54 protein-coding genes, 1 tRNA gene and 2 pseudogenes (1 of these 57 cut by a window edge) are annotated in these 57,097 nt (G+C 64.2%); 27 read left to right on the plus strand and 30 right to left on the minus strand.

The genetic code is table 11. The features are described from left to right. Nucleotides 1–503: 503 nt before the first annotated feature. The 3 genes from C487_RS20260 to C487_RS19465 all read right to left on the minus strand — a co-directional run bounded on the left by C487_RS20260 (nt 504) and on the right by C487_RS19465 (nt 2,726). The gene (locus tag C487_RS20260) at nt 504–1,046 is read right to left on the minus strand and encodes a DUF5518 domain-containing protein (protein WP_449406429.1); all 543 of its coding nucleotides are present in this window, start codon (nt 1,044–1,046) and stop codon (nt 504–506) included. Nucleotides 1,047–1,757: 711 nt separating this feature from the next. After that, entirely contained in the window at nt 1,758–2,438 is a 681-nt protein-coding gene (locus tag C487_RS08785) for a LysE family translocator (protein ID WP_049908042.1), read from the minus strand. 105 nt (nt 2,439–2,543) lie between these two features. Continuing rightward, entirely contained in the window at nt 2,544–2,726 is a 183-nt protein-coding gene (locus C487_RS19465) for a hypothetical protein (protein ID WP_238705290.1), read from the minus strand. Between the two features lie 369 nt (nt 2,727–3,095). Between C487_RS19465 and C487_RS08795 the strand changes: the two genes are divergently transcribed. Continuing rightward, on the plus strand, nt 3,096–3,716 hold the full coding sequence (locus C487_RS08795; RefSeq protein WP_006185386.1) for a TlpA family protein disulfide reductase: 621 nt from the start codon (nt 3,096–3,098) through the stop codon (nt 3,714–3,716). Nucleotides 3,717–3,779: 63 nt separating this feature from the next. On the opposite strand, the gene C487_RS08800 is transcribed toward C487_RS08795, so the two are convergent. Then, nucleotides 3,780–6,311, minus strand: a complete 2,532-nt coding sequence (locus C487_RS08800) for a DNA topoisomerase I (RefSeq protein WP_006185387.1) — start codon at nt 6,309–6,311, stop codon at nt 3,780–3,782. 379 nt (nt 6,312–6,690) lie between these two features. Between C487_RS08800 and C487_RS08805 the strand changes: the two genes are divergently transcribed. Further along, nucleotides 6,691–7,620: a sulfide-dependent adenosine diphosphate thiazole synthase gene (locus C487_RS08805; RefSeq protein WP_006185388.1), complete on the plus strand. Its 930-nt coding sequence runs from the start codon at nt 6,691–6,693 to the stop codon at nt 7,618–7,620. A gap of 859 nt (nt 7,621–8,479) precedes the next feature. Here the strand turns inward: C487_RS08805 and secY are convergent. The 6 genes from secY to rdfA all read right to left on the minus strand — a co-directional run bounded on the left by secY (nt 8,480) and on the right by rdfA (nt 15,213). Next, complete coding sequence (gene secY, locus C487_RS08810; protein WP_006185389.1) at nt 8,480–9,943, minus strand: preprotein translocase subunit SecY; 1,464 nt, start codon at nt 9,941–9,943, stop codon at nt 8,480–8,482. Nucleotides 9,944–10,155: 212 nt separating this feature from the next. Next, nucleotides 10,156–10,842 carry a hypothetical protein gene (locus C487_RS21840; RefSeq protein WP_006185390.1) on the minus strand — a complete coding sequence of 229 codons (687 nt, stop codon included), beginning with the start codon at nt 10,840–10,842 and terminating at the stop codon, nt 10,156–10,158. Between the two features lie 121 nt (nt 10,843–10,963). Next, complete coding sequence (locus C487_RS08820) at nt 10,964–11,860, minus strand: DUF106 domain-containing protein (RefSeq protein WP_006185391.1); 897 nt, start codon at nt 11,858–11,860, stop codon at nt 10,964–10,966. Nucleotides 11,861–12,298: 438 nt separating this feature from the next. After that, the gene (locus tag C487_RS08825) at nt 12,299–12,517 is read right to left on the minus strand and encodes a hypothetical protein (protein WP_006185393.1); all 219 of its coding nucleotides are present in this window, start codon (nt 12,515–12,517) and stop codon (nt 12,299–12,301) included. Nucleotides 12,518–12,670: 153 nt separating this feature from the next. Next, the gene (locus tag C487_RS08830; protein ID WP_006185394.1) at nt 12,671–14,458 is read right to left on the minus strand and encodes an archaea-specific SMC-related protein; all 1,788 of its coding nucleotides are present in this window, start codon (nt 14,456–14,458) and stop codon (nt 12,671–12,673) included. After that, nucleotides 14,455–15,213 carry a rod-determining factor RdfA gene (rdfA, locus tag C487_RS08835; RefSeq protein ID WP_006185395.1) on the minus strand — a complete coding sequence of 253 codons (759 nt, stop codon included), beginning with the start codon at nt 15,211–15,213 and terminating at the stop codon, nt 14,455–14,457. Before rdfA ends, C487_RS08830 begins: the two co-directional genes overlap by 4 nt. A gap of 709 nt (nt 15,214–15,922) precedes the next feature. Between rdfA and C487_RS08840 the strand changes: the two genes are divergently transcribed. Continuing rightward, a complete protein-coding gene (locus tag C487_RS08840) occupies nt 15,923–16,690 on the plus strand; it encodes a DUF7001 family protein (RefSeq protein WP_006185396.1) in 768 nt (255 codons plus the stop codon). A 62-nt stretch (nt 16,691–16,752) separates the two neighbouring features. Continuing rightward, complete coding sequence (locus C487_RS08845) at nt 16,753–17,163, plus strand: acyl-CoA thioesterase (RefSeq protein ID WP_006185397.1); 411 nt, start codon at nt 16,753–16,755, stop codon at nt 17,161–17,163. A 28-nt stretch (nt 17,164–17,191) separates the two neighbouring features. Here the strand turns inward: C487_RS08845 and C487_RS08850 are convergent, their stop codons facing one another. The 5 genes from C487_RS08850 to leuS form a co-directional block, all read right to left on the minus strand. Beyond that, complete coding sequence (locus C487_RS08850; protein ID WP_006185398.1) at nt 17,192–17,917, minus strand: class I SAM-dependent methyltransferase; 726 nt, start codon at nt 17,915–17,917, stop codon at nt 17,192–17,194. 20 nt (nt 17,918–17,937) lie between these two features. Further along, nucleotides 17,938–18,837 (minus strand): thiamine-phosphate synthase family protein, encoded by a 900-nt coding sequence (locus C487_RS08855; RefSeq protein WP_006185399.1) that lies wholly within the window; start codon nt 18,835–18,837, stop codon nt 17,938–17,940. A gap of 135 nt (nt 18,838–18,972) precedes the next feature. Next, nucleotides 18,973–19,578: a DUF420 domain-containing protein gene (locus tag C487_RS08860; protein WP_006185400.1), complete on the minus strand. Its 606-nt coding sequence runs from the start codon at nt 19,576–19,578 to the stop codon at nt 18,973–18,975. A 161-nt stretch (nt 19,579–19,739) separates the two neighbouring features. Further along, nucleotides 19,740–20,033, minus strand: a complete 294-nt coding sequence (locus tag C487_RS08865) for a HalOD1 output domain-containing protein (RefSeq protein ID WP_006185401.1) — start codon at nt 20,031–20,033, stop codon at nt 19,740–19,742. Nucleotides 20,034–20,151: 118 nt separating this feature from the next. Further along, nucleotides 20,152–22,899 (minus strand): leucine--tRNA ligase, encoded by a 2,748-nt coding sequence (gene leuS, locus C487_RS08870; RefSeq protein WP_006185402.1) that lies wholly within the window; start codon nt 22,897–22,899, stop codon nt 20,152–20,154. A 217-nt stretch (nt 22,900–23,116) separates the two neighbouring features. On the opposite strand from leuS, the gene C487_RS08875 reads away from it, so the two are divergent. Together C487_RS08875 and C487_RS08880 are read left to right on the plus strand one after the other, a co-directional pair. Continuing rightward, nucleotides 23,117–23,842, plus strand: coding sequence for a hypothetical protein (locus C487_RS08875; protein ID WP_006185403.1), 726 nt, complete (start codon nt 23,117–23,119; stop codon nt 23,840–23,842). Between the two features lie 117 nt (nt 23,843–23,959). Further along, the gene (locus C487_RS08880; protein WP_006185404.1) at nt 23,960–24,946 is read left to right on the plus strand and encodes an SDR family oxidoreductase; all 987 of its coding nucleotides are present in this window, start codon (nt 23,960–23,962) and stop codon (nt 24,944–24,946) included. A gap of 38 nt (nt 24,947–24,984) precedes the next feature. Here C487_RS08880 and C487_RS08885 read toward each other — a convergent pair whose 3' ends face one another. Beyond that, nucleotides 24,985–25,446 (minus strand): SPW repeat protein, encoded by a 462-nt coding sequence (locus C487_RS08885; RefSeq protein WP_006185405.1) that lies wholly within the window; start codon nt 25,444–25,446, stop codon nt 24,985–24,987. A 600-nt stretch (nt 25,447–26,046) separates the two neighbouring features. Between C487_RS08885 and C487_RS08895 the strand changes: the two genes are divergently transcribed. Then, on the plus strand, nt 26,047–27,039 hold the full coding sequence (locus tag C487_RS08895; RefSeq protein ID WP_006185407.1) for a carboxypeptidase regulatory-like domain-containing protein: 993 nt from the start codon (nt 26,047–26,049) through the stop codon (nt 27,037–27,039). Nucleotides 27,040–27,188: 149 nt separating this feature from the next. On the opposite strand, the gene C487_RS08900 is transcribed toward C487_RS08895, so the two are convergent. Beyond that, the gene (locus tag C487_RS08900) at nt 27,189–27,446 is read right to left on the minus strand and encodes a hypothetical protein (protein WP_152422487.1); all 258 of its coding nucleotides are present in this window, start codon (nt 27,444–27,446) and stop codon (nt 27,189–27,191) included. 228 nt (nt 27,447–27,674) lie between these two features. Here C487_RS08900 and C487_RS08905 point away from each other — a divergent pair. Further along, a pseudogene (locus C487_RS08905) lies at nt 27,675–28,036 on the plus strand (glycosyltransferase family 2 protein); the annotation flags it as partial. 9 nt (nt 28,037–28,045) lie between these two features. On the opposite strand, the gene arsM reads toward C487_RS08905, so the two are convergent. The 7 genes and pseudogenes from arsM to ribH all read right to left on the minus strand — a co-directional run bounded on the left by arsM (nt 28,046) and on the right by ribH (nt 34,121). After that, nucleotides 28,046–28,933, minus strand: a complete 888-nt coding sequence (arsM, locus tag C487_RS08910) for an arsenite methyltransferase (RefSeq protein ID WP_006185412.1) — start codon at nt 28,931–28,933, stop codon at nt 28,046–28,048. An 86-nt stretch (nt 28,934–29,019) separates the two neighbouring features. Continuing rightward, nucleotides 29,020–29,976 carry a permease gene (locus C487_RS08915; RefSeq protein WP_006185413.1) on the minus strand — a complete coding sequence of 319 codons (957 nt, stop codon included), beginning with the start codon at nt 29,974–29,976 and terminating at the stop codon, nt 29,020–29,022. A gap of 15 nt (nt 29,977–29,991) precedes the next feature. After that, nucleotides 29,992–30,375, minus strand: a complete 384-nt coding sequence (locus tag C487_RS08920) for an ArsR/SmtB family transcription factor (protein WP_006185414.1) — start codon at nt 30,373–30,375, stop codon at nt 29,992–29,994. A gap of 415 nt (nt 30,376–30,790) precedes the next feature. Further along, nucleotides 30,791–31,451, minus strand: a pseudogene (locus C487_RS08925) (flippase); the annotation flags it as partial. 832 nt (nt 31,452–32,283) lie between these two features. Then, nucleotides 32,284–32,386: transfer RNA gene (locus C487_RS08930), tRNA-Gln, on the minus strand. A gap of 158 nt (nt 32,387–32,544) precedes the next feature. Then, nucleotides 32,545–33,690, minus strand: coding sequence for a pyridoxal phosphate-dependent aminotransferase (locus C487_RS08935; RefSeq protein ID WP_006185415.1), 1,146 nt, complete (start codon nt 33,688–33,690; stop codon nt 32,545–32,547). Continuing rightward, on the minus strand, nt 33,687–34,121 hold the full coding sequence (gene ribH, locus C487_RS08940) for a 6,7-dimethyl-8-ribityllumazine synthase (RefSeq protein ID WP_006185416.1): 435 nt from the start codon (nt 34,119–34,121) through the stop codon (nt 33,687–33,689). The genes C487_RS08935 and ribH overlap by 4 nt, the downstream gene beginning before the upstream one ends. A 279-nt stretch (nt 34,122–34,400) precedes the next feature. Between ribH and C487_RS08945 the strand changes: the two genes are divergently transcribed. The 17 genes from C487_RS08945 to C487_RS09025 all read left to right on the plus strand — a co-directional run bounded on the left by C487_RS08945 (nt 34,401) and on the right by C487_RS09025 (nt 50,923). Continuing rightward, nucleotides 34,401–35,564 carry a 5-(carboxyamino)imidazole ribonucleotide synthase gene (locus C487_RS08945; protein ID WP_006185417.1) on the plus strand — a complete coding sequence of 388 codons (1,164 nt, stop codon included), beginning with the start codon at nt 34,401–34,403 and terminating at the stop codon, nt 35,562–35,564. A 77-nt stretch (nt 35,565–35,641) separates the two neighbouring features. After that, entirely contained in the window at nt 35,642–36,280 is a 639-nt protein-coding gene (locus tag C487_RS08950) for an AIR carboxylase family protein (RefSeq protein WP_006185418.1), read from the plus strand. Between the two features lie 292 nt (nt 36,281–36,572). Continuing rightward, entirely contained in the window at nt 36,573–36,977 is a 405-nt protein-coding gene (locus tag C487_RS08955) for an NADH-quinone oxidoreductase subunit A (RefSeq protein WP_006185419.1), read from the plus strand. Next, complete coding sequence (locus C487_RS08960) at nt 36,974–37,681, plus strand: NADH-quinone oxidoreductase subunit B (protein ID WP_006185420.1); 708 nt, start codon at nt 36,974–36,976, stop codon at nt 37,679–37,681. The genes C487_RS08955 and C487_RS08960 overlap by 4 nt, the downstream gene beginning before the upstream one ends. Beyond that, nucleotides 37,678–39,333 (plus strand): NADH-quinone oxidoreductase subunit D, encoded by a 1,656-nt coding sequence (locus C487_RS08965; protein WP_006185421.1) that lies wholly within the window; start codon nt 37,678–37,680, stop codon nt 39,331–39,333. The genes C487_RS08960 and C487_RS08965 overlap by 4 nt, the downstream gene beginning before the upstream one ends. Nucleotide 39,334: 1 nt before the next feature. Further along, nucleotides 39,335–40,456: a complex I subunit 1/NuoH family protein gene (locus C487_RS08970; RefSeq protein ID WP_006185422.1), complete on the plus strand. Its 1,122-nt coding sequence runs from the start codon at nt 39,335–39,337 to the stop codon at nt 40,454–40,456. Further along, nucleotides 40,453–40,914 (plus strand): NuoI/complex I 23 kDa subunit family protein, encoded by a 462-nt coding sequence (locus tag C487_RS08975; protein ID WP_006185423.1) that lies wholly within the window; start codon nt 40,453–40,455, stop codon nt 40,912–40,914. The genes C487_RS08970 and C487_RS08975 overlap by 4 nt, the downstream gene beginning before the upstream one ends. Before the next feature lie 39 nt (nt 40,915–40,953). After that, nucleotides 40,954–41,226, plus strand: coding sequence for an NADH-quinone oxidoreductase subunit J (locus C487_RS08980; protein ID WP_006185424.1), 273 nt, complete (start codon nt 40,954–40,956; stop codon nt 41,224–41,226). Next, nucleotides 41,223–41,660, plus strand: a complete 438-nt coding sequence (locus C487_RS08985; RefSeq protein WP_006185425.1) for a hypothetical protein — start codon at nt 41,223–41,225, stop codon at nt 41,658–41,660. The genes C487_RS08980 and C487_RS08985 overlap by 4 nt, the downstream gene beginning before the upstream one ends. Then, nucleotides 41,657–41,962, plus strand: a complete 306-nt coding sequence (nuoK, locus tag C487_RS08990; protein WP_006181260.1) for an NADH-quinone oxidoreductase subunit NuoK — start codon at nt 41,657–41,659, stop codon at nt 41,960–41,962. Before C487_RS08985 ends, nuoK begins: the two co-directional genes overlap by 4 nt. Nucleotide 41,963: 1 nt before the next feature. After that, nucleotides 41,964–44,012 carry an NADH-quinone oxidoreductase subunit L gene (nuoL, locus tag C487_RS08995; protein ID WP_049908044.1) on the plus strand — a complete coding sequence of 683 codons (2,049 nt, stop codon included), beginning with the start codon at nt 41,964–41,966 and terminating at the stop codon, nt 44,010–44,012. Further along, the gene (locus C487_RS09000) at nt 44,009–45,532 is read left to right on the plus strand and encodes a complex I subunit 4 family protein (RefSeq protein ID WP_006185427.1); all 1,524 of its coding nucleotides are present in this window, start codon (nt 44,009–44,011) and stop codon (nt 45,530–45,532) included. The genes nuoL and C487_RS09000 overlap by 4 nt, the downstream gene beginning before the upstream one ends. Continuing rightward, the gene (locus C487_RS09005) at nt 45,532–47,070 is read left to right on the plus strand and encodes an NADH-quinone oxidoreductase subunit N (protein WP_006185428.1); all 1,539 of its coding nucleotides are present in this window, start codon (nt 45,532–45,534) and stop codon (nt 47,068–47,070) included. Before C487_RS09000 ends, C487_RS09005 begins: the two co-directional genes overlap by 1 nt. A 46-nt stretch (nt 47,071–47,116) precedes the next feature. Further along, on the plus strand, nt 47,117–48,616 hold the full coding sequence (locus C487_RS09010; RefSeq protein WP_006185429.1) for a DHH family phosphoesterase: 1,500 nt from the start codon (nt 47,117–47,119) through the stop codon (nt 48,614–48,616). A 156-nt stretch (nt 48,617–48,772) separates the two neighbouring features. After that, a complete protein-coding gene (locus tag C487_RS09015) occupies nt 48,773–49,156 on the plus strand; it encodes a DUF4870 domain-containing protein (protein ID WP_049908045.1) in 384 nt (127 codons plus the stop codon). A 97-nt stretch (nt 49,157–49,253) separates the two neighbouring features. Further along, nucleotides 49,254–50,081: a CBS domain-containing protein gene (locus C487_RS09020; protein WP_006185431.1), complete on the plus strand. Its 828-nt coding sequence runs from the start codon at nt 49,254–49,256 to the stop codon at nt 50,079–50,081. 101 nt (nt 50,082–50,182) lie between these two features. Next, the gene (locus C487_RS09025; RefSeq protein WP_006185432.1) at nt 50,183–50,923 is read left to right on the plus strand and encodes an NAD(P)-binding oxidoreductase; all 741 of its coding nucleotides are present in this window, start codon (nt 50,183–50,185) and stop codon (nt 50,921–50,923) included. Between the two features lie 266 nt (nt 50,924–51,189). Here C487_RS09025 and rpl12p read toward each other — a convergent pair whose 3' ends face one another. The 5 genes from rpl12p to C487_RS09050 all read right to left on the minus strand — a co-directional run bounded on the left by rpl12p (nt 51,190) and on the right by C487_RS09050 (nt 54,180). Next, on the minus strand, nt 51,190–51,528 hold the full coding sequence (gene rpl12p / locus C487_RS09030; protein ID WP_006185433.1) for a 50S ribosomal protein P1: 339 nt from the start codon (nt 51,526–51,528) through the stop codon (nt 51,190–51,192). Between the two features lie 354 nt (nt 51,529–51,882). Continuing rightward, a complete protein-coding gene (locus tag C487_RS09035) occupies nt 51,883–52,143 on the minus strand; it encodes a DUF6684 family protein (protein WP_049908046.1) in 261 nt (86 codons plus the stop codon). Nucleotides 52,144–52,204: 61 nt separating this feature from the next. Beyond that, complete coding sequence (locus C487_RS09040; protein WP_006185436.1) at nt 52,205–52,603, minus strand: DUF7541 family protein; 399 nt, start codon at nt 52,601–52,603, stop codon at nt 52,205–52,207. A 36-nt stretch (nt 52,604–52,639) separates the two neighbouring features. Next, entirely contained in the window at nt 52,640–52,879 is a 240-nt protein-coding gene (locus tag C487_RS09045) for an HAD hydrolase-like protein (protein ID WP_006185437.1), read from the minus strand. A gap of 236 nt (nt 52,880–53,115) precedes the next feature. Beyond that, nucleotides 53,116–54,180: a polyprenyl synthetase family protein gene (locus tag C487_RS09050; protein WP_006185439.1), complete on the minus strand. Its 1,065-nt coding sequence runs from the start codon at nt 54,178–54,180 to the stop codon at nt 53,116–53,118. 138 nt (nt 54,181–54,318) lie between these two features. Here C487_RS09050 and C487_RS09055 point away from each other — a divergent pair, with 138 nt between their 5' ends. Beyond that, nucleotides 54,319–55,629 carry a M28 family peptidase gene (locus C487_RS09055; protein ID WP_006185440.1) on the plus strand — a complete coding sequence of 437 codons (1,311 nt, stop codon included), beginning with the start codon at nt 54,319–54,321 and terminating at the stop codon, nt 55,627–55,629. A 78-nt stretch (nt 55,630–55,707) separates the two neighbouring features. Then, nucleotides 55,708–56,520, plus strand: coding sequence for an NAD(+)/NADH kinase (locus C487_RS09060; RefSeq protein ID WP_006185441.1), 813 nt, complete (start codon nt 55,708–55,710; stop codon nt 56,518–56,520). Nucleotides 56,521–56,558: 38 nt separating this feature from the next. On the opposite strand, the gene nth is transcribed toward C487_RS09060, so the two are convergent. Next, nucleotides 56,559–57,097 carry the 3' portion of an endonuclease III gene (gene nth / locus C487_RS09065; protein ID WP_006185442.1) on the minus strand. 145 nt of this gene lie beyond the right edge of the window, so the window shows 539 of its 684 coding nt (coding positions 146–684); the start codon falls outside the window, past its right edge — the gene reads right to left on this strand; it ends in the stop codon at nt 56,559–56,561.

Below are 57,097 nucleotides of genomic sequence, written 5' to 3' on the forward strand. Positions count from 1 at the left end.
TGAGAGATATATAAATCAAATAGAGGGTGCTGTTTTCAGCCGTCTCAGTGGCTCAGCCAGGAACTCTATGGGGGTAAACACATGCGTCATTTTTATCACTTTGTGAACTATCTGTGCTACTTGCAGTTGCCACTCCAGTAGATACAAGAGTAGCGGTTCCGATTCCGGCGACTAATTGAAGAGCTTCTCGTCAGGAACTGATCGAATTGTTTTATCTCCCATCGCATAGATAGCTAACCAATCTAATCATATAAATCTGCTGTATATTATTTGGTGTTAAAAAGTCACTCCATGCGAGCGTTCAACGCCTAATCCAAGGAAATCGTTTTTATCTCTCTGAGTGGACAACGTTTGATGGAAGCAGACGACGAAGGCCTCTCCGGGTGTTTGCCCTCCACTTGTTCTGCTAATATTCTTCTAAATCCCTGCATAGGTCTTACTGAGCAGGTCTACGAGTGTGAACAAGAGACTCAACAATATGTATACTCCACAAACTGATTTGACTATACAGTGCCTGATCTCCCTGTTTTTCCGAATTTTTTGGTTAACCATCCGCCAAACAGACCGCCTATGGAGCCAGTTATCCCACCCATTGCGAATATAACCATAGTGAATAAAATTGTGAAAAGAGCAAGCACGATTGAGGAAGACGTATTGGNCCATCCGCCAAACAGACCGCCTATGGAGCCAGTTATCCCACCCATTGCGAATATAACCATAGTGAATAAAATTGTGAAAAGAGCAAGCACGATTGAGGAAGACGTATTGGTAGTTGAAGTAGTGATATCTGAGATACCGAGAATATACGCTGGTAGTGAACCAATTAAACCAGCATAAAACCCAGCCATTGATGCGCGTAAGGATGTTTCGTTAGCGAGGTATCCTGAAACAATCCCCCCGAAAAAGACTAATCCGAGTGTGAAGGATTCTCCCGAAGTATGATATATGTTATATACTATGGTCAATGGAATTGAGATAAGTCCACCAACGAGGGCGCACTTCAATATTTCATTTATCTTTTTATAGAATGGGGGCATTCCAACCATTTTCTGTGTGTTCTCCAATAATGTCCTATAGTATAAATCTTAGTCTCCATTCAGCAAAACTGAATCCATCGGTATCACGTAGAACAGTCAGTTATAACCACGATTGGCCGAATTTATATAATATAGATTAAAACTAGTAGTTCTGGAAATGTAAATAGCACAATACTCATTAGAATAACAGCGCTCCAGCAGCGAACGGCACTTTCTCTCGGTGATTATCGTGTTTATCGGCCTCGACGGTACCGCGAACGCGACCCCGAGGATCACGCCAGCCAATGCTGTAACGACGAGTGATGCCACGCGTTCTTGGTCGTAGCGAGGCGAATTGGTGTGAAAAGCGTAGTGACTTCGGCCGAATGGAGAGACGGCGTAGCCGGTCGACTGACCCGCCTAACGAGATTTGAATTTCTTATAGAGAAACCTACATTTCGGACCGTGTCTCGTCCCACATCGGGCCGCCTTGTTCCGTTGAAGATAACGTGCGAACTGCTAGTACCACTGATTATTTGCTGTGTACTCCTAATACCACGTATAAACGAGACTCGAGTTGCTGTTGTGACGGGCGGCGGTCGCTCACCACAGTTGTGACTCGAGCAATCGGTCGGGCCGGGACGGGAACGCGATGAATCATCGAACGCTCCTCGCGCCGGCCGTCGGCATGCTGGCGCTGGTCGGCTGCCTCGACAGCGGTACCGAGAACGGCGAGACCGCTCAGACGAACTGGAGCGACCCCATCGCGAGAAAGAGCAGGCCGAACCCGACGAGGACGACCGCACTCAGTGTTGCGATCGCGGGTGCGAAGGCGTCGACGCGCTTCCCCGCCGCGACCAGCGCCGCCGGATAGGCGACGACCCAGATCGCGATCCCGCCGAAGAACCCGAGTAGCAGCGCCGGTGACCCGGTCTGAACGACTAACGTCCCTCCGAGTGCCTCACCCACGACTGGGGCGTACGATAACACGTCGAGCGTTCCCGACTCGAGCAGGCCGACGCCGACGGTGAGCCAGAAGCCGATCTGATAGGGGTTGGTCAGAGAGAGGACGAACGTTTTCCGGAATCCCGTGGCAGCGGCCCGACTGGCGTCGGTAAACGACGTGGTGGCCCGCGCGTCGTCGATCGCACCGCTGGCGAAGTACAACATCAGACAGCCGCCGGCCAGATAGAGCGCCGGGCGGACCGCCGGGACGCTGTCGAGAACGGCGACGAGCCCCGCAAGGGTGAGAACGAAGAAAATCGCGTCCGCCAGCATCGCGCCGAGTCCGGCCCGGAACCCGGCCGCCCAGCCGCGGACCACGCTCTCCTCGGCGATGATCGCGTTCATCGGTCCCGGCGGAGCCGCAAGCGCGAGTCCGAAGACGACGCCGGCCAGTGTAGTGGTAACGGGCGAAGCCACGAGTCTCAGTCTCGATTGGGCGCGCCGCCGTCAAAAGCGCAGTGATCGACTCGAGCCGGCGGTTAGCGGTGCCGACCGCCGGTGCCGGTTCGACGGACCGTCCGATCACTCCGACTCCGTCGTCGGTTTCGTCGGCTCCTCGAGTGCGCCGGGCGCGATCGAACACCCACAGGGCGTCGCGATCCGTTCGAACGGGCCGCGCATCGTCACCTGTGAGACCGGGGTCCCACAACGAGGGCAGTCGGGAAGCGACGGCCGTTCATCGGTATCGCCAACTGAGTCGGTCATCGATGCCACCTCGAACCGGTGGGACGAAGCGGGCGTTCGTGGACGTGGGTGCTCGAACACGGCCGTCGAATCGATCGAGCGGTCAATATGACGGTAGCGTTCCGTTGCTGGTACTTATATCTATTGAATACTAGCCTAGAAAATAATCTCGGCCCGTTCGCCCCCCGATTAGGGGTCCGTATCGACAGCCGCCGAGCGTGTTGGGCCCGACTGCGTCCCGTTGCTCGAGGGACTGGACCCGGTTGTTCGACGCGCGGACCAGTGTTTTCTTTTCGTTTCGGATCGTGGGCTGACACGTAATGAGGGACCGGACCCGGTTCGAAACGCCCGAACGGAGTCCCCGTGCCCGACCCGTGGAGGCGTATCAGAATGAGACGACGCGAACTACTCACTGGCATCGGTAGCGTCGGCGTTCTCACCGGTGGAGCCGGTGTCGTCCTCGGCGGACTGCCGTCGTTCGGGGACGAACCGGCCGCCGAGTCAGAACCCGACGAGGGATCGGAATGGCCGATCGAGATAGCGACGCTCGACGCTCGAGGGAGCGAGGCCGGGACGATAGTGGTCCCCAACGACGGGATCACGGTCGCCGAGTTCTTCGTCACGGGCTGTGGCCACTGCCAGGCACAGATGCCACGCCTCGCCGAGGCCCAGTCGCGACTCGTCGACGACTACGGAGAGGACCTCACGGTCGTTTCCGTCACCTATCAGTCGACGGACTCGCTCCCGGACGACGAACTCCGGACGTGGTGGCGAACCCACGACGGCAACTGGGCCGTCGCGCGCGATCCGGAATCGTCGCTGGCGGCACACTACGGCATCATCGGCTATCCGGTGACGGCCGTCATCGACGAAACGGGCGAGAAACGCTGGGAGAAACTCGGCGTCGAGTCAAGCGACGCCATCGTGCAGGCAGTCGAGGCAGCCTTCGAGTCGTTCGAACGGGATCACGGACCCTCCGGAACCGCGTCGAACGACTCGACGACGGCCTGATGGGTCGTTTCGGCGTGACTTCGAGCCCGAACGACGGGTGCGCCGAGAGCCCGACCGAGGACACTACGCCTTCGCCTGCCAAGTCCGGATGCGATCGGCGCTGACTCCTTCAACGTCCTCAGCGACGGCATCAGGGTCGGCGTCGGTCAGGTCCTCGAGGTCCTCGATCCCCGCGTCGGCGAGTTTCTCGACGGTCTTCGCGCCAACCCCGTCGAGCGCCTCGAGATCGGATCCCGACTCGCTCTCGCGGGCCTGGAACTCCTGATAGTTACAGATCGGGCAGCCGAGTTCCCAGGGGTCGTCGCCGCTGTGGACGACGAGTTCGGGCAGGTCGTGTTCCGCACAGCGCTCGTCGGTGACCTCGATCTCGCCGCGGCGGGGCAGGGGCAGCGAGTACTCGCAGTCGGGGTAGCGCGTACAGCCCACGAGGCGGGAGCCGCTCTGGAGGGTTTTGACTGCTAACTCGCCCCCGTGTTCTTCCCCGCAGTCCGGACACTCGCCCAGCACCGGCCCTTCGCCGGCGTCTTCGGCCTTACAGAGCGGGCAGCCGTGGACGAACGTCTGGCGGCCCGCGAGCATCTTGACCTCGTGTAGGTCGTGCTCCGCACACTCCTCGTCGAGGATGAGCGGCTTGCCGGTCGAGGGCAGCGGCAGCGTGTTCTCGCAGTCGGGGTAGCCGTCACAGCCGATGAAATAGGAGCCGTGGCGGCTCCGGCGCACGAGCAGGTCCTCGCCACAGTCGGGACACGGTCCCAGCCGCTTGTCGTCTTTGAGCGACTTCCGGAGGTGATCGCCGATCTCCTCGCGCGAGTCCGCGAGGTTCTCGAAGATTTCCTCGAGCATCTCGCGAGACTCGTCGGTCACGTCGTCTAAGGTCGCCTCGCCGTTGGCGATGGCGTCCATGTCCGCCTCGAGCTGGGCGGTCATCTCCTCGCTGACGATCCGATCGGCGTAGCTCTCGGCCGCGTCGACGACGGCCATCGCGAGCTTGGTCGGGCGCGGCGGATCGCTCTCGATGTACCCCCGATCGTAGAGTTTCTCGAGGGTGTTATGGCGGGTCGACTTCGTCCCGATCCCCATCTCCTCCATGGTCTCGATGAGCCGCGACTGGCCGTAGCGACGGGGCGGCTGGGTCTGTTTGTCCTCGAGTTCGACATCGGAGAGCGCCAGAGTCTCGCCCTCGTCGACATCGGGGACGTAGTTCTCCGTCGTACTGAAGTACGGGTAGACGTCGTGGTAACCGGGTTCGACGAGGCGTTTGCCGTTCGCCTTGAGCCGGTGGTCGTCGGTCTCGGCAACGACCTTGAGGTGTTCCCAGACCGCGGCGTCGGCGACGGTCGCGTAGAACCGCCGGACGACGAGTTCGTAGACCTCCCACTCGTCGTCTGAGATGTCGCCGCGGCTCGGGATCTCGCCGGTCGGGTGAATCGGCGGGTGGTCGGTCGTCTCCTCGTCGCCTTCCGTCGGCGTGATCTCGTCGGCCTCGAGCAGCGACTCGGCGCTGTCCCCGAGCGACGGATGGCTGACGAACTCGTCTAAGAGCTCTTCGGGATCGAGGTCGTCGGGATAGACGGTGTTGTCGGTCCGCGGATAGGTAATGTAGCCGGCGGTGTAGAGGTCCTCGGCGATCGACATCGCCCGTTTGGCCGAGTAGCCGATGGCGCTCGCCGCGCGGATGAACTGGGTCGTGTTGAACGGCTCCGGCGGCGTATCGGTGCGGGTTCGCCGGGTGACGTCGACGACGGTCGCGCTCTCGCGCTCGGCGAGCGTCTCGTAGACCTCGTCCGCGATATCTTCCTCCCAGACGCGCTCGGCCTCGTTGTCGTCCTCGTCGCGGTAGAAGTACTGGGACTCGAAGGCGGTGTCGTCGTCTCGCGGTTCCTCACCGCTCGACGTCTCCGAGGCGCGTTGCGCCTCGCTCTTCGTGAGGTCCGCGAAGATCTCCCAGTAGTCCTCCGGATCGAAGGCTTCGATCTCGCGCTCGCGATCGACGATCAACTTCAGCGTCGGCGACTGTACCCGGCCGACGGAGATGAAGTCGTCGCCCAACTGGCCCGCGGACAGTGAGAGATAGCGAGTGAGCGCGGCCCCCCAGACGAGGTCGATGATCTGGCGGGCCTCGCCGGCGGCCGCGAGGTCGAAGTCGAGGTCGTCGGGTTCGTCGAACGCGTTCTGCACTTCGTTTTCCGTGATCGAGGAGAACCGAACCCGGCGGATCGGTACGTCTTCGTCGACGTTCCGGACGATGTCGTAGGCCTCCTTGCCGATCAGTTCCCCCTCACGGTCGTAGTCCGTCGCGATCGTCACGCGCTGTGCCCGACGGGCCAGGAGTCGCAGCGTCGCAACGATGTTCTCCTTCGTCGCCGTCTTCTCGACGTCGGCACCGATCAACTCGACCGGTTCGACGTCCCGCCAGTCGGAGTACTCCGACGGGAAGTCGACCCCGACGACGTGGCCCGACAGCCCAACACAGCGCTTGCCGCCCCACTCGTAGATGTTGACGCCGTTCTCTCGGCTCGAGTCGTAGGTCCCGCCGGAAAGGATGTCGGCGATCCGGCGGGCCGCGTTGTCCTTCTCCGTGATGATCAGCTCCACCGGGGGTCACCTCCCGCTTCGCGAGCGTCCGGCTGCCGTCGTCGCGGACGAGTGTCGGTCATCGTCGGTCGGTACGATTGAGTCGCTGATAACGCTTTCGCCAAAACCGACCGACAGCGCGGGTGTGCGTGTGATCGCGGGCTCGCGTGGGCGTGTGCGAGAGGACCCTGCGGAACGACCACCCTGCGCCAGCGAGCCGAGGCTGGTTCGACGCGCGAACGAGAACGCAACAGTGAACGAGCCGAAATCCGACGGACCAGGACCTCGAGGCGGAAATCCCCTCCGAATGTGCGTTTCCGTGAGTCTCTCACGAAAGTTGTATATGTTCCGATCACGGCTGCGATAGGCTTTTCACTACCAAGTCATACCACTTAGTTGTATGAGCGAATTCGAGCAGTTCAGTCAGGTCGGCGAAGCCGACGTCACCCGCGCGATCGGACAGGAGTGGACCGAGGAGTTCATGGATTTCTCGGACTCGGACGTCATCATCGTCGGCGGCGGCCCCTCGGGGCTGACCGCGGCGAAGGAACTCTCCGAGCGCGGCGTCCAGACGATGGTCGTCGAGAAGAACAACTACCTCGGGGGCGGCTTCTGGCTCGGCGGCTTCCTGATGAACAAGGTCACCGTGCGTGACCCCGCACAGAAGATCCTCGAGGATCTCGACGTGGACTTCAAGCAGTCTCAGGACAGTGAGGGGCTGTACGTCGCGAACGGTCCCGAGGCCTGTTCCGGGCTCATCAAAGCCGCCTGCGACGCCGGTGCGAAGATGCAGAACATGACCGAATTCACGGACATCGTCATCCGCGAGGACCACCGTGTTGGAGGCATCGTGATGAACTGGACGCCGGTCCACGCCCTGCCGCGCGAGATCACCTGCGTCGACCCGATCGCGGTCGAGGCCGATCTGGTCATCGACGCGACCGGCCACGACGCGATGGCGGTCAAGAAACTCGACGAACGTGGCGTCCTCGACGCGCCGGGCATCGGCGACGCCGAGGCGTCGGCGACCGGTATGGACCAGACCGGCGACGACTCCTACGGCGCGCCGGGCCACGACTCGCCGGGCCACGACTCGATGTGGGTCGGCAAGTCCGAGGACGCCGTCGTCGAACACACCGGCCTCGTCCACGACGGCCTCATCGCCACCGGGATGGCTACCGCGACGACCTACGGCCTGCCGCGCATGGGGCCGACCTTCGGCGCGATGCTCGTCTCCGGGAAGCGGGCCGCCCAGGAAGCGCTGAACGAACTCGAGATCGATGCCGATCCCGTCGAACTGACTTCGCGCGCGGCTCCCGCCGACGACTGAGCAGCGACCAGTTCGGACGTGTGGGTTCGCGGCCGAATCGAACGCCGGGAAGCGAAACCGCGCCGTTGGTTTCGCGGCCGGTCGACTGAGTGAGGTGTGACTGGTTCGAAGAGGACTCCTCGAGAACCCGCGTCACCGTTCGCTAGCCCCGCCTGAAACGAGTAACACACTGCTTGCAAACCGTCGTCGATGGGGCGGGTGTGACGTCTCAAAAGAAACGCAAACACTGTTTCCGAGCGATCTCGCTAGCCATATCTGACTGATTATTTGCTGAGAGTTACTATCTGTCCTATCGATATATTCGTCTCTGTATAATTCAGCCGACGATCCGTCCCGGGATTCGTGACGTGGAGTGAGGCCGGACTGGAACCAGAACCCGGCTCACGTCGCGATCGACGAGCGCGTGCCCGGTTCGACGGCGGTCGGGAGCCTCTGTGCACTGTCGCCGACTCCGGTCCGAGCAAGCGACTGGCTGCGAAATACGAGCCGACACCGGCGTCACTAGCCGTTCTTCACTGGTTGTCACGGGCCACACGATCTCTCCGATACCACGTTATACAGCGCCATGGTGGCATAGTTCGCTGCCCGACGCCGTCAACGACGTGTGACTCCGCTTCCAGAGACGACCGACACGGAGATCGGAACGACCCCATATCAGATAACAAATCTGGGAATAAAGAGATCATCGTCGTCTTCGAACTGTTTCGGTACCTCTCGAGAAGAAACTACTAGATGGTTTCTCTGCTGTTCTCGTTCGCAGTCTCAATCGACGGATGAGTGTCGCTCGGCGTCGGTTCGCCGAACGGAACGTCCCCGGACGATCACGGTGTGGACTGCGAGCCGACGCAGCGTCGGCGGGTCAGCCGAAGAGTTGACGCATCATCGGGTGCATCTCCATGAGTTGCTCCTCGGCGATTTCCTCGTAGAGTTTGTACGTGATGCTCACCGTGAGCAGCAGTGAGGTTCCCGAAATCCCGCCGATGGTGCCGAGCATATTCGCGAGCACGGCCAGGATACCGACGAGCAGGCCGCCGAGGACGGCGACCTGCGGGATGTACCGTTCCATGACCTGCTCGATGACGCCGACGTTCTGGCGGAAGCCGGGGATCTGCATTCCGGAATTGTCGATCTGTCGAGCCGTCGATTCGGGCCCCATATCGGCGGTTTCGACCCAGAAGACCGAAAACACGATCCCGCCGCCGAGCATGAACACGAGGTCGATCGCCACGCGGAGGATGACCTGCCAGGGATGCTGTGTCACATTACCAGTCCACCACATCCACTGCCGCGGGGTGTGGATCGGGTTCAAATAATAAAACAGTCCATCGACAGGGCTCCCGTTCGCGTAGACACCGAGCCACGCGGGGAGGGCGTCTCCGAACTGCCGGTACAGAATGCGTCCGAGGAACTGGATATTGCCCTGTAGCGCGCGGACGAAAATCAGCGGGAGGACGCTCGCATAGATGAGTTTGACCGGGAACCGTCCGCGAGCGCCCTTGACTCGAGCATGCGAGAGCGGAATCTCGACGCGAACGCTCTCGGCGTAGACGACGATCGCAAAGATCAGCAGCGTCGTCAGGAGTCGAACGATGTTGCCGACGCCGAACAGCAACGACTGGAGTCCCGCTTCGGTGAGCGGCGAGCCGACCTGAATGTCGCCGAGCAGGATTTCGACCCAGGCGGTCACGACGCCGGGTTGCTGGCCGGTGAGTCCGGGAATCGAGAGCAGCCCGCCGATGAGTTTTTGACTCACGCCGGCGACGATAAAGAGCCCGACACCGCTCCCAACGCCCCACTTGCTGATGACTTCGTCCATGAGCAAGATCAGGACGCCGCCGACGAATATTTGAGCGAATATGAGCCACTTGACGACGCTCTGTGGAACGCTCAGTGCGTGAGCGATGCTCGGATCGACCGGCAAGAACCCGCCCGCGAACACCATCGGAAGGCCGGTCAGGCAGATCATGACGATCACCAGTAGCTTCTGTAGTCCCTGATAAAGCACCTGATCGCGCGGATCGTCGGTATCGAGCCCCAACAGGTTCGCGCCGCCCAACAGCTGTAAGACGATACTCGCAGTCACGATCGGACCGATACCGAGCTGGAGGATCGTCCCCTGTCCACCCGCCAAAATCGATCGGAACTGACCGAAAATATCGCTTCCCTGATCAGCGCCGAAGAGGTAGACATTGGACAGGAAGAAATACAAAACGAGCGTGCCGGCCGTCCAGGCGAGTTTCCGACGGAACGGGACGTGTCCCTCGGGGCGGCGGACGGTCGGCATGCGAACGAGGATCGGTTCGGCTGCTTCTTTCCAACTCATCGGTACCACGTCGGCGTCGAATGTAGTCGACAACGATACCCGCGGCCGATAAGAACGGGAGTGTCAGTATGGTATCTCATACGCTTCTCTGGAGTTGATACTCACGCCGCAACCGGGCGAATCCGCGTCGAAGCGAGCGTCTCGACTCGACGTAGACTGCCGGCTGCCGACTGAGTGCTCGTGTCCGACTTGAGCGAGAGTCGATAAAAATACTAGTGATTCGCATCCGGCAGCGACTCGTCGGGCGGTACCGCATCGATCACCCGCATCGGACATCGCCGTCCGAACCGATCGAAGGCCGCAATCGAGTCCTCGTCCCACGGAGGCACGGCGACGAAGACGATCCCGTGGAGATCGTCGCGTTTCGTAAGTCGAAGCTCCGAGAGCGGATGGGTAACGAATCGACCGTGCGTCCGTGTCGGTGGGATCTGCAATTCCATTCCGAAGACGGTACTGACGGAGTTCCGGCCTTTGGGCAGATAGAAATGCGTGAAGACGGGCATCGATTCGGGGATGTCGGCGCGACTCGAGATCCGACTGGCGGGCGTCACGGCCAATCCGATCGAAAGCGACTCCGGTTCGGCGCGGCGAGCCGTCTCGAGCAGCGTTTCGAGGAGCGGCCGCGTGATGTACACCTGATGCCGGTCATCCGTCGGCGAGACCGGCTGTGATGAGAGTGCTGCCGAAACGCCCGTCCGATCACTGGCAACCGCACCGAGTCCGGCGACGACGCCGAGGAACTCGAGGTCCAGATCGATCGCGATCCCCGGACCGGACACCGGCACGTTCGAGAGGAGATCCATCGTACTTCCGACGAGGCCGACCGCACACAGACAGACACCGATCGAGAACACTGCACCTGAGAGCCGAGAGTCGAAGTCGATGCTCACAAGCGACATGGTTGAGTGACTCCACCGGTCGACGGTCGTGCGTCCCGGTCGTCGTATCGACGGACCCGCGCCCGCGGATGCGGTGACCGACCGGAGTCCGATCGGCGTTGTAACAATGACTTAGCCATTGTTACGAGGATGGGGATGCCGGCTGGATGGCGAGCGTTTTCCGAATGATCTGCCGGGACGCCATCGAGCACAGGAAGTACCAGACGATCCACGTCGCCATCGGACCGACGAGGGGGTCTTGCCACGAGACAGCGCCGGCAAGCGGAACGACGAGTCCGGTCTCGCCGGCTCCGAGGTGTCCGCCACGGACCTTCCAACGGAGCCAGAGGAACACCGGAATCGTCAGCAACATGATCCAGACCATCGGTCGGAACTGCAGTTTGAACATGCCCAGTTGATCGCCGGCGGCCGCCATCTGTTCTTCCCGAATCCGCTCGAGCGCTTCTTCATCGCCCCGTTCTTTGGCCGCTTTCTGTCGCTCTTGCAGGTCGCTCATCCGCTCCTGATACGCCTGTAACTTCTCGGTGTTCGTGAGCCGCGCCTGTAGAACGGTCGAATAGAGGCCGGTCACGATCGCGAGGAGGATGATGACCGCGTAAAACGGGAGGGCATCGGTGATCGGTGCGAGAACGAGATCGTCGACCGACGCGACCGTATTCCGAATCCCCGTGTTCCAGTATCCCATAAAGAAGGCGAGTGCCGTCAGCCCGACCGCCTTGTCGTACCAGGCCCACGGTTCGGCTTCGATCTCGTCCTCGTTTTCGTCCGGTCCCGAACCTTGGTCGGTGTCCTCGAGTTCTCGCTGGATGCGGTTCGGGTCGGCGAGCACGAATCCGCTGCTCTCCGCCACGAGCGTCCCGGTTCGGATCAACCGTCCCCACTGGTCACTCGATAGCGCGTCACTCACGTCGGCCCACTGCAACTCCTCGCGTCCACTGTCGCTCCGTTCGAACACGACTGCGATGGCGTCACGCATCGCTGGCTCCTCGAGAAGCGACGCTAACTGCGGTTCTGGCATAGCCGTACGTAGACGTTATCTCAGAGAGTTATCAACGCTTCCCATCGTCGGCGACCGAGAACCGAAGCGACTGCGAGTCGAATCCGCCAGCGAGACACGCACGACCGATACGGGAGTCAGCAACGACACCGTACGGTCGCTGGGACCGAACTCGCGAGCAGGACAACAGGGTTGGAACCGAAGACCGTCGGCCGGCGACGACTCGTGGTTCGGCACTCTGGGCAACGGTTACCGAGCCGACGTGGTGAGACGGAGCCGTAACAACCACTAAGTCATTGTCAAGGCAGGATCGGGCTGGACCGGGACCAGGGGTACTCCTCCGATCGGAGCGCGTCGGTCCGCAGGCCGCGGCACGACGTGTCGTCCGACTCGTTCCAGCTGAGAACAGGGGGACGCGACCTGTCGTGTGCCTCGCGGGTAACACCGACTCTCCGCGGGTCAAATATCGATCTCGACGGTTTCGGTTTCGGTACAGTTCGGACACGTTAACCGATAGAGGATGTGGCCGGACCTGGGTTCCGTCTCGACGTGTGTTTGCCACTCGCTGTCGAGGACGGTGTCTTCGAAGCCACAGCCGTGACACGTCTGTCGCTTGTGTTCCAGACTCTTCGTAAACGCGTCGACTCCCTTCTGGTGGTGCTCGGTGAAGTCGCTCATCACGTGAGTATATCAGCCCGACTCACTTAACCATATCTAAAAATATACATTGATATACTAGACGGTCGTCCCGACTCTCCTGTCCGCACCTGTCCATGGGGCGCGCATTCACGGCGGACCCGGCAGCTTGCCCACGGAAGCGGCGGACCTGACTCAGGACGCTGTCTCGGCGTCGATGTCGTGGGAGACGACCTGCCAGTCGGCCGGCGACAGTTCGTGACCGTCGAACCCCTCGTGTTCGGGATACGCCGTGAGGACGAGATACTCGGCTCGGTCCCGCAGATAGTCGACCAACGTTCGGAGGTTGTCGCTTGCCAGCCCACCGAGACCGTCGAGGAGCAACACCGGAACGCGCTCGTCGACGTCGAACGCGTCGTGGCCAGCGACCGCTGCGACGAGTCCCAGGACCTCCCGTTCGCCCTCGCTGAGCGCGTCCAGTCGCGCTTCGCGGCCGTCCCGGGCGACGACGAGGTCGAACCCGCTCGTAAGACGGGCCGTCTCGAATCCCGTGTCGAATCGCTCCAGGAGGTCGTTGAGCGCGGTCGAAAACGCCTCGCGGGTGCGCCGTTTGATCTCCGTCTTGCGACCCCTGAGTTCGGATATCTCCGCCGTCAGCGACGCGTACTCGTCGTCCAGCGTCGACAACTGGTCCGCCTGCGCCTCGGCGTCCTCGAGATCCGCACGAACCTCCGCTAACTCCGTTTCGGTATATTTGATCTCGCTTTCCAGTTCCAGCACTCGCTCTTCGGTCGCGTCCACCGCTTCGGCGAGTGTCTCGATACGCGACGCCAGTTCCGACCGCCGTTCCCGGGCGCTTTCCAGACTCTCTTCGGTCTCTGCCAGTCGCGATTCGAGAGCGCCGATACGATCGGTGAGTTCCGTCTCACGCCGGCGAGCCTGCCGAATCTCGTCGCGTTTCGCTTCGAGCGTTGCGACTCGCTCCCGGTACTCGTCGGCTTGCGAGTCGAGTTCCCCGATCCGCTCGTCGAGCGCCGCTAACTGCGCCTCGATCTCGTCGCGTGTGGCATCCTCGCCGCAGAGCCAGCACGTTACTGTGTCCGCGAGCACGTCGTGGGAAACGTCGGTCAGCAGTTCGGTGCGACCCTCATCGAGGACGCGCTTGTTCGCCTCGTAGACCGACTGCAACAGTTCGACGTCCCGCTCTACGTCACGGCGATCCTCGTGGAGCGTCTCGAGTTCGCGTTCGATGTCCTCGCTCGATGGAACCGAGAGCGCCTCGAGTTCGGCTTGCGTCTCCGACAGCGTCTCGCGGACGCGCTCGGCAGTCGTCTCGAGGCGGTCGATGCGGGAATCGATGCGATCGCGCTCCACGCGCAGTTCGCTCAACTGGTCTCGGGAGTCCGAGCTACCGCCGGTCTCGTCGTCGAGATCGGCTCGCTGGGCGTGCAGTTCGTCGAGCGTCGACTCGAGGTCCGTTACTCGAGTCCGGAGCTGTGGCAGTCGGTCGGCGGCGTCCGCCGCTCGGTCGCGTTCCGTCTCGACCCGTTGTCGTTCCGCTTTCAGGTCGGCGATCCGTTCGTCGATGTTTTCGAAATCCAGCGGCCGCGTGAGGAGGTGGTCGATGGTCTCGCCGTTTCGAACGGCCCGTCGGATCTCGTTGGTTTCGTCGAGCGACGCGAACAACGTCGCGCACACCCGATCGTATTCGTCGTGGAGATACGGGGTTCCCGTCCGGGAGACTGACCCGTCCGTCCGCTCGAGGGTGACGGCGATCTCGTCGTCGGCCGTGGTGACGGTGACCCGACCGGTCGCCTGCCCCTCGGTGAGCGGCGTCGCCGTGCCGAGCGCCGTTTCGATGCTCGCGAGAAAGCTGGATTTCCCCTGCCAGTTGGACGCTCGGACGACGTTTACGCCCGGTTCGATGCGTGCCTCTCCCTCCCGAATACCGGCGATGTTCTCGATGGAGAACTGCCACGTCATAACGGGATAGCAGCGGTCGCGACCGCCTCGACGAGGTACGGGTCTTCGAGAAGGGCCGTCCGAATCCCCTCGAGGAGTCCGTACGGAACCGCGAGGAGGGACAACGCGTTCCGCCCCTGCTCCCGCATCGACTCGTCCGGCTCGGCGTCGACGTGCGTCTCACAGACGTACCCGCGTTCGACCGCGTCCGCGAACGGGACCCGAACCGAACACTCCGGACAACTCAGTTTGACCTGTACGTCGACGTCCGCTTGCTCCCCGTTCCGGAGACGGCCCTTCGAGGTGAGCGACGACAGTACCGACTGGGCCTTTTCGGTGGCCCGTTCGCGAGCCATCCGGACGGTGTCCGTCTCCCAGTCCGTGTCCGCCGACTGCGTGTCCTTTTCGGCCTCGAGACAGTCCTTGAGGTGGTGACGCATCGTGCTCCAGGAGGGCAGTTCGCTATCGATCTCGTCGATATCGAGCCCATCCGTGGCGAGATCGGCCGCGAGTTCGTCGCGGTGGAGCGTTTCCTCGCCCGTAATGAGTTCGTATTCGCGGTCCAGATGGACGGTGACGGTATCTCGGTCGTGCTCCTCGTAGAGCCGTTTCAGGAGCCGTTTGTTGAACCACTCCGTGAGGGCTTTGTATCCGTCGGCGGACCGGCCGTCCGAACCGGTCCAGCGCGCCACCAGATACTCGTTGACGGAATCGTACTCCGGGACGGGGACGGTCAGAGAATGGCGTTCGATAAGGGTATCGACCTTACATCCCATCGTTGTGGTCTGTTCGAACGGAGGGTCCGACCGCTAATAAACGTGATTACTACACGCCCGGACCGTCCGGAAACGGGGCAATCGCGCTGACGGCGTGGCCTCCGGGAACTCTCGCCGCCAGTCCCGCGCAGCTACGGCAGTTTGCTTGTGAACCGCGCCTTATAGTAGGTGGTATGATGTAACACTCATAGAGGTATTCATGGAATCATATGATTTTGGGGCAGGAGACCGGAACCGGGATACTAGCAACCGATACAGCGGTCATGATCGTCCTCCGGCGGTCGTCTTCGTACAACCTCCAACCGGTCGCCGAGCCCATTGTTCGCACACACATCGCGTTCAACTGGACTAGCGGCGCGTAGTCGGTTTCCCCCGAGAGGGACAAACCAACTGTCGGGCGGTCTCGAGTCGTCGGACTGGGTTCGATGGAAGCGGTCTCATCCGAACTGCTCTCGTCTCGGCGTACGGATCGCCGAACGCAACTAACCATAGTATATCATATCATTCGGTGAAATAGTACTGTTATTTATGTATCGGGTCTCTGAGTGAGCGGCCGGTTTCGGTTGTGAGACACCGATCTCGACCCAGCCGTCGGTACGCGGACCGGCCCGCGATTCATGCCGCTCGAGGCGACGGCTCCCATCCCGCCGTCGACGGGGCGACCGATCGAACCACAATTGTTTCACCCAGTGGTACCACTGGCTAGTATATGGTCGAACGTCTCATCTGCTATCGATCACCCTCGACGACGGCCGCGGTCGACGACATCGCAGCCTGGCTGCGGGCGCGGCTCGACGCGACTGTGGCCGTCCGCGATCGGTTCCTCGATGTCCACCGCACGGACGACCTCGCCGAGCGGTTCGCCGAGGCGCGAGTTCCATCCCCCTACGAGCGCGAGACGGGCAACACGATGCTCGGTACGATCCGATACGAGGAGCGGGCGCTCGAGACTCCCGATCGCGAGGGCGGGGTTCTCTACGACGGCGTCGGGGTACAGCGCGCGCTCAACGCCGCGCTCCCCGCCGACGAGCGCGGACTCGAGACGCTGCACGTTGCGATTCTCGACCGCGCCATCGGGACGTGGGGCGACCACGACGGGCGCTGGCACAAGCGCGTGACCGTCCCCGGCCAACCGGCGCTGGTATCGGTTCCGGGGCTCTACGAGGCCCCCGCCAAGCCCGAGGCCTACTATAAGGAAAAACAGCGCCACGCCCTCCTCTCCGGCGACGCGCCGCCGCGGGAAGTCCTCGAGAACCAGGTCAACGGCGACTTTCTGGTCGCCGACGACCCGCGGACCACCGAGGCCCTGAAGGGGTACGTGCTGCAGGCGTTTCACTACCTCGAGACCGGCGAGGCGTTCTGCGACCGGGAGGACTGTCGGCTCTTCAACGCCCACCGGCAGCCGGAACTGATCGACGCCCAACTTCGTGACCCCGCGTTCTGTGCCGCCCACGCCGACCTGTACGATCGACCCTGAGTCGGTGCCGGGACGACGAACCGGTGCGTACTTTTGTGCGAGTCCGCGAGCGACAACACACAATGAGTACGGAGTTCACTCACGAGGTCCCCGTTCGCTTTCGGGACCTCGACCCGTTAGATCACGTCAACCACGCCGTCTACGCGAGCTATCTCGAGGCGGCCCGGACCGCTTACATCGAGGAGGTGCTGGGCGTGCCCGAGGCGGACATCGCCTTCGTGGTCGCGACGCTCGAACTCACCTACAAGCGACCGATCACGTACGACGACGAGCCGGTCGTGGCCCTCGCTGTCGCCGAACTCGGCGACTCGAGTTGTACCATGGAGTACGAGATTCGCGTCGACGGTGCGGTCGCCGCAACGGCCGAGACGACGATCGTCCACATCGATCACGAGACCGACGAACCGATGCCGATCCCGCCGGCCATCCGCCGACGGCTCCGCGAGTACAGCGACGCCGAAGCGCCCGCGTAATCGCCGCCGGTCGACATCGACCCCCGGCTCACGGCTGGGGATCGATCGATCGCTCCGGGAGTGTTCCGCCGGTAAGACGGACGACCCCGAATACGTGGGTCTCGTCGGCGACGGCAACCGCGCGCTCGCGGAGGCGAGCGTGTGCGGCACCGATCTTCTCGTCGAGCCGACGATGCGGCTCGCTCTCGTAGCGGAGTTGCGTCGTCGGCGGCGTCGAGAGGATGACGATCGCCCGGAAAACGGCGTTGACCGGCGGGGCGTACCACTCCCCGCTTCTGGCGGCGTTGGCGAGGACGACGGTCCCGTCGGCTCCGACGAGGTCACACCAGTCGTCGACCGCGCCCGCTGGCTCCGCGAGCATGCCGACGACGAACGTCGCGAGGACGGCGTCGACATCCCTGGCGGTCGTGTCCAGCACGCCGGCACCGTCACGCCCTCCACCGACCGGTGGCTGCGTCGCATCCCCCTGCAGGACGTGGACGTTGTCGTACGCCGCTGTCGCCGCACGCGCCCGCTCGAGTACGGGTCGCGTAACGTCGAGTCCGATCACGGTCCCCTCGGGCCCGACCCGCTCGCGGAGGACGGGGAGGTTCGCGCCCGTTCCGCAGCCCATCTCGACGACCGTATCGCCGGGCTCGAGGCGGCAGGCGGCGGCCGCCCGATCTCGGAGGCGGGCGATACCCGGCGTTCGTCGCGCGATCAGATCGTAGAGGCGTGCCCAGCGACCGTAGAACTCCCGTGCTGACTCCGTCATGCTTCGTTGTCGGGGGCCGTTCAGACGAGCGATCGAAGCGTGTCCGCGACCGACTCCGCGTCCGGGCCGAGGACGTAAATCAGCGGTTCGATTCCCATGCCGCCGGTCTGGTAGAGTACCGTCGCCTCGGGTTCGTCCTCGATCGCCGCGCCGACGCTCGAGGCGACATCGCCGGATTCGTCGAACTCGGCGGCGACGTGGCCCTGCTCGGTCAGGTCATCGACCAGGCCCGGCTCGTACGTGATGTTGATCGCCGCCGAGACGTCCGCACCGTGGCGGCGAGCGGCCAACAACACTCGCGCGACGTGCTCCGAGACGCCGAACTCGGGGTCCGCGGGGACCGTTGCGCGACCTTTCACGTCGAAGATCCGTCCGGGGACGCCCGCGACGTCGTCGACGTCCTCCGCGTCGGGCGTACAGGCAACCAGGTTCGAGCCGACGGCGGGGATCAGGCTCGTAAACCCGCTTGCGGTCTCGAGCATTCCCAGGCCTCGTCGCAGCGACGAGAGTACCCGCTCGCTGGTCCGAAGGTCGCTTTCGGGATCGTGGACGCGGAAACTCGCGCCGTGATCGGCGAGTTCCGGCACGGCCTCCTCGTGGAGTTGGGCGAGCAGGTCCCCGCCGGACTCGAGGTCGCGGATCAGGACCTCGATCTCGATGAGCGCTTGTACCGGCGAAATCTCGCCGGCCGCCAGTCCGGTGCCGAGTTCGTCGACGAGATCCAGCACCCGGTCGTCCGCGGCGATGCGGTCGTTGACCGTTACGTCGCCGTGGGCGTACTTCGAGACGGCGCTCTGGCTGATGCCGAGCACGTCGGCGACCTCGCTTTGCGTGAAGCCTCGCTCTCGGAGATCACCGGCGAGCAGCGAGCGGACGGTCGGAAGGAACTCGTCTACGACGATTTCTTCGACGAATTGCATTCGTTGCCCGACGGTACGGCGGGCGACGGGATAACTTGTGGGTCCCGCCTCGAGGGGACCAACGGCGGGACGGCCCGCTCTCTCGGGCGATCGTATCGAAACGGGCGCGACGCGATAGCGGCGCTATGCGACGCCTTAGACGGCGACGGGGACGATCATCGACGCGAACTCGTAGGCGAAGACGTGGTTGAGCAGGACGTAGGTGACGACGCCGAGGAAGAGGCTCAGAATCCACGCGCCGGCGGCGATACGGCCCACTCTGGCGTGTGGCGTCTCCCGGAGTTCCGCGGGCGTGTGACTCAGCCCGAGGATCAGGGCATAGAGGACGACCGGGACCGAAACGATCGAGAGGAGGATATGGATCGCCAGCATGACGAGATACGGGTAGTAGGCAATCTTGGGGCCGACGAACTCCTTGGTCCCGCCGCCGCCGACCTTGAGCAGGTAGACGACCAGAAAGCCGAGGATCAACACGAACCCGCTGACCATCGCCAGCCGGTGTTTCTCGACGTTGCCGGCGCGGATCCAGTACCAGCCGAGCAGCAAGACGACCGTCGCGGTCGTGTTGATGACTGCGATCACGTGAGACAGCAGATTGACCTGTGCGTTCGTCAGGTCGGGATAGATCGGAACGTCCAGCAGAAACGTCCCGAGCACCAGCGCGTACCCGACGATCGTCAGGAAGATCGTTGCGCCCACCGGTTGCTGCCGGAGTCGCCGTTTGGCGTCAGCGGTTGCCATTATCGGACGTTAGGAACACCGCCGTATCATGCTTGCTGTTCCGGGTGCGATCCGATAGAGCCCGCTCCGGAGCGCGATCGTACCTGGTCGATCCCCCGCTGAAGCGTTCGCTGCGGGCGAACCGGATCGCGGGCAGCCACGACCATCCGTCGAGGGGAACGTCAGTCGGCCGAGTCAGTCGGCTCGCCGAGCGTTACCCGTCCGTCCTGATCGACGGTTACATCGTAGCTACAGAAGGAAAACGAGACCGTCCCCCCGGGCCTGCTCGCACCGTTGGACCGGTCCGCGAAGAGCGCGTCCAGTGCCGCCGGATCGATGACAGCGTGGAGGGATTGGTAGTCCGGTGGCGAGATCGCCGCCGGCGAAACGCCTTCCGCTTCGGCGACCGCTTCGATCACTGCTTGGCTCGGTGCTCGTCGGGACGACGAGCCGACGCTACCGTCACCCTCCACCATCGTGTTTGCGTCTTCCGAAGCCGATTGAATAAAACTGTCCTTCCCGAGTTTCCGGAATTGCTCACGCGGACCGTATCCACGCCGCCGAGTAGCGGCACATCGCCCCGGCCGGCGGCCCCTAACTGATTCGAATCGCGGGTTTGCCGGGTCGGGCTTTGGCGGCCTGCGCGTCGTCGCCGGTGGCCCGTCGAACGGTGACGGCCGCATCGAACTCGTCGGTGACGAGCCAGGACGCGCGGTCGAGAACCGCCAGTTCGTGATCCGCGCTTCGTCCCTCCTCGCCGTCCTCGCCGTCGCGTCCGACGAGTTCGCCCGCGAACGCCGCGACGCGAGCGGGATCGGGGGCGGCGACCGACTCGTCCGCGAGAACCGCGTCGACGATCGAGTCGACGGGGTCGGACCCGTCGTCCCCGCTGGCGGTCCGGCCCGCCAACTCGGCGGCCCGGTACTTCCAGTCGGGTGCGAGGATCAGTTCGATCCGTTCGGGGTCGTCGATGTCGGCGATGCCGACGATATCTCGAACGTCCTCGAGCGTGCGATCGACCAGTCGGCGCTCGAGCCGATACCGCGAGGCGTCGCGGTTTGGCTCGGGCCAGTCGGCCTCGACGGCGAGCCCGTCCCCGCGGAGTTTGTTCCAGAGTTCTTCGCCGAGGTGGGGTGCCATCGGGGCGATCAGCGCGGCCAGGGTCAGCAGGCCGCGCCGGTAGACGTCACCGTGTGGGCGGTCGTACTCGCGATAGCGCCGGAGCAGACGTGCCAGCTCCCGGATCTCGGTCGCGGCACGGTGGAACCGGTACCGGTCGTACTCCGCCGTGACCGCGGCGATGGTTCGGTCGATCTCCCGAGCGACGTACTCGTCGTGGTCTCGTCGCTCGACGCGGGCATCGCCTTCCTCGACGAAGGCAGTCGCCATCCGGTAGAGGGTCTGCTGGAGATCGTAGGCTCCGCGGACGTTGTTGGCGGTCCACTCGAAGTCCTGTTCGGGATGCGCCGCCGAGAGGACGAACAGCCGCGTCGTCTCCGCGCCGTACTCCTCGGGGGTGACGACGTTGCCTTTCGAACTGGACATCTTCTCGCCGTCGTACAGCACCGTCCCCTGGCTCATGAGCTCGCGGATCGGCTCCCGCCGCTCGAGGAGATCGAGATCGGCCAGCGCCTTCGTGAAGAAGCGAGTGTACAGCAGATGCAGGCTGGCGTGCTCGTCGCCGCCGACGTAGAGATCGATCGGCAGCCAGTCGTTCGCGATGTCGGTCTCGAACGGCGCGTCCGTGAGAGTCGGCGAGAGGAAACGCAGGTAGTACCACGAGGAATCGACGAACGTGTCCATCGTGTCCGTTTCGCGCCGAGCGGGCCCGCCACAGTCCGGACAGGTCGTCTCGGTCCACTCCTCGGCCGCGTCCAGCGGGTTCCCCGTGGTCCGGACGAACTCCGGTAGCTCGATCGGGAGGGCCTCGTCCGACACCGGAACGCGTCCGCACTCGTCACAGTGGACCATCGGGATCGGCGTCCCCCAGTAGCGCTGGCGGGAGATCAGCCAGTCTCGAAGCCGGTAGGTGACATCGTCCGCGAGCGCGTCGTGGTCAGCGACGATCCGCTCGCCGGCCACCCCGCTCTCGAGGCCGTCGTACTCGCCGCTGTGCTCGAGGACGCCCGCGCCGGTGTACGGGTCGCCTTCGTCCGTTTCGGTCCCACTACCGCCGTTGTCGTCGGCGTCGGGAACGATCACGCGCTCGATCGGTAGGTCGTGCTCGCGTGCAAACGAGTGGTCGCGCTCGTTGTGCCCGGGAACGCCCATCACGGCACCAGTGCCGACGTCTTCGAGGACGTAACCGGCGACGTAGACCGGAAGTTCCGCGCCTGTCAGCGGGTGGACCGCGGTAGCGTCGGTCTCGACGCCGGCAAAACCGACCTGGTCGGGGGCCTGCTCGCGAACGGTCGCGATGTACTCGGCGACGGCGTCGTCGTCCTCGGCCAGCGCTCGAGCGAGGTCGTGACCCGGCGAGACGGCGAGATAGGTCGCGCCGTAGATCGTCTCCGGGCGGGTGCTGAATACGTCGACGGCTCGGTCGTCGTCACCGTCGCCGCTCCTGCCAGCGCCGCTGTAACCGGCCACGTCGAACGTGATCCGTGCCCCTTCCTGCCGCCCGATCCAGTTGCGCTGGATCTCGCGGACGCCCTCGGGCCACCCCTCGAGATCGTCGAGCCCTTCGTGGAGTTCTTCGGCGTAGTCGGTGATCGTAAAGAACCACTGATCGAGTTCCCGTCGCCCGACTGGGGTCTTACACCGCCAGCAGACGCGATCGCCGTGGCCGCTCGCCTGATCCGAGGACTCGCTGCGTTCGTCCTCGTGATCGACGACCTGCGCGTCGGCCAGTACCGTCTCGCAGTCGGGACACCAGTTGACCGTCGCCGCCTCGTACTCGACGAGCCCCGCCTCGTAGAGGCGCTTGAACAGCCACTGATTCCACCGGTAGTACTCGGGCTCACAGGTCGTAATCTCCCGTGACCAGTCGTAGCCAAAGCCCATCGTCTCGAGTTCCTCGCGCATGCGCCGGATACACGCCTGGGTCCAGGACTCGGGGTCGGTCCCGCGGTCGAACGCCGCGTTTTCGGCGGGGAGGCCGAACGCGTCCCACCCCATCGGGTGGAGGACGTCGTCGCCCCGCATGCGGCGATAGCGCGAGTAGGCGTCGGTGATCGCGTAGTTGCGGACGTGCCCCATGTGGAGCGTGCCCGACGTGTAGGGAAACATGCCGAGGACGTAGGTCGGGTCCGTGGCGTCGGCATCGAGCGCGTAGACGTCGTCGCGCTCCCAGACGTATTGCCAAAACTCCTGAACCTGTGCGTGATCGTAATGACTCGTCATTGTCGGCGGTGTCCGTTGTTCCCACTGGACGGGCCGGCTATATCATTGTTCGGCCGCCGCGGCGGCTTCGTCCCGCGTCGCGACCGACGCCGTTCCTCGAGCCCGAAGCGAGCCGATACGAACGGAACGGAGCGCGTATCAGCCGCCACCCGTCGGTTCGCTCCGCTGTGGGCTGAGCGTAACAAAGCGGGTGGGTCGTCTACGATCGAGCCGTCGAATGGCACGCCTTCCAAACGATATCCCATCGGCGTTTGCGCTGCTGGTTCCCATCGCGGCCGTCCTGCTCACGTTCGGCGTCCTGACGGTCGTCGTCGCCCCGGATCTGCGGGCGGACGAGACGAATTCGTCCGCCGCTGCAGCGGAGCGCGACGACGCGTCGGCCGCCGAGTCAACCGCACCGACCGACGACCGCGACGACGCGGTTGTCCCCGAAACCGAGCCCGACTCGAGCCCGGACGGGGACGACAGCAGTGCGACGGAACCGCCAGCCGACCCGGTGCCGTCGACCGATTCCGACCCGTCGACCGACGACTCCGACGGAGACGACACTACAGCGGACGATGCCGCCCGAGCATCGTCGGACGGCCCCGCCGAACCGGCCGAACCAGCCGACTCGGACGACACCGCTGCTCCTGCTGAACCAACCGAACCGGACAGCTTGGACGAATCAGTTGCTCCGGATGCCCCCTCCGATCCGGACGACCCCGCTGCTCCGGACGACCCAATCGAAGCGGACGCTTCCGACGACGCGGACGACGACTTCGGCGGCGATTTCGAGCGAGCGCTCGAGGACGCCGGGCTGGTCGACGATGCGGACGATTCGGCGGCGAGCGACCGCGACTCGTCAGCAGCCGACGAGCGAGGGCCATCGACCGGGATCGAACGAGGACCGCTGGAGGACCCACGACGCCCGTCAGACCCTGTTGCTCCGTTCGGCGACTGACGGTACCGTTCCCCCGCTCGGGGATCGCCGGCCGCTCCCGGAGCCGTCGATAGCCGTGACAGTTCTCGAGTGCGACACCTGGGGACTGCCTTCTACGAGGCCATCGTAGAAGGGCGCATGGCGACGACCGCACTCGTGACCGGCTGTTCGTCGGGCATCGGCTATGAAACGGCGCGCGCACTGCTCGCGGCGGGGTGGCGGGTTTATGCGACCGCCCGTGATCGCGATCGGGACGGCCTCGAGCGACTGGCCGACCGCGGGGCCGACATCGTGGCCCTGGATCTGACCGCTCCCGACGATATCGACCGCGTCGTCGAGCGCGTCCGCGACGAGGCCGGCGGCGTCGAGTGCCTCGTCAACAACGCCGGCTACGGGCAGTTCGGCCCGGTCGAAGACGTACCCACGAGGCTGCTCGAGCGCCAGTTTGCCGTTCACTGTTTCGGGCCGCACCGACTGATTCGGGCGGTGCTTCCGGGGATGCGCGAACGCGGCAGTGGTCGTATTATCACCGTCACCAGCGCCGCGGATCGGCTCGCGCTCGCCGGGATCGGTGCCTATACCGCCTCGAAGTGGGCGATGGCGAGTCTGAGCGACGCGCTGCGACAGGAGCTGACCGGCTCCGGGATCGACGTCGTCGTCGTGCAACCGGGCGTCGTACGGACGCCGTTCTACGACCGCGCCGTGACGGCGGTCGACGACGCGGCCGCGACCGCCCGACCAGCCTCGAGCCCTATCGACGGCGCGGCGGCGATGGAGCCGGACCGGCACGGGTCGAGCAGGAACATGACCGTCGTCAGCCCCGCGGGGCACGCCGATCTCTACCGCATCCTCCGGCGGCTCCGCGCTGTCGAAGGCGGCGGTCCGTTCATCAACGATCCCGACCGGGTCGCCGCGACGATTCGGGAGGCCGCGACCGTTCCGAACCCCGACACGCACTATCGCGTCGGTCCTGTCCCCGTACTCGGATCGCTATACGGCACGCTCGTTCCGGGCGCGGTACGGGATCGGCTCACCGCGCTCGGGATTCGACTGGCCGCGAGCGAGCCCGTTCTCGACCTGCTCGAGCGGCGCGCAGCGGACGCACCGCCCGAACGATACCCCTGATCGCGGCGAACAGCGACGAAAAAGCCGCCTCCGGGTCGTTATCGCGTCCCGGCGGCCGTTCCGCGAGGGACGCCGCGACCGGCGGCATAGGCGATATACGCCGACAGCGCCGCGGCGATGAGTCCCGAGACGATGTTGCTCCAGGCCAGGCCCGCACTGGCGACCTCGAGACCGCTGATCGCGAACTGCCCGCCGATCGCGAAGTGGGAGACGACCATCCACAGCGCGAGCAGGGCGACGAGCGACATCACGCCGGTACTGGTCGGGTGGGCGGTGATGATCCGGTAGTAGTTGTATCCTGCCAGCAGGAAGATCGCGCCCCCGACCAGCAGGTTGTTCCACAGCATGGACTGCGCCGGGCCATAGACGAACGGTGACGCGGCCAGCCACAGGCCGATCAGCGAGACGAAGCCGCTCAGCCACTTCTGGCTGTCCGGCTCGCCCTGGTCGCGGGTGTGCGATTCGCCGGCCGCCGGGTCGTTTGTCGTGGATTCGCTCATGGCACTCTCAACCGGGATTCCCACAGGAACACTCAAAAAGCGCGCCGACCGTTCACGCTCCACTCTCGAAATCCGTCCGGAGATCACGTGTTCGGCGATCGGTCAACGAGCCGTGAGAGCGGCCAAAACAGCCGTTACGACTCGCCAATCGGCGACTTGCGCTCCCCCGACGGACTGGGTAATACTGTATTACCGGCCGCTCGATTGCACAGCCGAGTTCTAGTGACGGTATCGCCCCACAGTCCGCCGTCGAAGACGGTTTTCGGTAGTGAAACGGTTTTATCGTCCGTATAGTGAACCCCGGAACCGGGGAAGAGTCGTGTAATGAATTCACTCGGACGTGACCGATCGAACTCCCGGGCGACTGGACGCTGTCGGCAGGTGATTCGCCAGCACCCCTCGGCACGGGGCCCGGCCCGAGACTCGTCGGACGCGGCAGCCACACCAGCAGCGTCCGGGACCGAACGTATCGCGACCGGCACCCGCTCGAGCGCTGGCCGACCGAAAGCGGACGTGTCCGATGGAGAGCGGAACGCGTCGGTCGCGGACGACGGGACGACGCGCACGTAACAACCGATCACGACTCACAATTCTTCACGTATGCGTCGCAATGTCCAACGACAGCGAACGGAGACCAGATCGATTCGGAGCAGCGTCCAGATTTTGCTCACCGTCAGTGGGATCGTGTTCCTGCTGGCCGGGTTAGTACTCGCTGCGAGCGGTGCGTCCGTCAGTAGCGCCGTCGGATCGGTCACTGACCGATTCGACGACTCGGATCAGCCGGCCGACGACGGCATCGAGCCGTCGGATGACAGCGCTGCGGACGCCGGCAGCGGGAACGAAACCGACGAGACCAGCGGCGAGAACGACGAAAGCGGGGATGGGACCGTTACTGACGGCGAAGGCGACAACGGTGACAGCGACGAGAGCACCGCTGACGGTGGGGAGAGCACCGACAGCGATGACGGCGAGACGGACGGGGATCGCAGCGACGGCGATACCGATGGCAACGAGACGGACGGTGATAGCGACGGAGGCAGTGGCGACGGCGATGATGGACCGCACACGGTGACCGTGACCGTGGAAGATCGGGACGGGAACGCGATCGCCGGGGCCAACGTCAGCCACAATGGGACTGTCGGCAATGGACAAACGACCGACGGCAACGGCGAGGTTGCCTGGGAGGTCGAGAACGGAACCTACGCCGTATCCGCGAACGCGGACGGGTACCTGTCCGCGGAAGACAGCGTCGACATCGACGGCGGCAACGCGTCGCTCACGCTGACGCTCGAGGAGGAACGCGACGGGTCGGGAACTGACGACTCGAGCGACGACGGGAGCACGGTGACGTTCGTCGTGGAAGACGGGAACGGCGAACCGCTCGACAACGCGACCGTTGCGCTTGAGCGGGAATCGCCGAGTCTGCAGGGGAACGAGCGGAAGACCGTCGATCGGAACGGTGAGGTCGACTTCGAGCGCGAGGACGACGAGTACACGTTTACCGTGATCGTAGACGGGACCGAGTCGGACGAGCGGACCGTCGATGTCGATGGTGACACGAGACGGCGCGTGACAGCGACGACTGACCGCTAGGGACGGGTCGGTCGCGGTTCGCTGCTCGTTGTCGCGGTTCGGAACGCCGGTCGTCCCGTCGGCATCACCGACCGCCTTGAGCGCCGAGTGACGCCGGCCCGTTTCCGTGCCGACGGCACCGCCGCCTCGAGCCCTGGTTCGTCAGCCCATTACTGTCCTCTCGGCGAGCGCGTTCGCTGAACGGCGATCGCCGGATCGACCGTGCGGGCGTCGCCACCGAGCGCGCGGCTCCGCCCCGTGGGATCGCCCGGCGTTGACTGTCCGGCCGCGGTCGCAACCACGACACTCCCGCCCCCGCGAAGCGGGATACCGCTGATCTCTCGAGCGGTGTGGTATCGTGTACTCGCTGTACGAGTGGGGGCCTCGGTTCGGAAGAGCAACGGCAGCGCTCGGGGTTCGGCCGTCACGGTCGCCCACGGTACCGGTTCGAGAATCGGCGTTCTTCGTTCGAACTGACGCGTCAAAAAGGCGTTATCCGGCGGGCGGGACGGTCATTCGACCGTGACGCTCTTCGCGAGGTTGCGCGGTTTGTCGATCGGGCGCTCGAGTTGCGTCGCGGCGTGATAGGAGAGCAACTGGAACTGGACGTTCGCGAGCAAGCCCGCCCAGACGGGATGGGTGTCGGGAACCGGCAGGTGCGCGTCGGCGACGTGGCGATACCGGCCGTCTACGGCGAAGAAGAGTCAGCATCACTTACTCCCGATACGTCCCGAAGGTATCGCTGCTGTTGCTGCGCGACTTCCTGTGGCGGTTGCGAGCCAAGTTCCTCGTGCTGGACTTCCACCCGCTGGCGCTCATGTACTGCGTCGGCACGGGACTGGCAGCGACCGGCATCCTCGCCGTCGTCGTGATGCTGTTTGCGACGCTCTCGACGCTCGGGCGGTCGAGACAGGGGTCGACGATTCTACGCTTGCCCGTCGCCGGCGTCGCGTTCCTGCTGTTCGCGATGGTCTTCGATATGGCAGAAAGCGAAGCCATTAAAAAGCAAGTACAGTAGTTGCATCGATTACTCCGCCGGCCTGCGTCCGGTGATCGACGCGGAGACGATGTACTCGTCCAAATCGCGGTCATCACCCCACTCGCGAAGGAACTCCTGTGTCTCGTCTTCGGGTTCGATTCGAACGTCCTCGAATCCCGCTTCGGTGAGTTGCGATTCCAGTTCCGTGACCGGCGACGCGCCACCGATACACTCAGCGACCGAGTCGAGATCTGCACGTAAGTTCACGGGAAGTTGATCGCCCAGAACGATGTCCGAAATCGCGAGTCGTCCACCGGGACGAAGTACTCGATAGGCCTCATCAAAGACCTGTTGCTTGTTGGGCGAGAGATTGAGCACGCAATTGGAGATGATAACGTCAACGGTCTCGTCTCCCACGGGAAGATGTTCTATTTCACCGAGCCGAAATTCTACGTTCTCGGCATCACTGTCCGCGATATTCCCTCGAGCCGTTTCGATCATCGCCGGTGTCATGTCGACGCCGATCACGGTGCCGTCGTCGCCGACCTCGTTTGAGGCGAGGAAACAATCGAACCCACCGCCGGAACCGAGATCGAGGACGGTTTGACCCGAGTCCAGATTCGCGATCGCGGTCGGATTCCCGCATCCGAGGCCGAGATTCGCTTCCGTCGGAGCCGACGCTATGTCATCGGCGTTGTACCCCACTTCTGCCGCCCATTCTTCCGAGGACTTGTCGTTCGTGCAATAACCGGTCAGTGACGATTCGTCCGCTTCAGCGTTCGGCCGGTCTTCTGTCCCGGCACAGCAATCGGTCGTCGTCTCCGACCCACAATCTTCCTCGTCGGCCGCAACTTCGGTGTACCGATCACGGACTGTCTCGTGTTGTTCATTAGCAGTGACGGTCGACTCGTCTTCTGATGCGGTGTTTTCGGACATTGGTAATCTCTGTAAGTTGTGCTATATTCGATCCGAGGCCAGCACTCGATCACAGTAGTGATTCGTTTTCATCGTAATTATCCATATCAGGCGATAACGAGGTTGAATATCGTTCCGACGGCGATACCGATCACGACGACAGTTCCGCCGTACACGAGCAACAGTCGTCGTTTGAACAGCTTGTTCAGGAGTATCAGGTTCGGGATACTTACGCCGGCACCGCCGATGACGAACGCGAGAACGGTTCCGACGGCGATCCCCTGTTCGCTCAACGAGGCCGCGATGGGGAGCATTCCGCTGAGGCTGACGTAGACGGGTGCACCGGCGAGTGCGGCCAGTGGCACGGCCAGCGGATTCTCGGAACCGAGTACCGTCTGTAGCGTGGCAGCGGGAACGGCCCCGTGAATCAGCGCGCCGATTACCATTCCGACAATAAGGTAGGGGAGCGTATCCACGAAGAACGTCCACGCCTCGCGTGAGGCCGTTTTGAGGTGTTGTACGTGGGTTGATTCGGCGTTCGCCGTCCGTCCGGCACAGCAATCAACGGAGCCACCGTCCGCTGCGACGGTCCGATCGTCGTCCACGATACGAACGTCTTTCACCTGATCACTGAGCCCTAACCGGCCGATGACAACGCCACCGACGACGGCCGCACTGAACGTCATGACGATGTACCAGACGGTCACTTCGACGCCGAACAGGCCGACGAGCAGGACTACGGCGATCCAGTTGACGAGCGGCGACGCGAGCAGGAACGAAAAGGCGAGTCCGAGCGGTGCACCCGCCTGAAGTAGTCCCGCCAGGACGGGAACGGTCGAACACGAACAGAACGGCGTCACCGATCCCAGTCCGGCTGCGGCGATATTGCCGGCGCCGTCGTCGTGACCACGGAGCGTTCGTTCGACTCGCTCCGGAGGAAGGTACTCCTGTGCGAGACCGACGAGAAACGATGCACCGATGAACAGTGGAACGAGCAGTACTGCGAGGTGCACGAAGTACTCGCCCGAATCGATCGCTGCATCGACGATGTTCGGTGGAATCATCGCACAGTACCTCGGTCAGTCGTCCTCCCGAATCGCGTCCGCGAGGTCGAGCAGTTCGAATACCGCGGTGTCGGCGATCCGGTAGTAGTTCCACTTCCCTTTTCGTCGTGACTTCACCAGTCCCGCGTCCCTCAATTTGCGGAGATGAGTCGCGACCGTCGACTGCGGCGCGTCCAGAACGACCTGCAACTCACAGCCACAGCACTCGGACTCGCGCAAGGCCTCGAGAACGCGAAGCCGGTTCTCGTTTCCGAGAGCCTTAAAGACGGCCTCGCGATCGGTGACATCCCGTTCGGACGATCGGACATCCTGCAAGTCGGCGATGCGTTCCTCCGGATCGTCGTACAACCGCTCGAGGGCGTCGTAGACGTCGTCAGGGGGCGTGTTTGATTCGGACATCAGTTCACGTATTTGCGTCGTTTATTCGCAGCAGTTTTCCGATTCGGAGCCGTCAGTTTCGGATTGGGATTCCACGATATTACTTCCGCAACAATCGGAGTCACTATCCGGGTTATAGCGGTCAGCAAGCCGATTCCAGATCCTATTAAGGGTGTTCTTTGCCATCTCTGTCATATTGTACAATCGCGATCTATTTGAAGCTAGGGGTTGCCGAAATCGATCTCGTCACACCGACGAAATTCGCTGTGATGTGTCGGTCAGCCGCCGGTTAGGAACGCCTATGCTTCGACTGGTTGCGTTTTGACTGAGACACACCACCAAATACGTCTCCGGTAGTAATCGATGTTCCGTGAAGTGACCTCGTGGATCTCGCTTTTGGTTTGAGATCGGACCGTTTGTCGACTGCTCGCCTCCCTTAGGGCGAGATCAACACGGCTTCCGACTTCACGATTTCTAGCGCGAGTCCGGAGACGAGCAGCGACAGGCCGGCGACGAACAGCAGGCTTTGGAACCAACTTCGCGTTCGCCGCCATCGTCCTCGAGCGACACCCGTATCGTGGCCGCCCGCGAGCCGATCGGATTGGGGGCCAGCGACAGCACCTCGAACGGCTCTGCCGGGTCCAGTGCGCCGACGAGCAGCACGAACGTGACGACGATCACGAACCCGGCGGGCGGGACGACTGCGAGCGCGAGCCACGGGTTCGAGATCGCCGTCGAGAGGGCGACGATGGGAACGGCCGCGAGAACGGTCGTCAGAACTGCGCGACCGAGCCGGGCGTCCGCGAGCGGATCGAACCCGACGAGTCGAGCGCTCCAGCAGTGGCAGACGAACATCGATCCGTATCCGATGCTGGTCTCGACGGCCGCACCTCGCATCCCGTAGCGAGGTTGAGTCCCAGATTGAGCAGCGCCGCGCCGCCGGTGGCCGCGACCGGGTATCGAAGCGTTCCCTCCCCCTGCGAGATCGCGAGAATCGGTCGCGCGAGGGCGAAGCCGAGCGCGCCGGGGAGCAACAGCAACAGGGGCGTGATCGCCGGCTCGGCCTCGGCACCGAAGTAGATGGGAACGGCGACGTCCGGCCACGTCGTACAGTCGGCGACACGTTCGTTGCCGACCCCCGTTCGACTCACCGTCGCGACCGACGGAGAGCGCGCGTGCGGCCGTGATCTCCGTCCCGCCCGATCCGTCGATACCGCTTGGACCAACCATAGCGGCCAAATCTGATAGTGAACTGATTATTATGAGGTTGTTAGAACGGGCACAGCGGTGGTTTCGCCCTGTTCGCACAGTGGCCGCGCGGCCCTCGAGACAGCGTTCGGTACAGCCCGCCGGTTGCGGCACCCGTCACGCCGACGTGGTCGGTGGCGAAGCGCGGACGACCGTACTCACCGACCCGTCTCGCGCGAGCGGCCAGCCGTCGAACCACGACCCGACTTCTCACCGCCCCTCGATCGGTTCGGGTCCGATACCGATGTCGCCCACTCGTTGGTAGACAGGAGACTCGAGGCAGTAACCGACGGGACGCGGGACGAGGCCTGTTCACGTCGTCGGGGCCCGGCGCTGTTCGGGATTCGGTAGGCGTGTGGCACTCATTCGCGCCTCGAGACGTGAGAACCAGCGAGGCGAGTAGTCGAATGCACGGACACTCGGGCCGCCAGTGGACTGTGGCCGGGGACGCGACGATCGAATGGGACCGTCTCGTCGAGAACAAACTGTCGCTTCTGGCGACTGCAGTCCCGGTTGGAGTCGACCCGCGAAGACTCGAATCCACTGGACGATTCGCTCCACACGTCCGTTCGTCGCAGAATAGTCCCGGGCGGATTCGAACCGCGAGGACTCGAATCCTCTCGTCCTCTGGGCTCGACCCGCCGAAGACATTTCGCGCTCACGGAGTTGTTCGCGCGAAAATAGTCCCGGGCGGATTCGAACCGCCGTCATGGGCTGTCTTCCGTGACGGAACGAACCGAACACGTCCAAAGGCCCATATGATTGGCCACTACACCACGGGACTGCTTACTTCATCTACCGGATAGACTGCCACCGCACAATAGTGTTACTTTTCGTCGTGAGGTGGTGGTGTGTTTCCGATCACCGATGTCAGCCGCGACTCGGACCGAAAACGCTACTCGTCGCGCAGTTCGAAGCGGCGCGTTCCGTCGTGGACACGCGTTACAGGTAGCCTTCCTCGGCCAGCCGTTCGATACCCTCCTCGAGTCGCGCCTCGCTCGCGGCGTACGAGATTCGCGCGTAGCCGGGGGTCCCGAACGCGCTGCCGGGGACCGTCGCGACGTGGGCGTCCTCGATCGCGCCCTCGCACCACGCCTGATCGTCCTCGGCTACCGGCAACATCATATAGAACGCACCCTCCGGGACGGCGACATCGACATCGTGTTCGGCGAGTAGATCGACGACGAGGTCCCGGCGCTCTTCGAAGGCCGTGACCATCTCCGTGACGGCGGCTTCGGTTTCGAGGGCCTCGAGACCGGCGTGTTGGACGAAGTTGACGGCCGAGGAGACGGAGTGGCTGTGGAGTTTGCCGGCCTGATCGATCAGCTCCTCGGGGCCGGCGAAATAGCCGAGCCGCCAGCCGGTCATCGAGTAGGCCTTCGAGAAGCCGTTGACCGTGACGGTGCGGTCGGCCATCCCCTCGAGCGTGCCCAGGCTCGTCGGCTCGACGCCGTAGGTGATCTCCTTGTAGATTTCGTCGGAGATGACGGTGAGGTCGTGCTCGACGGCGAGATCGCGGACGCCCTCGAGCGCGGCATCGGAGTAGACCGCCCCGGTGGGGTTCGACGGCGAGTTGACGACCAGCAGTTCGGTCTCGTCGGAGACCGCGGCCGCGAGCTCGTCGAGCGCGGGCTCGAGCTGGAAATCGGTCTCGGAGAGGTCGACGCGGGTCAGATCGCCGCCGGCCATCTTGACCATCGCCTCGTAGGAGACCCATGCGGGGTCCAGCAGGACGACTTCGTCGCCGTCCTCGACGAGCGCCTGGACGACCTCGTAGAGGGCCTGCTTCGCGCCGGGCGTGACGATGATCTCGTCCGAGTCGTGCTCGAGGCCGTCGTCGGCCAGTTTGTCGGCGATCGCTTCGCGCAACTCGAGGATGCCGGCGGAGGTGGTGTAGCCGGTGTGGCCGGCGTCCATCGCGTCCTTGCCGGCCGCGACGATGTTCTCCGGGGTCGGGAAGTCGGGTTCGCCGACGCTTAAGTCGACGATGTCTGCGCCCTCGGCCTCGAGTTCGGTGGCGAGCGCGGAGATCGCAAGCGTTGCGGACGGTTCGACTCGGCTGACGCGGTCGGTGAATTCCATCGTCATTGGTGGGAATCTACGGCGGAACTGGGGTCGGGTAGTTCGTCGACGAGATCGAGCGCACCGTCGACGGCGTTCGCGGCGTTCTCGACGCGCTCGCGGGCTTCGGCGGCGGACATGCCGGGGCCGGTCACGCCGAGGGTGACCGGCGTGTCGCGCTCGAGACTCACATCGGAGAGTCGCTGTGCGGTGGCGTCGGTGATCACCTGATCGTGATCCGTGTCACCGGTGATGACGGTGCCGATGACGACGACGGCATCGACGTCGTCGAGGCGGGCGAGCCGATCGGCGGCCAGCGGCGCGTCGTACGCCCCCGGCACGTGGACCGTCTCGTGCACCTCGGCACCCGCGGCGGTAGCCGCCTCGAACGCCTCCTGCTCCATCTGCTCGGTGATCGGTCGGTTGAATTCCGCGACCACCAGTCCGAGCGTGGTCATAGGCGAGCGGTAGGGAGGACAGGTAAAAGAGGTACCGTTCTCGTGTGACCGACGCGCCCCGTAACGACACACCGCGGTGTCCCGCACGACGCTCGGTCGTCGGGAACGGACGCTCCGAAATCGGGCACTCGGACCACTGGACGGGGCAATCGAGGACGTTCGAGGATGTGTGTCGGGGCGACGGCGGACGCGCGAGCAACGGGTTGAGACGGTTCGAGTCAGCCTCGAGAGCGGGCCGTTTGGGAATTCTTAAGCGCGGGTGTCGACAATCGCCACGCGATGACGACGCTACGAACACCGGGACCGACGATCGGCGTAGTCGGAGGGGGACAGCTCGGGCGGATGCTCGCCGAGGCGGCCGCGCCGTTGGGCATCGAGGTTGTCGTCCTCGACCCGACGCCGGACTGCCCAGCCGCGCCCGTGGCCCGCGACCAGATCGTCGCCGGGTTCGACGACGAAGCGGGGATCCGCGAACTCGCCGCGCGTGCCGACGTGCTCACGTTCGAAATCGAACTCGCCGACCAGGACGTGATGGATCGGGTGAGCGAGGCCACCGAAACGCCGGTGCACCCGAAGCCGTCGACCCTCGAGACGATCCACGACAAACTCGTCCAGAAACGCGAGCTCGCCGACGCCGGGATTCCCGTCCCGCCGTTCCGCGCGGTCGAGGACGCCGCCGACATCCGTACTGCGATCGACGACTACGGCGCGCCGGTGATGCTCAAGGCTCGAACCGGCGGTTACGACGGCCGCGGCAACGTCCCCGTCGAATCGAAAGCCAAAGCGGACGAGGCCCTCGAGTCGGTCGCCGGCCCCGCGATGGTCGAATCGTTCGTCGACTTCGAGCGCGAGGTCTCGGTCATCGCGGTCAAGGGCGACGACGAGATCGCGACCTTCCCGATCGGGGAAAACGTTCACGAGGAGGAGATCCTCCGGGAGACCGTCGTTCCCGCACGCTCGAGCGAAACCGTAACCGAGCGCGCTCACGCGGTCGCACGCGACGTGCTCGAGGTAATGGACGGCCGCGGCGTGTACGGGATCGAACTCTTCGAAACGACGGCTGGCGAGGTGCTCCTCAACGAGATCGCGCCGCGTCCGCACAACTCCGGCCACTGGACGATCGAGGGCGCGCAAACGTCCCAGTTCGAGCAACACGTACGGGCCGTCCTCGGCTGGCCGCTCGGCTCGACGGCGCTCCGTTCGCCGACGGTGATGACGAACCTGCTCGGCGATGTGGACGACGAACGGCCCGCACAGCTGCGTGGGCTCGACGAAATCCTCGAGACGCCCGGCGCGAACCTCCACTGGTACGGCAAGCGGCAGGTCAGACCCCTCCGGAAGATGGGGCACGTGACGCTCTCGGCGGGCGATGCTGACGCCTCGCGCGAGGAATTACTCGAGCGTGCGCGCGATCTCGTGGCCGCCGTCACGTTCCGCGCGTAACGCCTTCGGTCCCGGTCGTCACGCTTTCTCGCCTCGGATACCACCGTTTCAAGTCGCTTCCCCGATGATCACCACCCATGAGCGACAGCGTTACCGACCTGATCGACCGACTCCACGACGAAGCCGAGCAGGACCGTCCGACCGAGGACACGCCGGACGTCGGGATCGTCATGGGAAGCGACTCCGATCTCGAGACGATGCTGACCGGCGGGACGCGCCGCGGCGCGTACGATGCCTTCGTGGATGAACTCGGCTTCGCCGAGCAGACCGAGTACGAGTCCCCGCCTGCGGCCCGGTTCACGTTCGAGACGTATGTCACGTCGGCACACCGGACGCCGGACTTAATGACGGCTTACGCCGAGACCGCCGAGGAGCGCGGGCTCGAGGTGATCATCGCGGGTGCGGGCGGCAAGTCGGCGGACCTGCCGAACATGACCGCCTCGATCGCGTACCCGCTGCCGGTGATCGGCGTCCCGGTCCAGGAGAAGTCGGTCGACAGCGTTATCGGGATGCCGACGGGCGCGCCGCTGGTCGCGGTCGACGCGGGCAAATCGTTCAACGCGGCGCTGTCGGCCGCACAGATTCTCGCCCGGCAGCACGAGGCCGTTCACGATCGGCTGGTAGCCTATCACGAGAGCCTGCGCGAGGGCGTGGGAGCGGTCTCGCGAGAACTCCACGACGGGGGCACACCGGCGTTCGGGGATCGGGATCGCTAATTCGGTGCGGTCACGAGCCGCCGGCGGTCGACGGTCGAGAGCCGGCCGGGGCAGTCGTTTCGATCCGCCCGTGAAAAACGAATTACCGCCTCGAGGGCGTTTCGCGGCCGGTTTCGGGCTCGAATAATAGCGTATTACTGCTCCGTTCATGGCCCGGACGGCGACGGCTAGTATACGGTGATTATTCACGAGGGTCTCCGTTCGCTGAAGTCGCGTCTCGGCCCGTGTTTCCCCGAAAAACAAAGAATCAACCCTTATGTGCGTGCGGTTTGAACCCTCGAACGTTACGGAGATGAATGATTGGATCGCCATCGGGGCGCTGGCGCTCGTCGGGGTACTGATACCGTTCGGGATGATGGCGGTATCGTATCTCCTGCGGCCCACCGTGCCCGAAACGAGCAAACGCGCCACTTACGAGAGCGGCGAGATTCCGACCGGCGGAACGCGCATCCGATTTAATATCCAGTATTACATGGTTGCGCTGCTGTTCGTCGTCTTCGATATCGAGACCGTCCTCCTCTTCCCGTGGGCGGTCGCCTATCAGGATGCGCTCGCGGCGGATATCCCGCTCGTCCGCGCGCTCGGGCCGATGCTGTTGTTCGTCGCCATCCTGCTCGTCGGTCTCGCGTGGGCGTGGCGTACGGGCGCAGTACAGTGGGCACGGACACCCCGCCAGCTGGAAACTGACAGACCATGAGTAGCGAACAACCACGCCAACAGATCTACGACAGCACCGCACCGTCGACCGACACCCGCGACTCGCGTATCGGTGAGGGTGCCGACGATCGCTTCAACTCGAAGCTTCGGGAGGCCTTCGGCTCGACGCCGTTCATTCTCACGAAGTTCGACAAGTTCATGAACTGGGTACGGGGCAACTCCATGTTCATGCTCCAGTTCGGGATCGCGTGTTGCAGTATCGAGATGATGCACACGTACGCGATCAAACACGACCTGGATCGCTTCGGAGCCGGTGTCCCCCGGGCCTCCCCCCGACAGGCCGACGTGATGATCGTCCCCGGGACGATCGTCTCGAAGTTCGGCCCCCGCATGAAGCGGGTCTACGACCAGATGCCCGAACCCAAGTTCGTCGTCGGCATGGGCTCGTGTACGATCTCCGGCGGCCCCTTCCAGGAGGGGTACAACGTCGTCAAGGGTGCCGAGGAGATCATCCCCATCGACATCCACGTCCCCGGCTGCCCGCCGCGGCCGGAGGCGCTCGTCTACGGTATCGCCAAACTCCAAGAGCGGATCCGCAACGGCGAATCCACGCCCGTCGTGGTCAAGCCCTACGAACTCGAGGAGTTCGGCGAGCTGCCGAAAGACGAACTCGTCCAGACGCTCGCCGACGACATCGACGAGGAAGACCTCGTTATGCGCTACAACTGGGCTGATTCACCATGAGTACGGGACTCGAGCGAGAGCCATCGGTCGCGGTGACGGAGGACGAACTCGAGGCGCTGGTCGGTGACCGCGCGCTCGCGCGTGACGATCACCTGAACGCGCCGGGATTCGTCATTCGGCCGGATGCTGTCCAGGACGTGCTGACGGACCTGCGCGATGAGGCCGGCTTCGACCACCTCGCGAACCTCACCGCACAGCAGTACGCCGACCGCTACGAGTCGATCTATCACCTCCGAAAATACGCGGACCCGACCCAGGAGGTGTCGATCGTCGTCCCGACGACGACCGACGACCCGGTCAGCCAGACGGCCGAACCGGTCTTCCGGACCGCCGACTGGCACGAACGGGAGGCCTTCGACCTCGTCGGCATCGACTACGAGGGCCACCCCGACCCGCGCCGCATCCTCCTGCCCGAGACCTGGCAGGGCCATCCGCTCTCCGAGGGGTACGACCAGGAGAAGCCCCAGCTCGTGACCCTGACCGAACACGCCAACCCGGTCCAGCCGGACCACCACGACGACGAGTCGGATACGATGTTCCTGAACATCGGTCCCCACCACCCGGCGACCCACGGCGTGCTCCACATCGAGACGGTGTTAGACGGCGAGACGGTCGTCGATGTCGACCCCGATATCGGCTATCTGCACCGCTGCGAGGAGCAGATGTGCCAGCAGGGGACCTACCGACACCAGATCATGCCCTACCCCGACCGCTGGGACTACGTCTCCGCCGGTCTCCTCAACGAGTGGGCGTACGCGCGCACGGCCGAGGATCTCGCGGACATCGACGTCCCGGAGTACGCGCAGATCATCCGGACGATGGGCGCGGAGTTGTGTCGGATCGCCTCCCACATGCTCGCGCTTGCGACCTTCGCGCTGGACGTCTACGGCGACTTCACGGCCATCTTCCAGTACGGCATGCGCGACCGCGAGGTCGTCCAGGACATTCTCGAGGATCTCACCGGCCAGCGGCTCATGTTCAACTACTTCCGGCTGGGCGGGGTCGCCTGGGATCTGCCCGACCCCCGCGAGGAGTTCATCGAGAAGACCCGCGACTTCCTCGACGGCCTCCCCGCGAAGGTCGACGAGTATCACGACCTGCTGACCGCCAACGAGATCTTCCAGGTTCGGACCCACGACACGGGTATCCTCGAGCCCGAGGTGGCCAAACAGTACGGCTGTACGGGCCCCGTCGCCCGTGGCTCCGGGATCGACTACGACATCCGACGGGACGACCCCTACGGCTACTACGACAACCTCGAGTGGGACGTCGTGACCGAGGACGGCTGTGACAACTACAGCCGCGTCCTCGTACGTATGCAGGAAGTCGAGGAGTCGGCGAAGATCATCGAGCAGTGTCTCGACTTGCTCGAGGACTGGCCGGAGGACGAACGCACCGTCCAGAGCAACGTCCCCCGGACGCTCAAACCGGACGCCGACACGGAGATCTACCGCAGCGTCGAGGGCGCGAAGGGCGAACTCGGCATCTACATCCGTTCGGACGGCACCGACAAGCCGGGTCGGTTCAAGATCCGGAGTCCGTGTTTCCACAACCTCTCGGCGCTGCCAGAGATGTCCGAGGGCGAGTACATCCCGGACCTGATCGCGTCGCTGGGGAGCCTCGATATCGTGCTCGGGGAGGTGGACCGGTAGTATGACCGGTGGCCAGATCGCAGGCGCGGCCACGTTGCCGTCCGTACCGCCGACGGTGCCGCTACAGGATACCGTCTTGCTTCCCGAACGGCTCGGCGAGCTGACCGGCCTCGACGGGTTCGGCCTCGGCGGCGAACTGCTCGCGACCTTCATCGCGGCCTTCATCGTCGGCAACCTGATGCTCGCGATGACCGGCGTCGCGGGACCGTGGGCCAAACGGAAGATCACCGCCGCGTTCACCGACCGGATCGCCGTGAACCGACTCGGACCGGCAGGGCTCTTCATTATCCTCGCCGACTCGGTGCGGCTCCTCTCGAAGGAACTCGTCGTTCCGGAAAACGCGGATCGGCCGGCGTACGACCTCGCGCCGATCGTCGTCGCGTCGTCGGCGCTGCTCGGGTTCGCCGTCATTCCGATGGGCAGCGGGATTCACCTCGCCGACCCGGAGGTCGGGCTGGCATACGTCTTCGCGATCTCGGGGATCGCCAGCCTCGGGTTGGTGATGGCCGGCTACGCGTCGTCGAACAAGTACTCGCTGCTCGGCGGCCTCCGCGCGGTGGCACAGAACATCGCCTACGAGATCCCGCTGGTCATCACCGGGATGTCGATCGTGATCTTCGCCGGCACGCTGCAGATGGGCGAAATCGTCTCGGCACAGGCGAAACCGCTGCTTACGATCGCGGGGATTTCGATTCCCTCGTGGTACGCGCTGGTCAACCCCTTCGCGTTCGTCCTCTTTCTGGTGGCGAACTTCGCGGAGGTCGGTCGTAACCCGTTCGACACGCCCGAGGCACCGACCGAGATCGTCGCGGGCTATCAGACCGAGTACTCCTCGGTCTACTTCGTCTTGATCTACCTCGGGGAGTTCCTCCACATCTTCCTCGGCGGGGCGATCATCGCGACGATCTTCCTCGGCGGCCCGGCCGGGCCCGGACCGGCGGCGCTCGGCATCGTCTGGTTTATCATCAAGATCTGGGCGGTGTTCTTCGCGACGCAGTGGCTGCGTTCGGCGGTTCCCCGCGTCCGGATCGACCAACTGATCGAGATCGGCTGGAAGGGCCTCCTCGTCCTCTCCTTTGCCAATCTCGTCTTGACCGCGGCAATCGTGGGGCTGATAGCATGATCGGGATACTCAAATCGATGGCAACGACGATGAAACACGCACTGGACGGCTCCACCTTCACGGTGGAGTATCCGGAGACCGCACCCGACGTCTCGCCGCGATTCCGCGGCGTCCACAAGTTCAGTCAGGAGCGGTGCATCTGGTGTCGCCAGTGCGAGAACGTCTGTCCGAACGATACGATCCAGATCGTCACGAACGATCAGCGACAGGGCGAACAGTACAACCTCCACATCGGCCAGTGTATCTACTGCCGGCTCTGCGAGGAGGTCTGTCCCGTCGACGCCATCCTGCTCACGGAGAACTTCGAGTTCACCGCGGACACGAAACACGACTTCGTCTACAACAAAGAGCAGCTGAAAGCGGTACCGTGGTACAAGGACATCGACCCGCTCGCCTCCCGTGAACCCGACCGGGACGCGTGGGTCGGTGAGGGCGACGGAGAGGTCGACTATCAGTAACGGGTCCGCCCGTCCCGCAAACGGGCACTACCAACAACCATGAACTACGAGCTGATCGCGTTCGCGCTGTTCGCCGTCGTAACGCTGGCCAGCGCGGTGGGTGTCGTGCTCATGCAGGACCCGTGGCATTCGGCGCTCCTGCTGGGCGTGGCGCTGCTCAGCGTGGCGGTCCACTACGTGATGCTGGCGGCGGAGTTCGTCGCCATGATGCAGGTCCTCGTCTACGTGGGCGGGGTCCTCGTCCTCATCACGTTCGCCGTCATGCTGACCCAGCGCGACGACACCGACGCAGACGAGGTGGTACAGGCATGACGACCGGTCCGAAACTCCGACTCGGCAAGACGCTGGTGCCGGGACTACTCGCTGTCGGACTGTTCGGTGTGATGGCACTGATCACGCTGAACACGGCTTTCGAGCCGATGACGACGGCTGCGGGTGCCGGCTTCCCCAGCGACGTCTCGATCACGGCCGAACTCGGCTACGCCCTGTTCGGCTTCGACGAACTGCAGACGATCGGCGGCACGGAACCGTTCCTCGCCGCCGTCTTGCTCGTCGCCGTCGCGCTCGACGCCGCACTCGACGCCTCGCTCGTCCTCGCGAAACGCGAGGAGGGTGGCGAACCCGTGTCCGCGCTCTCGAGCACCGGCGAGGCCTCGAGCGACGAGGGCCGGGAGCCGGCCGTCGCCGACGGTGGGAACCGCTCCGATGGCAGCTTCCGGACCCAGACGGGAGGTGAGAACCGATGACCGTCGACGTGCAGTACTACGTACTGCTGTCGATGGCAGTGTTCTGTATCGGACTGTTCGGGGTCCTGACGCGTCGCAACGCACTGTTGTTCCTGATGTCCGTCGAACTCATGCTGAACGCGGCCAATATCAATCTGATCGCGTTCGCGTTCTATCACGGCAACCTCACGGGGCAGTTGTTCGCGCTGTTTACGATGGCGCTCGCTGCCGCAGAGGTGGCCGTCGGACTGGGAATCATCTTGGTGCTGTACCGAAACTTCCGTGATGTCGATGTCACGGTTCCGACGACGATGAGGTGGTAAGATGGCAGCAACAGCAACAGGACCGTTCGGATTCGCACCGGCGATCGCAGTGTTCCCGCTCGTGGCGTTCGTGATCACGCTCGTCTTCGGGAGGCATCTGCCGAAGAAGGGAGCGCTCCCGGGCATCCTCGCCACGGCAGGTTCGCTCGTGGTCTCGTTAGTGATGTTCGCGGCGGTCGCGGGCGGCGACGAGCATCACACGACGCTGTACGAGTGGACGTCCGGCGCTGCCACCAGCGAAACCATGGTCGAGGGGATCGAATTCACGTTCGGCATCCTGATCGATCCGCTCTCGGCGCTCATGCTCGTCATCGTTTCGCTGGTCGCCCTGCTCGTTCACGTCTTCAGTCTCGGATACATGAACGCCGAAGGGGAGACCGGGCTTCGACGATACTACGCCGAACTCGGCCTCTTTACCTTCAGCATGCTCGCGTTCGTCTTCGCGGACAACCTGCTGATGGCGTTCATGTTCTTCGAGCTCGTCGGCCTCTGTTCATACCTGCTGATCGGGTTCTGGTTCCGCACGGAATCGGCCCCTTCGGCCGCGAAGAAGGCGTTCCTGGTCACCCGCTTCGGTGACTACTTCTTCCTGATCGGCGTCGTCGCGATCGCGGCGACGTTCGGGACGGTCGGCTTCGCCGGCGAGGAATCGTTCATCACCGCCGCCGAGACGGCGATCGAGGACGGGACGACCCTGTTCGGCTTCGACGCCGAGACCTGGGTGACGATTACCGGACTGCTCGTGCTGGGCGGCGTCCTCGGCAAGTCCGCACAGTTCCCCTTCCACACCTGGCTGCCCGACGCCATGGAGGGCCCGACCACCGTCTCCGCGCTCATTCACGCGGCGACGATGGTCGCGGCCGGGGTCTATCTGGTCGCCCGGATGTTCGGTTACTACGCGCTTTCGCCGACCGCGCTGGCGATCATCGCCTTCGTCGGCGGCTTCACCGCCCTGTTCGCCGCGACGATGGCCGTCGTCAAAGACGACATCAAACAGGTGCTGGCGTACTCGACGATCAGCCAGTACGGGTACATGATGCTCGGGCTCGGCGTCGGCGGCTACGTCGCCGGGGTCTTCCACCTGATGAACCACGCCTTCTTCAAGGCGCTCCTGTTCCTCGGTGCCGGTGCCGTCATCATTCTGATGCACCACGAACAGGACATGTGGGAGATGGGCGGCCTCAAGGACAAAGCGCCCGTCACCTACTACACCTTCCTCGCCGGCGCGCTCGCGCTCGCGGGAATCGTCCCCTTCTCGGGCTTCTGGTCGAAAGACGAGGTGCTGTTCGACGCCCTCGCAGTCGGGCTGGAGCAGCCGGTCATCCTCGCGGCCTACGCGATGGGGCTGCTCGCCGTGTTCTTCACCGGGTTCTACACGTTCCGGATGGTCTTCCTGACCTTCCACGGCGAACCCCGGTCGGAGGCGGCCGAGGACCCACACTCGGTCGGCTGGGCCGTCAAGGTCCCGTTGCTCGCGCTCGGGACGCTCGCGGCCGTCGCCGGCTTCGTGAACCTCGCGCCCGTCGCCGAACTGCTCCACGCCGACATCACCTTCCTCGAGTTCTGGCTGGACGGCGAGTACGGTGCCGTTGAAGGGCTGACCTACCACGCGTACCACGAAACGGTCGCCTTCGAGGAGGGTGTCATCGGGTCCGAGACGACGACGATGCTGCTGAGCGCGGGACTCTCGCTCGGGCTCGCACTGGCCGGCGCGTTCACGGCCCATACGCTGTACAACGTGCCCGACCCGTCCCGTCACACGACGAAACTCGGCGGTGCGTACCGCGTCCTGAAGAGCAACTACTACCAGGACGAGTACCAGGTCTGGCTCGCGGAGGGCCTGACGCTGCCGCTGGCTCGAGCGGCCGACCGCTTCGACCAGACGGTCATCGACGGGGTCGTCAACGGAACCTCGACGATCAGTTTGTTCGGCAGCGATCGATTGAAGCGGATACAGACGGGTATCGTGACTAACTACGCGGCGCTGTTGGTGGGCGGGTTCATCGGCTTACTGCTCGTCCTCGGCTATCTTGGAGGGTGGTTCGCATGATGATAGAAGCGCTTATCGCTGTCGCACTGATCGGCGCGTTGGTGACGTTCGTCGCGCCGAATCGCATCGCCGGCAAACTCGCGTTCGTCATCAGCCTCGTGCCGGCGGCGCTCAGCCTGTGGCTGTTCGCCGCCTTCGACGGCAGTGGAAACGCGTTACTCGACGGTGAGTTGGCGTTCGAATCGCAGGCAGCATGGCTCGAGATCGGTGACCACTCGATCTCGTGGTTCGTCGGCCTCGACGGGATCAGCCTACCGTTGGTCGTCCTGACGACGATCCTCTGTACGCTCGCGATCGTCAGCTCTTGGACCCCGATCGACGACCGGGAATCCCAGTTCTACGGACTCATCCTCTTCATCGAGGCGAACCTGATCGGCGTCTTCTCGGCGCTCGATTTCTTCCTCTGGTTCGTCTTCTGGGAGGCGGTCCTGATCCCGATGTATCTGCTGATCGGGATCTGGGGCGGTCCGCGCCGGAAGTACGCCGCGATCAAGTTCTTCGTCTACACGAACGTGGCGTCGCTGGTGATGTTCGGGTCGTTCATCGCGCTCGTCTTCGGGCTCGGGGATTCGGTCACGTCCTTTGCCCTCCCCGAAATCGCGACGGCGATGCGAAACGGGGGGCTCGATGGGCTCTTCGGGCTCGGTGGACCCGCCCTGGCATCGGTCGTCTTCATCGGGATGTTCCTCGGGTTCGCGGTGAAGGTCCCGATCGTCCCCTTCCATACGTGGCTGCCGGACGCCCACGTGGAAGCGCCGACGCCGGCCTCCGTGCTGCTGGCGGGCGTCCTGCTGAAGATGGGGACCTACGCCCTGTTGCGGTTCAACTTCACGATGTTCCCCGAGCAGGTCGAGGCCTACGCGATTCCGATCGCCGCGATCGCCGTCATCAGCGTCATCTACGGCGCGATGCTGGCGCTCGCCCAGACCGACCTCAAACGGATCGTCGCCTACTCGTCGGTCTCGTCGATGGGCTACGTCATCCTCGGGCTGGTCGCGTACACCACGTTCGGCGTCGGCGGGGCGACCTTCCAGATGGTCTCTCACGGCCTGATCTCGGGACTGATGTTCATGGCCGTCGGCGTCATCTACAACGCGACGCACACGCGGATGGTCACCGATATGTCGGGGATGGCAGACCGGATGCCGATCGCGGTCGGAATCCTCATCGCCGGCGCGTTCGGTTACATGGGCCTGCCCCTGATGAGTGGGTTTTACGGCGAGTTCACGATCTTCTTCGGGACCTTCGGCTCCGAGTTGCTCGACTACTCGCCGCTGTTTACCTCGCTGGCGATGTTCGGTATCGTCATCGTCGCGGGCTACCTGCTCTTTGCGCTCCAGCGGACGGTGTTCGGGCCGTATCGACTCGAAACTGACTACGAAGTGAGCCGCGCACCCGTCCACGACATCGCGTCGATGGGCGTCCTGCTGGGACTCATCATCCTTCTCGGTGTGGCTCCCGCACTGATCTTCGACATGATAACCGACGCAATCGAACCGATCATCGGAGGTGGTCTCTGATGGCGGTTCTCGAACTTCCCGACTGGATGGCACTCGCACCGGCGCTGATCCTGGCGGGGACGGCGCTCGTCCTGTTCCTGATAGACAGCATCGAGCCCCACTCGACGAACCGTACGCTGTTGTCCGGTACCGCCGTCGCCGGCTCGCTGTCGTCGCTGGCCGTCGCCGTCTGGTTCACCGTCGCCGGCGTCGGCGCGACGGGAATCGAGAACTACGGCGTGATCGATATCATGGACGGCCAGTTCGTCGTCGACCAACTGGCGCTGTACTTCATGATCATCATCGCGGTCGTCACGGCCCTCGTCACGGTCGCGAGCTACGACTACCTGCAGGACCACACCTACCAGGCCGAGTATTACTCGCTGGTCGTTCTCGCAGCGACCGGGATGTCGATGATGGCCGCCTCGAACAGCCTCGTGACGATCTTCATCGCCCTCGAGCTGACGAGCCTGCCGTCGTACGCGTTGGTCGCGATCCTGAAGGACAACCGCGGCAGCGTCGAAGCGGGGCTGAAGTACTTCCTGATCGGGGCGCTGTCGTCGGCGATCTTCGTCTACGGCGTCTCGCTGGTCTACGGTGCAACCGGCTCGCTGCAACTCACGCGTATCGCCGCGGTTCTCGAGAGCGGCGACGGAGCCGTCGCCGAAATGGGGGGACTCCTCGGACTCGGCATCCTCATGTTGATCGGTGGGATCGCGTTCAAGACCGCGAGCGTTCCCTTCCACTTCTGGGCCCCCGAGGCCTACGAGGGCGCGCCCGCACCGATCTCGGCGTTTCTCTCCTCGGCCTCGAAGGCCGCCGGCTTCGTGCTCGCGTTCCGCGTGTTCACGACCGCGTTCCCGCTCGAGGCGACGACCGGCATCATCGGCATCGACTGGACGCTGGCGTTTGCCATCCTCGCGATCGTCACGATGACGCTCGGGAACTTCGCGGCGGCGACCCAGGAGAACGTCAAGCGGATGCTCGCCTACTCCTCGATCGGCCACGCCGGCTACGTGCTGATCGGGCTCGCGGCCCTCTCGGCCGACGGCGGGGACCTCGTCATGGGTGCGGCCATGATGCACCTGCTGGTCTACGGCTTCATGAACACGGGTGCGTTCCTGTTCGTCGGACTGGCCGAATACTGGGGCGTCGGGCGGACCTTCGAGGACTACAACGGCCTCGCCGAGCGAGCGCCCTTCGCCTGCGGCGCGATGGCGGTCTTCATGTTCAGCCTCGCGGGCGTCCCGCCGTTCAGCGGCTTCTGGAGCAAGTACCTCCTCTATACCGAACTCATCAACGCGGCGGCGGACAACACGGCCTTGCTCGTCCTCGCGGCCGCACTGGTGATCAACAGCGCGCTCTCGCTGTACTACTACTCGCGGCTGGTCAAAGCACTCTGGATCGAGGAACCGCTTCTCGATCGCGACCGCCTCGCCCAGCCAACCGGCCTCTACGCGGCGATCATCGCCGCGGCCGTCATGACCATCGTCCTCCTGCCGGCGTTCGGCCCGGTCGCCGACGCCGCGCTCGAGGCGGCCGCCGCGGTCGTCGCCTGACGCCGACCCGGTAGCTTTTACCCGTCGCGGTCGCAAGCGCCGATACATGGTTTTTCGGCTCGTGCTCGGCTGCGGGACCGTCTGCCGACAGGTCACCGAACGACTGTCCGAGCGCGACGGCGACCGACTGCTCGTCATTACTGCCACCGAGAGCGTCGTCGAGACGCTGCGTGACGAGAGCGTGCCGGCTCGCAGTGCCGATCCGGCCGATCCCGCCGCCATCGCGAACATCGAACCGCCGGACGTGATCTTCGTCGGCAGCGACCGCACCGACATCAACCGGGCCGCACTCCGGGGGGCGCGGGATCGCTTCCCCGACGCGTCGATCGTGGCGTATCTGGGCGGGAACGCGACGGCGGCGGACCGCGATCGGTTCGACGAACTGGCGGACGGCGTCGTCGATCCGACGGCCGCGCTCGCGGATCGAGTCCTCGACGGGACGGCCAGTCCGTCGGCCGAAGCCGCCATCGAACTCCGGGAGCAACTCGCGAGCATCGACGGCCGGCTGGCGGTCATCGCCCACGATAACCCCGATCCGGACGCGCTCGCGAGCGCCGTCGCGCTCGTCGCTCTCGCGGAGTCGGTCGGCGTCGACGCCGACGCCTGTTACTTCGGCGAGATTTCCCATCAGGAGAACCGGGCGATGGTCAACCTCCTCGAGTTGAACCTGCGAAACATGGCTCCCGACGACTCGATCGCGGAGTATTCGGCGTTCGCGCTTGTCGATCACTCCCGGCCCGGGGTCAACGACCAGCTTCCGGGGGACCTCCACGTCGACATCGTCATCGATCACCACCCGCCTCGCGGCCCCGTTCCCGGCGAGTTCGTCGACCTCCGGCAGGGTGCGGGCGCGACCAGCACCATCCTGACCGAGTACCTCGAGCGGTTCGATCTCGAGATCGACGCCGCGACGGCGACGGCGCTGCTGTACGGGATTCGGGTCGATACGAACGACTTCACTCGGGAGGTGTCCCCGGCCGACTTCCGGGCCGCATCGGCGCTGTGGCCCCGGGTCGATACGTCGCTCCTGCGTCGAATCGAACAGCCCTCTCTGGAAGGTGAGACCCTCGAGACGATCGCCCGAGCGATCAAGAACCGAATTCAGCGCGATTCGGTCGCCGTCGCCAGCGTCGGCCGGATCGGCGACCGGGATGCGTTGCCCCAGGCCGCCGATCAGTTACTCGCAATGGACGGCGTCGACACGACGCTCGTCTTCGGCTTCGCCGACGAGATGGCCTTCCTGTCGGCTCGGTCGCGGGCGGCGGACATCGACTTGGGCGAGACGCTTCGGGACGCGTTCGACCGGATCGGCAGCGCCGGCGGCCACGCCGACATGGCCGGCGCACAACTCGAGGTCGGCATTCTGGGCAGCGCCGACGACGAGGCGGAGATCGAGTCGATCGTCAGCGTCGTCGAGGAAGTGATCACGAACCGATTCCTCGAGGCGATCGAAACGCAACCGGGGGTTCCGGTCGGAGCCTACACGCAGACCAGCGAGTGGCTGTTCACCCAGCGCGGCGAGCCGGACGACGGCGAGTCGGTCTGACGCGATAGTCACGAGCCGATCGCCAGCGTGTCTCGCGACGAACGTGGAAGCGTCCGAGCCGGCAGCGGGTGGTCCGGGCTCGCTCGGGCACCGTTACGATGCGTTGGGGGTGCCGGTGGACTTACGGTTCCGAAGCGAAAACATGTCAATAGAGCCATGTCAACAGTGATCGATCCCGAGCGGAGAACGTGGCTAGGTGTGGGCGTCCACGGTATTGGTCTGTTGTTCTCAGTTCTCGGGGTGGGACTGGCATATCTCGTCTCGAGTACCGATTTCGAGAGACGGAACGCGAAAAACGCTTTGAATTGGCATATTCCGTTCTTCATCGCGTGGAACGGGAGCGCAGTCGTTGCATTCATCGGCGTCGGTCTCGCATCCGCCGGCACGGCCGGGTCGGTCGTTCCTCGACTCTTGATACTGTTCGGATTGGTCGGGTTTCTGCTCCTCGGTATCGCCAATCTCGTCGTCTGCTTCGTGGCGACGGGGAAAGCACTCGACGGAGACTCGTGGGAGTATCCCCTCGTCCCCGAACTCGTTTAACAAACCCCCTGCCGCCTGAAGCGCGACTCCGGGTGCGCGAGTCACGACCGGCAGCCCGGAAGACACGCTTTTCCACGCGGGGGTCCTCGACTCATCCATGGAGGTCGTGTCGGACCGGACGAAGCCCACGGTCAAAGACTACATGACACGCGACGTGGCGACGGTCTCACCCGACGAGACCGTCGGTCAGGTCGCGACGCGGATCGCCGAGAGCGAGCAACACAGCGGTTTTCCCGTCTGCGATCGACGCCGCGTGGAGGGCTTCATCAGCGCCCGCGACTTGCTGCTCGCCGAGGACGACGACCCGATTTTCAAAGTCATGGCGACGGAACTGCTCGTCGCTCACCCCGACATGAAGGTAAACGACGCCGCACGCGTCATCCTTCGGTCGGGTATTCAGAAACTCCCTGTCGTCGACGACGCGGGCAACCTCGTCGGAATCATCTCCAACGCCGACGTCATCCGCAGCCAGATCGAACGCGCGACCCCAGAGAAGGTCGGGAAGCTGATGCGAACCCTCGAGCAGATCCACGGGATCGAACTGACGGAGGAGCGCCGGACCGTCCCGCTCTCGGAACTCACGCCCACGCAGGGTCGGGTCTACGCCGACGAACTCGAGGGGCGGCGCTACGAACTCGAGCGGGGACTAGCCGAGCCGCTGGTGGTTATCGACAACGGCGGCACGCTCCTGCTGGCGGACGGCCACCACCGCGTGCTGGCGGCCGACCGGTTGGAGATCGACGAGATGGATGCCTACGTTATCGTTATCGACCACGAAATCGAACTGGGGATGGCTCGGACGGCCGATAAAGAGGGATTAGAGCGGATCGACGACATCGATGTCGTCGACTACGCACGCCATCCGCTGGTTCAGACGACCAAGCGGCTCCAATCCGACGACGGACGCGAAGGCGAAGCCGAATAGGGGCTCGACGGCCCGACGCGGCCACACAGTCACGGCGGGCCGACAGTCGCCGCGCGCGAATGCTGGTGAGCGTTATCCGTGTCCGTACGGTAGCTCGCTCGATGACCGACTCACCGACACCCGACCGCGTCCTCGTCGCCGGTGCCAGCGGGGCGACCGGCGAGGAGTTGCTCTCCGTCCTCCGACCGACCGATCTCTCCGTTCGCGCGACCACGCGCTCGTACGCTACCGTCGACACGCTCGAGCGCCACGGTGCCGACGAGGTGGTCGTCGCGGATTTCTTCGAATCGGCGGACGCCGTCGAGGCAGTCGAAGACTGTGATATCGTCTACTGTGCGGTCGGATCGCCGCCGGGACCGCGCCACGTGATCGGCGGCAAACTGGTCGATCGAACCGGGGTCATCAACCTCGTCACTGCCGCCATCGGGGCCGACGTGTCCTTTTTCGTCCTCGAGAGTGCGATCGGCGTCGGCAACTCGAAGGGGGCGCTCCCGCTGCCGACTCGACTCCTGATTCGTGGCTCGTTACGAGCCAAACGCGACGCGGAGTCGGCGCTTCGCCGGTCCGGACTGGCATATACGATCATCCGGCCCGGGAAACTGACGACCGAGCCGCCGAGCGGTGATGTCGTGGTCGGTACGGGCGGTGCGTCCCTCTCCGGATCGATTCCGCGAGCCGACGTGGCGCGAGTGATGGCCGCGTCGCCGTTCACACCGGAGGCACGCAACCGGACCGTCGAAATCGTCAGTCGCGACGGCATGTCGAACGCGCCGGCCGACCGCGTCGATATCGAGTGGGCCGACGACCGCCTCACGACCGGCCACGAGCACCGCCGGGTCTGACGACTTCGCGCCGGCGACCAGCAGGCTCGGTTCGCGACGGTGACCCGCTCGAGGGCGGTTCGGACGGATGGGGCCGCTCCGAGTAGTTCCCGACGGCGGTAGTCGCGACGATCAGCCCGAGACCGGCCATCGCCCGCGGTCCGATACCCGCTCGTCGTCGAACACGGTCGTCCGTACGCGCTCCTGTGCGTCGGCTCTCGTATGGGTGCCGTTACAGCGGCGTGACGCCGTTCAGAATCGAATCGCTCGTGAAAAAGATGGCAGAGTTAGCCGAACAGTTCGCCGAGGCCTTCGCCCGTCGTCTCGTCCTCGTCGTCGTCCTCCTCCGGTTCGGGTTCTGCGTCCGCTGCTTCCTCTTCGGCCGATTCCTCCGCCCCTTCTGCCGGTGCTCCCGTAGCACTGTCCGCTGGCACCGGCGCGCCCGCACCGAACGCGGTGTCTGCGATGGCGTCCTCGATGTCGACATCCTCGAGTGCGGCGACGAGCGCTCGTACGCGGGACTCCTCGATTTCGACAGTGGCAGCCTCCAAGACGTCGCGAACGTTCTCTTCGGAGATTTCGCTGTCGGCTTCGTGGAGTATGAGGGCTGCGTATACGTATTCCATCGATCCCACCCGTTCGACTGGTACGCTATCAATGCACAAAGAAACACCGTTGGTCAGTGAGAACGACTTATTCGCCTGGGTTCGTGTATTTCGGAACCCGAACGAGACCGTTCGACAAGGACGCGGCGAACGCCGAACGAACGGGAGTCACACCTCGGGAAACGTTCTTCCGTGATTGCGGTGTAGCACCGACAGTGATCCCCGTGAGCACCGATGAATCCGAGTCCGACGGGCTGGTGTTGCACCGACGACTATCCGAAAAGGAGCTGTGCTTGCTGCTGTTGATCGGGATTGCTGTCATGATGTCGGTGACCGGCTTCGTCCTCATACTCAATTGATTCCGACGGCTGGCAGTTACCGATCGACTTCCGTCTCGGACGTCTCGTGTCGCGTCCGTTCGTCGGTTTCGATCACCCGGGCTGCAAACCAGGTCACGACCCCCAGCGCGCCCATCGTCACCAGCAGGATGGCAAATTGGATCGTCGACTGAAGCGGGTCGAACCCCCACGGGTTGAAGACCGCAAAAACGGCGACGAAGAAGCCGATGATCGCGAACGGGATCAGGTTGACTGCGAGGTCGAGCGTGATTTCGGCGTCGAAGGCACGTCGGCTCATTCGTGTGACAGTGTGGCGGTGTTTCGAGGTGGCGTCCAACCCATTCGCTGCTCGTTCGATGTTATCGCTGTGGGGTTCGTCGACGCTGCAGCAGGCCAGCACCGACGATCGTCACGAGCCCGCCGAAGACCAGCGCGGTACCGCGATTCGTCAGTCCAGAGAGCGGTTCGAGGAGGCCGATCGTGAGTGTGCCGGTTCCGTGAACGGCCAGAACGACACCGATGAGGACGAAGACCGTGCCGAGCGAGGCGGCGACCGGTAGCGGCTGGTCGACGTAGTCGGCCTCCGCCAAAAGCCCGGCAACGCTCGCGGCGAACACCACGAGCCCGGCGACGGCGATCGGGACAAGGCCGACGATGATGCCGACTTCTGAGCCGGCGAGCCCGACGGCCACGAGAAGCGGCCACGGTCTCGCGGCGTCGGTCCGATCGCCGTCGATCCCCCTCGAGTGGTCGACCATACTCGGCGTTCCACGTCGAGGGGATAGTATCTGGCCCTACCGTTCGGTTCTCGGAACACTCTTGAGAAACCGAATTTCGAGCCACCGAGCGGCTCGATCCGATCGGTTGGGGGCGGGTTCGTCGCCATCGCTATTATCGGACACCCAGACAGTGCGGACTCCTGCGTTCGTCCCACCCTTGATGTCCGATTCGAGCGCATCGCCGACGTGAACGGACGTCGCAGGGCTCGCATTGAGCGACTCGAGCGCGCGTTCGTCACGATTCCGACCGCGCACTGTCGGCTGATCGTCGCTCGTCTCGAAGGCGGGTTCCGTCGAAATCGAAGAGGACCGCCTCGATTCGACTCATCGCGTGTTCGATAGTAGCAACTGAACGTCAATGCACACCTGATCGCAGGACGGTGTGGCGATCAGTATGTAACTCGTTTCAGTTGCGACTATAGTCCGTCTTTTTTCGTTGAAAACCCCGTTGTACACGCCCAGCACGCGAACGATCTGATGTCTGCGACGCGCTACTCGTCGCGTTCGATGACGAACTCCGTGAACTCGTTCAACTTCCGGGTCGTCTCGGCGTCGAAGTCCAGCCCGTCGATCGCACCGCGAGCCTGGGCCGCCAGCTCGAGGGCCTGCTCGCGAGCGTACTCGATACTGCCGGCCGCTGCGAGTATCTCGAGAGCCTCGAGAATTTCGTCGTCGGTGTTGTCCTCGGCCTCGAGGAGTTCCTGTAGCCGTCGGGCGCGTTCGGGCTCGCTTTCCTGGATCGCGTGGATGACCATCAGTGTCGTCTTGCCCTCGCGGATGTCGTTGCCGAACTCCTTGCCGAACTCACCGGCCTGGCCGAGCGAGTGCTCGATGTCCAGGATGTCGTCGCCGATCTGGAAGGCGACCGCGGTCAGTTCCGCGTACTCGGCGACGGCCCGCTCGACTTCGGGTGGCTGGTCGGTGATGATCGCGGCGAGGCGGGCCACGATCCGGCCGAGACAGCCGGTCTTACACGCACACATCTCGAGGTACTGGTCGGTGGTGATTCGAACCTCGCGTTCGTTGTGCCAGCAGATGTCCATCCCCTGCCCGAGGTGCGTGCGGTTGAGTTCGTGCATCAGCATCTCGTAGGCGGCCAGTCGGCGGTCGGCCGGAAGCCCGGCGGGGTCCTGTGTGAGAACCTTCAGAGGTAAGAAGTACATCGCGTTGCCGGCGTTGAGTGCAATATCGCGCCCGTAGACGCGGTGGAGTGCCGGCTCGCCGCGCCGGATCGTCGCTCCGTCTTCGACGTCGTCGACGATAATCGTCCCATTGTGCAGAATCTCCGGAATACAGGCGTACGGCAAGTACTCCGCCGGGTCCTCGCCGAATTCCTCGACGAAGACGAGAAAGAGCACTGCGCGCCACCGTTTCCCGCCGCGGTCGAGGAGATCCCACAGCGGCGTCGCTAACGCACGCTGGATACCGGTCGGATCGTACTCGTAGGTGGGCGTCCCGAAGAAAGACTCGAGGTAGTCGGTGTCGATCTCTCGTGGGACCAGGTCGGCGATCGCCTCGTCGACGGCCGGCCGCCAGTCGGCAAGCGTCTCCCGCATATCGAATTCGAGTGCGAGCGGGGTAAAAAAGATTCGCAGTTTGTCGTGTCAACGGGTGGTACCAACCAACGTATCGGGTCCGGCGGGCCGAGCCGAGCGAGCGATACAGTTACCAGCCCGTCGGCCCACGGTCCACTCATGTCCGACTGGATCGGAACCGTCTTTCGGAGCGATGCGGGTTGGAATCACCTCGAAGGACTGGTCGATATCGGCAACCGGATGGCCGGCAGCGAGGGCGAACGGGAGGCCGCGGAGCTGACGCGGGACGCGCTGGCCGATGCCGGCGCGCGAAACGCCCGACTCGACTCCTTCGAGATACAGGGTTGGACGCGGGACGACAGCGCGATTATGGCCGGCGACACGACACAGGACTGCATCGCGCTGCCGCGCAGTCCCGACGACCGCGTCGTTGCGCCGCTGATCGATCTCGGCTACGGGCTCCCCGCCGACTTCGAAGCGACCGATGTCGAGGACGCGATCGTCATGGTTCGCAGTGACGTTCCGGACTACTACGACCGATACATCCATCGCCGAGAGAAGTACCATCACGCGGTCGAGCAGGGGGCGGTGGGGTTCGTCTACCGCAATCACGTCGAGGGCTGTCTTCCGCCGACCGGGAGCGTCGGCTGGCACGACGAGCCGATCGGTCCGATTCCGGCCGTCGGCGTCTCGAGCGAGGTCGGCGCGCGGCTCGGCCGTCGGTTCGACGGCGAGTCGATCACGGTCTCCGTCGAGGCCACTATCCAGCCCGCGGAAAGCCAGAACGTCCACGCTGAACTCGGCCCCGACACCGACGAGCGCGTCCTCGTGACGAGCCACGTCGATGCCCACGATATCGCGGAGGGGGCGATGGACAACGGTGCCGGCACCGCGATGCTCGTCGAGCTCGCGACCGCGCTCGCCGCCCGCGAGGACGATCTCGAGACTCGCGTCGAGTTCGTCGGCTTCGGGGCGGAAGAGGTCGGCCTCCTCGGCTCGAGGCGGTACGCCGAGCGGGCGGATCACGACGCGATCGAGGCGGTCGTCAACAGCGACGGGGTCGTCCGCGATCGGACGCTCTCAATCGTTACCCACGGGTTCGACGCCTTGGCCGACGCCGCAAACGAGGTCGCGGACCGGTACGATCACCCGATCGGAATCGTCCCCAAGCTCGGCCCCCACAGCGATCACTGGTCGTTCGTCAAGTGGGGCGTCCCGGGCTGTCACGTCAAGTCGGTGTCGGACGGCGCGGGGCGAGGGTGGGGGCATACCTTCGCCGACACCATCGAGAAGCTCGAGCCCCGGACCCTGCGCGAACAGGCGATCCTCCTGACCGACTACGTCATGACACTCGCTCGCGAGGACGTGACGGTCGCCCGCCGCGATCACGAGGAGATCGCGGCCGATCTCGAGTCACAGGACCTCGCCGAAAGCATGCGGATCACCGGCGACTGGCCGTACGACGACTGAGACGCAGTCGGGGCGATCGACCGCCGGCACGCGATCGACAACCGTACGCTTTTGAGCGGGCCGTGTGAACTGACGGCCATGAATGCCGCGTGGGACGGGGACGACTCCCCCGTCGTCGGCGTCGTCGATCCCGAGACGGATGCGATCGACGCTATCGAAATCGACACGGCCCTCGAGTCGGTGGTGGCCGACGTCGACGGGACGATCACGAGCGGCACGCTCGAGACCGTGCTCGCGGCGGAGCCGTCGGTGCTGGTGACGGGCGGCGAGGCGACGCTGTCGGCCGTCGCTCGCGCCGGTGTCGACACCCCCGTGGTCCCGGTCGGCCCGCTTACCGGGATCGAATCGGTCGACCGCCGGCGGCTTCCCGCCGCGATCGAGGCCGCCCTCGATGGGCGTGCCGTCCGCCGCAAACGCCCCGTTCTGGGGGTCGTCCTCGAGTCAGCGGACGGCGACGAGTGGGACGTGCCCGCGATCCGGGAGCGCGCCCTGTTCGACGTGACGCTCGTCACCGACGAACCCGCTCGAATCTCCGAGTATAGCCTCCGGGATCGAGGGTCGGACGTCGCGACCTTTCGTGCCGACGGCGTCGTGGCGGCGACGCCCGCGGGGAGCCACGGCTACGCGAGCGCGGTCGACGCCCCGCAGCTCTCGCCGGCCGTCGACGCCGTCGCGGTCGCCCCGATCGGCCCGTTCGTCACCCAGACCAGGCAGTGGGTCCTGCCAACTGCTGCGCTGACGTTCGCGGTCGAACGCGAGGAGAGCGACGCGAGCCTCGTCGTCGACGGCCGCTCGGTCGGGACGGTCACCATCGGCTCGCAGGTCAGCGTCTCCCGCGCCGACTCACTCACGATGCTGGCCATCCCGGACGACCGACTCGAGAGCGCGTAGGATCGAAATACCGGTTCGCTCACCCCGCTATCCGCCAGTTACCAAGGGTCACCGGAGGCCAGATCGATCTCGCTGTCGCCCTTTGCAGACGGGCAGAGATCCGCCAACACGCAGTCGCGACAGTCGGGATTCTGTGCCGTACAGGTCGCTCGACCGTGATCGATGCAGAGGTGCGTAAATTCCTGCCAGCTGTCTTCGGGCACGATCTCCATCAGGTCCGCCTCGATGCGGTCGGGGTACTCCTCCTCGGTCAGCCCGAGCCGACGCGAGAGCCGCTGGACGTGCGTGTCGACGACGATCCCCTCGACGATGTCGTGGCCGTGCTGGAGGACGACGTTCGCCGTCTTCCGGCCGACGCCCGAGAGATCGGTCAGTTCGGCCATCGTATCCGGCACCTCGCCGTCGTGTTCCTCGAGGATCGACTCGCAGGCGCTACGGATGTATTTGGCCTTGTTGTTGTAGTACGTGATCGAGTCCAGATCCGCGGCGAGTTCGTCCTGCTCCGCGTTGGCGTAGTCCTCGGCTCCATCGTATTTCTCGAAGAGGTGTTCCGTCTCCTGGTTCACCCGCTCGTCCG

Source organism: Natrinema pallidum DSM 3751, from assembly GCF_000337615.1.
Taxonomy (GTDB): domain Archaea; phylum Halobacteriota; class Halobacteria; order Halobacteriales; family Natrialbaceae; genus Natrinema; species Natrinema pallidum.

Coding starts and splice junctions, on each gene's coding strand:
- C487_RS08865 (WP_006185401.1), bottom strand. CDS start 20,033: ATGGTGGAGGGTGACGGTAGCGTCGGCTCGTCGTCCCGACGAGCACCG.
- C487_RS09035 (WP_049908046.1), bottom strand. CDS start 52,143: ATGAGCCGACGTGCCTTCGACGCCGAAATCACGCTCGACCTCGCAGTC.
- C487_RS08970 (WP_006185422.1), top strand. CDS start 39,335: ATGACCGGTGGCCAGATCGCAGGCGCGGCCACGTTGCCGTCCGTACCG.
- C487_RS08795 (WP_006185386.1), top strand. CDS start 3,096: ATGAGACGACGCGAACTACTCACTGGCATCGGTAGCGTCGGCGTTCTC.
- C487_RS09025 (WP_006185432.1), top strand. CDS start 50,183: ATGACCGACTCACCGACACCCGACCGCGTCCTCGTCGCCGGTGCCAGC.
- C487_RS09010 (WP_006185429.1), top strand. CDS start 47,117: ATGGTTTTTCGGCTCGTGCTCGGCTGCGGGACCGTCTGCCGACAGGTC.
- nuoL (WP_049908044.1), top strand. CDS start 41,964: ATGGCAGCAACAGCAACAGGACCGTTCGGATTCGCACCGGCGATCGCA.
- C487_RS08845 (WP_006185397.1), top strand. CDS start 16,753: ATGAGTACGGAGTTCACTCACGAGGTCCCCGTTCGCTTTCGGGACCTC.
- C487_RS08875 (WP_006185403.1), top strand. CDS start 23,117: ATGGCACGCCTTCCAAACGATATCCCATCGGCGTTTGCGCTGCTGGTT.
- C487_RS09005 (WP_006185428.1), top strand. CDS start 45,532: ATGGCGGTTCTCGAACTTCCCGACTGGATGGCACTCGCACCGGCGCTG.
- C487_RS08960 (WP_006185420.1), top strand. CDS start 36,974: ATGAGTAGCGAACAACCACGCCAACAGATCTACGACAGCACCGCACCG.
- C487_RS08840 (WP_006185396.1), top strand. CDS start 15,923: ATGGTCGAACGTCTCATCTGCTATCGATCACCCTCGACGACGGCCGCG.
- C487_RS09055 (WP_006185440.1), top strand. CDS start 54,319: ATGTCCGACTGGATCGGAACCGTCTTTCGGAGCGATGCGGGTTGGAAT.
- C487_RS08945 (WP_006185417.1), top strand. CDS start 34,401: ATGACGACGCTACGAACACCGGGACCGACGATCGGCGTAGTCGGAGGG.
- C487_RS08920 (WP_006185414.1), bottom strand. CDS start 30,375: ATGTCCGAATCAAACACGCCCCCTGACGACGTCTACGACGCCCTCGAG.
- C487_RS09040 (WP_006185436.1), bottom strand. CDS start 52,603: ATGGTCGACCACTCGAGGGGGATCGACGGCGATCGGACCGACGCCGCG.
- C487_RS08820 (WP_006185391.1), bottom strand. CDS start 11,860: ATGCCAGAACCGCAGTTAGCGTCGCTTCTCGAGGAGCCAGCGATGCGT.
- C487_RS09060 (WP_006185441.1), top strand. CDS start 55,708: ATGAATGCCGCGTGGGACGGGGACGACTCCCCCGTCGTCGGCGTCGTC.
- C487_RS09000 (WP_006185427.1), top strand. CDS start 44,009: ATGATGATAGAAGCGCTTATCGCTGTCGCACTGATCGGCGCGTTGGTG.
- arsM (WP_006185412.1), bottom strand. CDS start 28,933: ATGTCCGAAAACACCGCATCAGAAGACGAGTCGACCGTCACTGCTAAT.
- C487_RS08965 (WP_006185421.1), top strand. CDS start 37,678: ATGAGTACGGGACTCGAGCGAGAGCCATCGGTCGCGGTGACGGAGGAC.
- rdfA (WP_006185395.1), bottom strand. CDS start 15,213: ATGGGATGTAAGGTCGATACCCTTATCGAACGCCATTCTCTGACCGTC.
- C487_RS08980 (WP_006185424.1), top strand. CDS start 40,954: ATGAACTACGAGCTGATCGCGTTCGCGCTGTTCGCCGTCGTAACGCTG.
- C487_RS09015 (WP_049908045.1), top strand. CDS start 48,773: ATGTCAACAGTGATCGATCCCGAGCGGAGAACGTGGCTAGGTGTGGGC.
- C487_RS08985 (WP_006185425.1), top strand. CDS start 41,223: ATGACGACCGGTCCGAAACTCCGACTCGGCAAGACGCTGGTGCCGGGA.
- secY (WP_006185389.1), bottom strand. CDS start 9,943: ATGAGTTGGAAAGAAGCAGCCGAACCGATCCTCGTTCGCATGCCGACC.
- ribH (WP_006185416.1), bottom strand. CDS start 34,121: ATGACCACGCTCGGACTGGTGGTCGCGGAATTCAACCGACCGATCACC.
- C487_RS08935 (WP_006185415.1), bottom strand. CDS start 33,690: ATGACGATGGAATTCACCGACCGCGTCAGCCGAGTCGAACCGTCCGCA.
- C487_RS19465 (WP_238705290.1), bottom strand. CDS start 2,726: ATGACCGACTCAGTTGGCGATACCGATGAACGGCCGTCGCTTCCCGAC.
- C487_RS08955 (WP_006185419.1), top strand. CDS start 36,573: ATGAATGATTGGATCGCCATCGGGGCGCTGGCGCTCGTCGGGGTACTG.
- C487_RS21840 (WP_006185390.1), bottom strand. CDS start 10,842: ATGTCGCTTGTGAGCATCGACTTCGACTCTCGGCTCTCAGGTGCAGTG.
- C487_RS08975 (WP_006185423.1), top strand. CDS start 40,453: ATGATCGGGATACTCAAATCGATGGCAACGACGATGAAACACGCACTG.
- C487_RS08850 (WP_006185398.1), bottom strand. CDS start 17,917: ATGACGGAGTCAGCACGGGAGTTCTACGGTCGCTGGGCACGCCTCTAC.
- C487_RS08950 (WP_006185418.1), top strand. CDS start 35,642: ATGAGCGACAGCGTTACCGACCTGATCGACCGACTCCACGACGAAGCC.
- C487_RS08880 (WP_006185404.1), top strand. CDS start 23,960: ATGGCGACGACCGCACTCGTGACCGGCTGTTCGTCGGGCATCGGCTAT.
- C487_RS08860 (WP_006185400.1), bottom strand. CDS start 19,578: ATGGCAACCGCTGACGCCAAACGGCGACTCCGGCAGCAACCGGTGGGC.
- nuoK (WP_006181260.1), top strand. CDS start 41,657: ATGACCGTCGACGTGCAGTACTACGTACTGCTGTCGATGGCAGTGTTC.
- C487_RS08915 (WP_006185413.1), bottom strand. CDS start 29,976: ATGATTCCACCGAACATCGTCGATGCAGCGATCGATTCGGGCGAGTAC.
- C487_RS09020 (WP_006185431.1), top strand. CDS start 49,254: ATGGAGGTCGTGTCGGACCGGACGAAGCCCACGGTCAAAGACTACATG.
- leuS (WP_006185402.1), bottom strand. CDS start 22,899: ATGACGAGTCATTACGATCACGCACAGGTTCAGGAGTTTTGGCAATAC.
- C487_RS09050 (WP_006185439.1), bottom strand. CDS start 54,180: ATGCGGGAGACGCTTGCCGACTGGCGGCCGGCCGTCGACGAGGCGATC.
- C487_RS08885 (WP_006185405.1), bottom strand. CDS start 25,446: ATGAGCGAATCCACGACAAACGACCCGGCGGCCGGCGAATCGCACACC.
- C487_RS08825 (WP_006185393.1), bottom strand. CDS start 12,517: ATGAGCGACTTCACCGAGCACCACCAGAAGGGAGTCGACGCGTTTACG.
- C487_RS08855 (WP_006185399.1), bottom strand. CDS start 18,837: ATGCAATTCGTCGAAGAAATCGTCGTAGACGAGTTCCTTCCGACCGTC.
- C487_RS08895 (WP_006185407.1), top strand. CDS start 26,047: ATGCGTCGCAATGTCCAACGACAGCGAACGGAGACCAGATCGATTCGG.
- rpl12p (WP_006185433.1), bottom strand. CDS start 51,528: ATGGAATACGTATACGCAGCCCTCATACTCCACGAAGCCGACAGCGAA.
- C487_RS08805 (WP_006185388.1), top strand. CDS start 6,691: ATGAGCGAATTCGAGCAGTTCAGTCAGGTCGGCGAAGCCGACGTCACC.
- C487_RS08830 (WP_006185394.1), bottom strand. CDS start 14,458: ATGACGTGGCAGTTCTCCATCGAGAACATCGCCGGTATTCGGGAGGGA.